Below are 57671 nucleotides of genomic sequence, written 5' to 3' on the forward strand. Positions count from 1 at the left end.
ATGGGCTGTCACCCGCTGCTGAACACATAGGCAGTGTGGAGGGAACGCGGGGAAGTGAAACATCTCAGTACCCGCAGGAAGAGAAAACAACCGTGATTCCGGGAGTAGTGGCGAGCGAAACTGGATGAGGCCAAACCAGTCACGTGTGATACCCGGCAGGGGTTGCGTGGTTGGGGTTGTGGGATCTCTCTTTCACAGTCTGCCGGCTGTGAGGCGAGTCAGAAACCGTTGGTGTAGGCGAAGGACATGCGAAAGGTCCGGCGTAGAGGGTAAGACCCCCGTAGCTGAAACATTGACGGCTTGCTTGAGAGACACCCAAGTAGCACGGGGCCCGAGAAATCCCGTGTGAATCTGGCGGGACCACCCGTTAAGCCTAAATATTCCCTGGTGACCGATAGCGGATAGTACCGTGAGGGAATGGTGAAAAGTACCGCGGGAGCGGAGTGAAATAGTACCTGAAACCGTGTGCCTACAAGCCGTGGGAGCGTCGCACAAGGACTTGTCCTTGTGTCGTGACTGCGTGCCTTTTGAAGAATGAGCCTGCGAGTTTGCGGTATGTTGCGAGGTTAACCCGTGTGGGGGAGCCGTAGCGAAAGCGAGTCCGAATAGGGCGTTTTAGTAGCATGCTCAAGACCCGAAGCGGAGTGATCTAGCCATGGGCAGGTTGAAGCGGAGGTAAGACTTCGTGGAGGACCGAACCCACCAGGGTTGAAAACCTGGGGGATGACCTGTGGTTAGGGGTGAAAGGCCAATCAAACTCCGTGATAGCTGGTTCTCCCCGAAATGCATTTAGGTGCAGCGTCGTGTGTTTCTTGCCGGAGGTAGAGCACTGGATAGGCGATGGGCCCTACCGGGTTACTGACCTTAGCCAAACTCCGAATGCCGGTAAGTGAGAGCGCGGCAGTGAGACTGTGGGGGATAAGCTCCATGGTCGAGAGGGAAACAGCCCAGAGCATCGACTAAGGCCCCTAAGCGTGTGCTAAGTGGGAAAGGATGTGGAGTCGCAGAGACAACCAGGAGGTTGGCTTAGAAGCAGCCATCCTTGAAAGAGTGCGTAATAGCTCACTGGTCAAGTGATTCTGCGCCGACAATGTAGCGGGGCTCAAGCACACCGCCGAAGTCGTGTCATTGCCATATGAGCCCTAACGGGTGTGGTGATGGGTAGGGGAGCGTCGTGTGCCGGGTGAAGCAGCCGTGGAAACGAGTTGTGGACGGTTCACGAGTGAGAATGCAGGCATGAGTAGCGATACACACGTGGGAAACGTGTGCGCCGATTGACTAAGGGTTCCTGGGTCAAGCTGATCTGCCCAGGGTAAGTCGGGACCTAAGGCGAGGCCGACAGGCGTAGTCGATGGACAACCGGTTGATATTCCGGTACCCGTTGTGAAGCGTCAAACATCGAGCCCATTAATGCTAAGGCCGTGAAGCCGCCCTGATCTCTTCGGAGTTGAGGGGAGTGGTGGAGCCGCTGACCCAAGGTGGTAGTAGGTGAGTGATGGGGTGACGCAGGAAGGTAGTCCAGCCCGGGCGGTGGTTGTCCCGGGGTAAGGGTGTAGCCCGTCATCTAGGCAAATCCGGATGACATGGTGGGTGAGACCTGATGCCGAGCCGATTGTGGTGAAGTGGATGATCCTATGCTGTCGAGAAAAGCCTCTAGCGAGTTTCATGGCGGCCCGTACCCTAAACCGACTCAGGTGGTCAGGTAGAGAATACCGAGGCGTTCGGGTGAACTATGGTTAAGGAACTCGGCAAAATGCCCCCGTAACTTCGGGAGAAGGGGGGCCATTGCTGGTGATCGGATTTTCTCCGTGAGCTGGTGGTGGCCGCAGAGACCAGCGAGAAGCGACTGTTTACTAAAAACACAGGTCCGTGCGAAGCCGTAAGGCGATGTATACGGACTGACGCCTGCCCGGTGCTGGAACGTTAAGGGGACCGGTTAGTCATGATTCGTCATGGCGAAGCTGAGAACTTAAGCGCCAGTAAACGGCGGTGGTAACTATAACCATCCTAAGGTAGCGAAATTCCTTGTCGGGTAAGTTCCGACCTGCACGAATGGCGTAACGACTTCTCGACTGTCTCAACCATAGGCCCGGTGAAATTGCACTACGAGTAAAGATGCTCGTTTCGCGCAGCAGGACGGAAAGACCCCGGGACCTTTACTATAGCTTGATATTGGTGTTCGGTTCGGCTTGTGTAGGATAGGTGGGAGACTGTGAAGCGGCCACGCCAGTGGTTGTGGAGTCGTTGTTGAAATACCACTCTGGTCGTGCTGGATGTCTAACCTGGGTCCGTGATCCGGATCAGGGACAGTGTCTGGTGGGTAGTTTAACTGGGGCGGTTGCCTCCTAAAGGGTAACGGAGGCGCCCAAAGGTTCCCTCAGCCTGGTTGGCAATCAGGTGTTGAGTGTAAGTGCACAAGGGAGCTTGACTGTGAGACTGACGGGTCGAGCAGGTACGAAAGTAGGGACTAGTGATCCGGCGGTGGCTTGTGGAAGCGCCGTCGCTCAACGGATAAAAGGTACCCCGGGGATAACAGGCTGATCTTCCCCAAGAGTCCATATCGACGGGATGGTTTGGCACCTCGATGTCGGCTCGTCGCATCCTGGGGCTGGAGTCGGTCCCAAGGGTTGGGCTGTTCGCCCATTAAAGCGGTACGCGAGCTGGGTTTAGAACGTCGTGAGACAGTTCGGTCCCTATCCGCTGTGCGCGTAGGAGTCTTGAGAAGGGCTGTCCCTAGTACGAGAGGACCGGGACGGACGAACCTCTGGTGTGCCAGTTGTTCTGCCAAGGGCATGGCTGGTTGGCTACGTTCGGAAAGGATAACCGCTGAAAGCATCTAAGCGGGAAGCCTGCTTCGAGATGAGGGCTCCCTCCCACTTGATGGGGTAAGGCTCCCAGTAGACGACTGGGTTGATAGGCCAGATATGGAAGACCGGTAACGGTTGGAGTTGACTGGTACTAATAGGCCGAGGGCTTGTCCTCAGTTGCTCGCGTCCACTGTGTGGTTCCCGGGTTGCGAACAGTCGCAATCGCTGGTTGAACCAAGTTTCACCTTTTAATTGAAGAGTGTGCTTGTTCGCTAGAACCCGATAGGGTTTCGGTGGTCATTGCGTTAGGGAAACGCCCGGTTACATTCCGAACCCGGAAGCTAAGCCTTTCAGCGCCGATGGTACTGCAGAGGGGACTCTGTGGGAGAGTAGGACGCCGCCGAACAATATTTCAGGACCCTTGGTCCCAGCGTTCATGCTGGGACCAAGGGTCCTTTTTGTTTTTCCCGAAGCGCGCCGAAGTGGTCGGTGCGTGAGAATGACTGCAGTACCGAAGACAGGAGTCACGTCGATGTCCACCAACTCTTCCGACGATCGTTCGGAGCGCCGTCCGCAGCGGCGCGATGACGGCGACCGCGGTGGTTTCCGGCGTGATGACCGGGGTCCGCGACGTGACAACGACCGTGGCGGGCGCCCGTCCGGTGGCGGGTACGGCCGGCGGGATGACCGTTCGTCCGGCGGTGACCGGGGCGGATTCCGCCGTGACGACCGCAGGGATGAGCGCCGTGATGACCGGGGTGGCGACCGCGGTGGGTTCCGTCGCGATGACCGGCGGGACGACCGGGGTGGATTCCGGCGGGATGACCGTTCGTCCGGTGGCGAGCGTGGGGGATTCCGTCGGGACGACCGGCGGGATGAGCGCCGTGATGACCGCGGGGGTTTCCGTCGTGACGATCGCGGTGGTGACCGTGGGGGGTTCCGGCGGGATGAGCGTCGTGACGACCGCCGTGATGACCGGGGTGGCGACCGCGGTGGGTTCCGCCGTGACGAGCGGCCGTCGTTCCGGCGGGATGACCGTCCCTCCGGTGGTGACCGTGGGGGCTTCCGGCGGGACGACCGCAGGGACGACCGGGGCGGGGACCGCGGTGGGTTCCGCCGTGACGATCGTCGTGATGAGCGGCGTGATGACCGTTCGTCCGGTGGCGAGCGGGGCGGCTTCCGTCGGGACGACCGGCGGGATGAGCGCCGTGATGACCGCGGGGGGTTCCGTCGTGACGATCGCGGCGGTGACCGTGGGGGGTTCCGGCGGGATGAGCGTCGTGACGACCGCCGTGATGACCGTGGTGGCGACCGCGGTGGGTTCCGCCGTGATGACCGCCGGGACGACCGTGGCGGCGATCGCGGTGGCTTCCGGCGGGACGACCGTGGTGGTGACCGCGGTGGCTTCCGGCGGGACGACCGTGGTGGTGACCGTGGGGGCTTCCGGCGGGACGACCGTCGCGATGACCGGGGCGGCGACCGTGGTGGGTTCCGGCGGGATGACCGGCGGGACGACCGTGGGGGTTTCCGGCGGGATGATGAGCGGGGGCGGCGGCCTTATGGGGCCGGGCGTGGGCGTGAGGAGCGGCGGGATGACCGTCGGGACGAGCGGCGGGAGCCGATCAAGCGGCTGCCGATTCCCGATGACGTCACCGGTGACGAGATCGACAAGGATGTGCGGCAGGAGCTGCTGAGCCTGCCGAAGACGCTTGCCGAGGATGTCGCCAGGAACCTCGTCATGGTGGCGAAGCTGCTGGATGAGGACCCGGAGCGGGCGTACGGGTACTCGCGGGTCGCGCTGCGGCTGGCGTCGCGCGTCGCGGCGGTCCGGGAGGCGGCGGGCTTCGCCGCGTACGCCGTCGGTAAGTACAGCGAGGCGCTGGCGGAGTTCCGGGCGTCGCGGCGGATGACCGGCAGCGTGGAGCTGTGGCCCGTCATGGCGGACTGCGAGCGCGGTCTGGGCCGGCCGGAGAAGGCCATGGCGATGGCCGGTGAGCCCGAGGTGGCGAAGCTGGACAAGGCCGGGCAGGTCGAGATGCGGCTGGTGGCCGCGGGTGCGCGCCGGGACATGGGGCAGGCGGAGGCCGCGGTGGTGACGCTGCAGAGCCCCGAGCTGGCGTCGAACGCCGTGCACCCGTGGACGGCGCGGCTGCGCTACGCGTACGCCGACGCGCTGCTGGCCGTCGGCCGGGAGGACGAGGCGCGCGACTGGTTCGCCAAGGCGCTGGAGGCCGACCAGGGCGGGACGACCGACGCGTCGGACCGGCTGGCGGAGCTGGACGGGGTGGAGTTCACCGACGCGCTGGACGAGTCGGCGGACGACGAGGACGGCGCGGAGCCCGCGGACGTGCGGGCGGAGGACCGGGACGCGGCCGCGGCCGGTGCCGAGGACGTCGTCGACGCGGCGGTCGATGTGGCCGACGAGGACGCCGGTGAGGTCATCGAGGCCGGTCAGGAGCGTGCCGAGGACCGTGCGGACGGTGCCGGGGAGGCCCCTCAGGGCGGTACCGGTGAGGACGGTCCGGGGCGTGCGGAGGACGGTGAGCCCCGGAAGGGCTGAGCCGGTGGCGCGTCGCGGATGACGTGATGGACGGAGGGCGGGATCCCGTGAGGGTCCCGCCCTCCGTGCATGGTGGGGTCACCGGGGGCGCGGGCCGGGCGCCCACGTTCGGGGGTGTTTTCCGGGCGGCGGTGCCGGGCCGGCGAGGCGATTGCCGGGGGGCGGCTCGGGAGGTTCGTGGCTGAGGGCTTGCGGGGCGGGGTGTAGCTGCCCGGCGCCTTCGCGGGCGCGGGCTGGGGGACCGCTCGCCCTGGGTGCACCGCCGGGGTTGGGCGGCGGACGAGACTGCCCCGCGGCCTGACCGGCGTACGGGCGCGCCTTGGGGCGGCGGCCCCCGGCGGTATGGGCGTCTCTCCGGGGCTGACCAGCGGACGGGCGTGCCCACGGTCTGACCGGCGTACGGGCGCGTCTCGGGGCAGGCGGCCCCCGGCGGTACGGGCGTCTCTCCGGGGCTGACCAGCGGACGGGCGTGCCCACGGTCTGACCGGCGTACGGCGCGTCTCGGGGCAGGCGGCCCCTGGCGGTACAGGCGTCTCTTCGGGGCCTGACCAGCGGACGAGAGCGGCCCTGGCCCAGATGCCCTGGGCCCAGATCAGCGTACGAGCGTGCCCCCGGCCTTGGGCGTTGACCAGCGGTAGCGGCGTACCCCTGGGCACGCCCCCTGCCCGGGAGGAACCACAGCGCCCAGGGCGGACCGGGCCGTAACGCCTGAGGTGCCGCTGCTCGCCTGGTCAGTGGTGGGGGGAGTCCAGGGTGCGGAGGACCAGGCCGGTGGCGGGTTTGGGGCCGAAGGAGGTGGATTTGCGGGGCATGGTCACGCCTTGGCGGGCCAGGTGGCGGACGGTCTCCTCGGTGGCGGCGCGCATGAGGACGGCGGTGCCGCCGTGGCGGGCGGCCTGGGCGAGGGCGGCCTCGGTGTGGTGCAGGTAGCTGATGTCCGCGGGGTGGTCGGGGACGCGCCAGACCGTGTCGAGGAGGACGGAGTGCAGGACGGTGGCGTCGAGGGTGCGCCAGCGTTCCGGGCGGTCGCCGCGTACCGCTTCCTTCAGCAGGCGCGGGTCGGGGCGGTCCAGCAGGTGGAAGGTGCCGGTGCCGTCGGTGAGGACGAAGGCGTTGCCCGGGGTGTTCTCCAGCGCGGCGAGGGCGGCGGACGCGTCGCCCTCCAGCGGGCGGGCGCGGAAGGCGTCGCCGAGCCGGGCCAGTGCCTCGGCGGGCGGCAGATGCGGCAGCACCCGGTGGATGGCACGGACCTGGAGCGGGTGGCGGGCGGTGTCGACGAGCAGCACCAGACCGGAGGCCCAGGGGGAGTCCGGGCCGGTGTCGGCGGCCTGCTGGTGGAGGCGCTGGTAGGTGGCCCAGCGGTGGTGGCCGTCGGCGATCAGGGCCTGCCGGCCGGCCAGGTCCGCGTCGATCGCGGCGAGTTCGGCCGGATCGGTGACGGCCCACAGCCGGTGGGTGAAGCCGTCCTCGGTGGTGGTGGCGAGCAGCGGGGCGCGCCGGACGGCGGTCTCGATGACGGCGGTGGCGCCGGTGACCGTGCCGTCGCCGCGGTAGGCGAGGAGCAGCGGTTCGAAGTTGGCGGCCGCGGCGCGCATCAGCTCCGCGCGGTCCTCGACGACCTCGGGGATGACGTCCTCGTGCGGCAGCACCGGGCCGTCCAGCCGCAGCGAGCCGATCAGCCCGCGCTGGAGGATGTCGCCGCTGCGCTGCTCGTAGACGTAGAGCGCGGGGTGCGGGTCCGGGGCGAGGACGCCCTCGGCGCGCCAGCGGGCCAAGGTGGCGGCGGCCTGCCGGTGCCGGGTGGCCGGGTCGGCGGCCTGGGGGAGGATCAGCCGCACGATGTTGTACGGGTCGGCCGTCTCCAGCAGCCGGACGCCGTCGGGCCGGACCACGACGTCGTACGGGGGAGAGGTGACCGCGGTGAGACTGCTGATCCGGTCCGGGGCGTAGCGCAGTCCACGGAACGGGAGGAGGCGGAGGCCGTCGGTATCGGTCATTGGAAAATGCTAAGGCGCCCACCGCGTACGGGATGATCGGGGGCGAGCCTGGAAATGGCTGGATGTATCGGTGGTCCGTGGCGCGGGCCGCGTGGTGGGGCGGACGGGACGTGAGGGTCCGCGCCGGGGCGCGGTGCGGTGCGGGCGGTGAGGAGCGAAGCGGTATGACGGAGCGGATGCGCGGGCGGCCCGACGGGTGCGGGCGGGCGCTGAGCGCGGAGTACGACACGGCGTTGCTGGACCTGGACGGGGTCGTCTACTCCGGGGGCCTGGCCCTGCCGCACGCCGTGGACGCGCTGACCGCGGCGCGCGAGGGCGGGATGCATCTGGCGTATGTGACCAACAACGCGGCCCGCACCCCGCAGACGGTCGCCGGGCAACTGGCCGGATTCGGGTTGCCGACCGAGGCGTCGGACGTGGTCACCTCGGCGCAGGCGGTGGCCCGGTTGATCGCCGAGCAGGTGCCGGCGGGCTCGCGGGTGCTGGCCATCGGCGGTGAGGGGCTGCGGGTGGCGCTGCGGGAGCGCGGGCTGGAGCCGGTGGAGTCCGCGGACGACGATCCGGCGGCGGTGGTGCAGGGGTTCGACGCGGGCGTCGACTGGGGGCGGCTGGCCGAGGCGGCGTACGCGGTGCAGCGCGGGGTGCCGTGGTTCGCGTCCAACACGGATCTGACGATCCCCCGGGAGCGGGGGATCGCGCCGGGCAACGGCGCGCTGGTCGAGGTGGTGCGGGCCGCGGCGGGCGGGGCGCCGCAGGTGGCGGGGAAGCCGCAGCCGCCGATGCACCGGGAGACGGTGCTGCGGACCGGTGCGCGCCGTCCGCTGGTCGTCGGGGACCGTCTCGACACGGACATCGAGGGTGCCTTCAACGGCGGGGTCGACGCGCTGCTGGTCCTCACCGGCGTCACCACGCCCGCCGGGCTGCTCGCCGCGCCGCCGCCGCACCGGCCCGCGTACGTCGACGCCGACCTGCGCGGACTGCTGGTGCCGCAGCCGGCGGTGGTGCCGGACGGCGACGGGTTCCGGTGCGGTGGTCTGCGGGCGGTGGCCCGCGACGGCCGGTTGGAGGCCGGGGGTGAGGGCGCCCCGCTGGACGGTCTGCGGGCGCTCTGCGCGGCGGCGTGGACGGCGGCGGGCGACGGTGCGTACGCGGGTGAGGTGGAGCAGGCGCTGCGGGCCGTGGGGATGTGAGCGCGGGGCGGGCCGGGCGGCTGCCGGTCGGCGCCTCGGGTACCGGCTTCCGCCGGGCACGCGGCGCGTCCGGCCCGGCGGCCCCGTGCATCGGGCCCGGCGCCCGCCTCGTGTCCGGCCTGGCGCCCGCCGTGCGTCCGGCCTGGCGCCCGCCTCGTGCCCGGGCGTCGGGTCCGGCGCCCCCGTGCCTCAGGTCCGGCGCGCCCGCCTAGTGTCGGGCGCCGGGCGGTCTGGCTGTCCCTCGTCACGGTGGCGCTGTGCGCGGTCTTCGCCGCACGTCCCGTGTCCGGGCGTCGGGTCCGGCGCCCCCGTGCCTCAGGTCCGGCGCGCCCGCCTAGTGTCGGGCGCCGGGCCGCCTGGCTGTCTGACGCTCCGCCCGCCGTTCCCCGTACGCCCCGCGGGTTTCCGCCGTACCTGCCCGGGCCGGGTGCTCGCCCCGTGCCTGAGGGTGGCGCGGGCGGCCCCGCACCGGTCCTCGCGCGGCCGATCCCGTACCGCTTCGCGCCGGTCCGGCCGCGCGTCCGGCCCGCGCTCGGCCCCGCGCCCGGGCGCTCATCCCGCCCACGGGCTCCAGGCGGCCCCGCGTACCCGGCCCAGGTGCTCGTCCCGAGCCCGGGCGTCGAAACGGCTCGGCCCGGGGGCGCCCCGTGCGTTCCTCTCAGCGGACCTTCTTCGCGTCGCGGATCGCCTTGGTGAGCTGCTCGATGAGGGGGGTGGCGCCGGCGTAGGAGAAGCGGGGTTCGCTGGACCAGGGGGTGATCTGGTCGGCCTTGACGGCGGGGAGCTGGGACCAGGAGGGCTTGCTCGCCAGGTCCTTGGGCTGGAGGGTGGCGGTGCGGTTGTCGAGCAGGAGCACGTCCGCGCGGTACTTGTCGGCGTTCTCCCAGCTCAGGGACTCGAAGTAGCCGCCCTTGTCGAGGTGGTCGGGGACGATGACGTCCACGCCGAGCGACTTGTAGTACATGAGGTCGGCGTTGATGCCGGGGTTGGACGCGTAGAAGAGGTCGGCGCTGCCGGAGCAGGCGAGGACCTTGACGGGGTTGGCCTTGGCGGCGGCGCGCAGTGCGGCGCTCGCCTTCTCGAAGCGGGCCTTGGCGTCGGTGACGCGCTTCGCCTTGAGATCGGCGCCGAGCGCTCCGGCCAGCTCCGCGTACCGTTCGATGATCTTGACGAGCGGGGTGCGGGAGGAGGTCAGCGCGATGCTCGGGGCGAGCTGGTTGATCTTGTCCTTGCGGTCGTCGGGGACGAACCACAGGGCGCCCGGCTCGTACATGTTGGTGATCAGCAGGTCGGGGCGCAGGCCCGCGTACTTCTCGACGCTGAACTGGCCGTAGGCGTTGCCGATGATGGTGACGTCGTCGACGTCGAGGCCGCCGGCCTGCGGGTCGGGCTTGCCGTTCGTCAGCTTGGTCGGGCCGAAGACGCCGACGAGGCGGGTGTCCGCGCCGAAGTCGTGGAGGGCCGCGGCGGTGCCGGTGAACGCGACGATGCGCTGCGGGGTGTGATCCAGTGTCACCTTCTTCTTGCGGTCGTCGGTGAACGACCAGGTGCCGCCCGCCGCCCCGGAGCCCTTGCCGCCACCGCCACCGCAGGCGGCGAGGAACGCGCCGATACCGACGGCGCCGCCGGCGGCGAGGACGCCGCGTCTGGACGGGGTGAGGGGGCGGGAGGTGCGCATGGGAGGTGCTTCTTCCTGGAAGGGGCGGGGGGATCAAGAGGTATGAGGGTAGGCTAACCTAACTCTTCGTGTTGGTAGACAGTCCCCCCGAAACCGCCGCGGCCTCGGCGGCGGTGACGCCGTCGCGGCGTCGTACGACGCGCCTCGCGGGGCTGGTCGCCGCCCTCGCCGCGCTCGCCGTCCTGACCGCGCTCGGCCTCGCCGTCGGCGCCAAGCAGATCCCCCTCGACCAGGTCTGGCACGGCCTCTTCCACTATTCCGGCACCGACACCGACGTCATCGTCCACGACGTCCGGATGCCCCGTACCCTCCTCGGGCTCGCCGTCGGCGCGGCCCTCGGGCTCGGCGGCGCCGTCATGCAGGCACTGACCCGCAACCCCCTCGCCGACCCGGGACTGCTCGGCATCAACGCCGGTGCCGCGGCCGCCGTCGTCACCGCGATCAGCGTCCTCGGCATCACCTCGCTCACCGGCTACGTCTGGTTCGCCTTCCTCGGCGCCGCGGTCGTCTCCGCCGCCGTGTACGTCCTCGGCGGGACCCGGGGCGCCACGCCCGTACGGCTCGCCCTGGCCGGTACCGCGCTGACCGCCGTCCTCATCGGCTACACCAACGCGGTCAACCTCCTGGACTCCGCGGCGCTGGACAGGATGCGGTTCTGGACGGTCGGTTCGCTGGCCACCGCCACCCTGCCGACGTTCACCCGCATCGTGCCGTTCCTCGCCGCCGGGGCGGTCCTCGCGCTGCTGCTGGCCCGGCCGCTCAACGCCGTCGCGCTCGGCGACGACCAGGCCCGCGCGCTCGGCGCCCGGCTCACCCGCACCCGGATCCTGGCGATGTGCGCGGTCACCCTGCTGTGCGGCGGCGCCACCGCCGCGTGCGGGCCGATCGTCTACGTCGGGCTGATGGTGCCGCACGCCGTCCGCGCGCTGACCGGGCCCGACCTGCGGTGGATCCTGCCGTACTCGGCGGTCCTCTCACCGGTGCTGCTGCTCGGCGCGGACATCCTCGGACGGATCGCCGCCCGGCCCGGTGAACTCCAGGTCGGCATCGTCACCGCCCTCCTCGGCGGACCGGTCTTCATCCACCTCGTACGGCGCCGGAGGACGGCTGAGCTGTGAACACCCCCGTGACCTGCGCGCCGGACGACCGGCGCCCCCGGCGCACCACCACGCTGCGCACGCCCGGCGGTCTGTCGCTGCGGCTCGACGTCCGCGCCGTCGCCGCCGGGGCGGTGCTGCTCGCCCTCGCCGCCGCCGCTGCCGTCGCGCTCATCGGCTCCGGAGACTTCCCGCTGACCCCCGCCGAGGTGCTGCGGGCGCTGACCGGCGGCGGGGACGCCGGGCAGCGGTTCATCGTCCGTGAACTGCGGCTGCCGCGCGTCCTGGTGGGACTGCTGGTCGGCGCCGCGTTCGGCATCGCCGGGGCGGTCTTCCAGACGGTCTCGCGCAATCCGCTGGGCAGCCCGGACGTCCTCGGCTTCGGCCAGGGCGCCTCCGTCGGCGCGCTCTTCGTCATCGTGTATCTGCACGGCGGCACCTTCGCCGTCGCCGCCGGCGCGGTCACCGGCGGCATCGTCACCGGCCTGCTGATCTTCCTGCTGGCCTGGCAGCGCGGCATCCACGGCTACCGCTTCGTCCTCGTCGGCATCGGCGCCGCCGCGATGCTCTACGCGCTCGTCCTCTACCTGCTGACCAAGGCGAACATCGTCGAGGCCACCAGCGCCACCACCTGGATGACCGGCTCGCTCAGCGGCCGCGACTGGTCCCACGTGTGGCCGCTCGCCGCCGTCTGCGCCGTCCTCGTCCCGCTGACCCTGGCGTACGGGCGGCCGCTGCGGATGCTGGAGATGGGCGACGACGCGGCGAGCGCGCTCGGCGTCCGCGCCGGGCGGGTCCGCGCCGTGACGCTGCTCGCCGCCGTCGTGCTGGTCGCCGCCGCGACCGCCGCCGCCGGGCCGATCGCCTTCGTCGCGCTGACCGCGCCGCAGCTCGCCCGGCGGCTGACCCGCGCGCCCGGGCCCAACCTGCTGCCGTCCGCCGCGATGGGCGCCGCCCTGCTGGTCGGCGCCGACTGGGCGACGCAGCGGCTCTTCGGCGCCGACCAGCTCCCGGTCGGCGTCCTCACCGGCGCCCTCGGCGGCGGCTACCTCGTCTGGCTGCTGGCCACCGAGCGCCGCGCCGGACGGATCTGACCGCGCGCCGCCCGACCCGACAACACCCCCAGGAGCCCTGAAGTGAGCCGTCTCGCGGCCGAGCACCTCACCCTCGCCTACGACCGCCGGGTCATCGCCGGTGACCTCTCGGTGGAGATCCCCGACCACTCCTTCACCGTCATCGTCGGCCCCAACGGCTGCGGCAAATCCACCCTGCTGCGCGCCCTGTCCCGGATGCTCAAACCCACCGAAGGCCAGGTCCTGCTGGACGGCGCGGCGCTCTCCTCGTACCCGGCGAAGCGGATCGCCCGCACCCTCGGGCTGCTGCCGCAGTCCTCCGTCGCGCCCGACGGCATCACCGTCGCCGACCTCGTCGCCCGCGGCCGCTACCCGCACCAGGGCGTCCTGCGCCAGTGGTCACGCGAGGACGAGCGGGTCGTACGGGAGTCGATGGCGGCCACCGGCATCGGCGACCTCGCCGGGCGGTACGTCGACGAACTCTCCGGCGGCCAGCGCCAGCGGGTGTGGATCGCCATGGCACTCGCCCAGCAGACGCCGCTGCTCCTCCTCGACGAGCCCACCACCTACCTCGACATCCAGCACCAGATCGAGGTCCTCGACCTCTGCGCCACCCTCCACGAGGAACAGGGCCGCACCCTCGTCGCCGTCCTCCACGACCTCAACCACGCCGCCCGCTACGCCACCCACCTGATCGCGCTGAAGGACGGCCGGGTCGTCGCCGAGGGCGCGCCGTCGGACATCGTCACCGCGGAACTGGTCGAATCCGTCTTCGGACTGCGCTGCCAGGTGATCGACGATCCGCAGACCGGCACCCCGCTGATCATCCCGGCCGCCCGCGCGGCCCGGCGCACCGCCGCTACAGCAGCTTCCTGAGCCGCAGCAGATCCCGCACCCCGGCCTCCAGCCGCACCCGGCCGCGGCCCCAGGCGCGGGCGAAGTCCAGCCGGCCGTCCACCAGGGCGATCAGATCGTCCCCCGACATCGCCAGCCGGATCTCGGCCTTGTACGGCGGCGGCCCCGGCACGCTCCGCACGTCCTCGATGGTGCCGTGGGCCAGCCGGCCCAGGAACGTGACGTCGGGGTCGGTGAGGCGGCAGCTCAGCGAGCGGTCGAGCGCGGCGGCGCCGCGCACCTCGCCGTCGGCGCCGGAGAGGTTCCGGGCCAGCCGGTCGAGCGCCGCGCGGCACTGGTCGAGAGTTGCCATCGCCGCCGACGATAGCCCCGCGCCCCGCCGGTCCGCCGCCGCGGCGCCCCGGCGGACCGGCGTGGCGGGCCCGCCGTTCGCGGTAGCGTCAAGGGCATGCACGAGCCGACGCCGGGAGCCCCCGTGGAGCCGAACGCCGCCGACGGAACCGGCGCCTCCGCAGAGCCGGAAGCCGCCGCCGGGACCGGCACTCCCGATGGACCCGGGGTCCCCGACGGACCTGGCGCCCCCGCGGAGCAGGCAGCCGCCGACGGGACCGGCACCGCCGACGACCCCGCCGCCCCGCGGCCGCTGGGCATCGCCCCCGACCCGACCGGCGAGCCCGCCGTGGACGGACCGCTGCGCCGCCTGGCCGACGCCGACCACCTCGCCGTCGGCGCGCATCTCGCGGTGTACGAGGATGTCCACCGCGGGCTGCGTGACGCGCTGGCCGCCCTCGACCAGAACCCCGGGCCGCCCGCCCCGGCCGCCCACGGCACGACGAAGAACGACAACAGGAGCTGAACCACGGTGGCAGGAGTGGCACGACGCCGACTCGACGCGGAGCTGGTGCGCCGCAAGCTGGCCCGCTCGCGCGAGCACGCCGGTCAGCTCATCGCCGCGGGACGGGTGACCGTCGGCGGCACGACCGCGACCAAGGCCGCCACCCAGGTCGCCACCGGCGCCGCCGTGGTCGTCCGCGAGGACGCGAGCGACCCGGACTACGTCTCGCGCGGCGGCCACAAGCTCGCCGGCGCCTTCGCGGCGTTCGTCCCCCTCGGGCTCGAGGTCGAAGGCCGCCGCGCCCTCGACGCCGGGGCCTCCACCGGCGGTTTCACCGATGTGCTGCTGCGCGCCGGGGCCGCCCACGTCGTCGCCGCCGACGTCGGCTACGGCCAGCTCGCCTGGTCCCTGCAGAGCGACGAGCGGGTCACCGTCAAGGACCGCACCAACGTCCGCGAGCTGACCCTCGACCAGATCGACGGTGTCCCCGTCGACCTCGTCGTCGGCGATCTCTCCTTCATCCCGCTGGGCCTGGTCCTGCCCGCGCTGACCGCCTGCACCGCGCCCGGCGCCGACCTCGTCCTGATGGTCAAGCCGCAGTTCGAGGTCGGCAAGGAGCGTCTGGGCAGCGGCGGGGTGGTGCGCAGCCCGGAGCTGCGCGCCGAGGCGGTCCGTGCCGTCGCCGCCCGCGCCGCCGAGCTGGGGCTGGGCGTTCTCGGCGTGACGGCCAGCCCGCTGCCCGGGCCCTCCGGCAACGTCGAGTACTTTCTGTGGCTCCGCGCCGGGGCGCCCGCACTCGACCCGGCGGATGTCGACCGTGCAGTGGCGGAGGGGCCGCGTTGACCACCACACAGGCAGTACAGGAGAGCGCACCGCAGCAGGGCGAGGACAGGGCACGGACGGTGTTCCTGCTCGCCCATACCGGCCGCCCGGCGGCGATCCGCAGCGCCGAGCGCGTCGTGACGGGGCTGCTGCGCCACGGCATCGGCGTCCGCGTCCTCGCCGAGGAGGCGGCCGATCTGCCGCTGCCCGACGCCGTCGAACGCGTCGCGTCCCGGCAGAGCGCCGCCGAGGGCTGTGAACTGCTCGTCGTCCTCGGCGGGGACGGCACCCTGCTGCGCGGCGCCGGTTTCGCCCGCACGTCCGGGGTGCCGATGCTCGGCGTCAACCTCGGCCGGGTCGGCTTTCTCGCCGAGGCCGAACGCGACGACCTCGACAAGGTCGTCGACCGCGTCGTCACCCGCTCCTACGAGGTCGAGGAGCGGATGACCCTCGACGTCCTGGTCCGGAACAACGGCAGCATCGTGCACACCGACTGGGCGCTCAACGAGGCGTCCGTCGAGAAGGCGGCCCGGGAGCGGATGCTGGAGGTCGTCACCGAGGTCGACGGCCGTCCCGTCTCCCGCTTCGGCGGCGACGGCGTCGTCTGCGCCACCCCCACCGGCTCCACCGCGTACGCCTTCTCGGCGGGCGGGCCGGTCGTCTGGCCCGAGGTGGAGGCGCTGCTGATGGTGCCGATCAGCGCCCACGCGCTCTTCGCCAAGCCGCTGGTGACCTCGCCGACGTCGGTGCTGGCGGTCGAGGTGCAGCCCAAGACGCCGCACGGTGTGCTCTGGTGCGACGGGCGCCGCAGCGTCGAACTGCCCGCCGGCGCGCGCGTCGAGGTCCGCCGCGGCGCCGTCCCGGTCCGCCTGGCCCGGCTGCACCACGCCTCCTTCACCGACCGGCTGGTGGCGAAGTTCGCCCTGCCGGTGGCGGGCTGGCGCGGCGCCCCGCACTGACGCCCGCGCCCGGTAACGGGCGGTACCGGGACGATCCCGGGCGTGGCGCGGGCCGGGCGGCCACCCCGGCGGGTGGCCGGGGCGGGAGTCCGTCGCGAGGGGGCCGGTGGACCTCGTAAGGTCGTATCCGTGTTGGAGGAGATGCGGATCCGGTCCCTGGGTGTCATTGATGACGCCGTAGTCGAGCTGTCCCCGGGCTTCACGGCGGTGACGGGTGAGACGGGCGCGGGCAAGACCATGGTCGTCACCAGCCTCGGCCTGCTGCTCGGCGGGCGCGCCGACCCCGCGCTGGTGCGGATCGGCGCCAAGGCGGCGGTCGTCGAGGGGCGCCTGACGATGGACGCCGCGGCGCCCGCCGCGGTCCGTGCCCAGGAGGCGGGCGCCGAGCTGGACGACGGGGCGCTGCTGATCAGCCGCACCGTCTCCGCCGAGGGCCGCTCCCGCGCCCACGTCGGCGGCCGGTCCGCCCCGGTCGGCCTGCTCGCGGAGCTGGCCGACGAGCTGGTCGCCGTGCACGGCCAGACCGATCAGCAGGGGCTGCTGCGCCCGGCCCGCCAGCGCGAGGCCCTGGACCGCTACGCCGGGGACGCCGTCGCCGCCCCCCTCGCCCGTTACGCCGCCGCCCACCGGCGGCTGCGCGCCGTCGCCACCGAGCTGGACACCCTGACCACGCGGGCCCGCGAACGCGCCCAGGAAGCCGATCTGCTGCGCTTCGGGCTGGAGGAGATCGCCGCCGTCGAACCGCAGCCCGGTGAGGACACCGCGCTCGCCGCGGAGGCTGAACGTCTCGGCCACGCCGAATCCCTGGCCGGCGCCGCCGGTGCCGCGCACGCCGCGCTGGCCGGCAACCCGGAGGACCCCGAGGGCGTGGACGCCGCCACCCTCGTCGCCGGGGCGCAGCGCGCGCTGGACGCCGTCCGCGCCCACGACCCGCAGCTCGCCGCGCTCGCCGAGCGGGTCGGCGAGATCGGCATCCTGATGGCGGACGCGGCGGGCGACCTCGCCGGGTACGCCGACGGGCTGGACGCCGACCCGCTGCGGCTCGCCGCCGTCGAGGAGCGCCGCGCCGCGCTGACCCATCTGACCCGTAAGTACGGCGAGGACATCGACGCGGTCCTGGCGTGGTCCCAGGAGAGCGCGGAGCGGCTGGCCGAACTGGACGGCGACGACGACAAGATCACCGAGCTGACCGCCGAACGCGACGCTCTCCGCACCGAACTGGGCGCCCTGGCCCAGGAGTTGACCGACGCCCGGACGGCCGCCGCCTCCCGCTTCGCCGCCGACGTCACCGCGGAGCTGGCCGAACTCGCCATGCCGCACGCCCGGGTGAGCGTCGACATCCGCCAGACCGAGGCGGCCGAGGAGAGCGAGGGCATCGTGGTCGGCGGCCGGTCCGTCCTCCACGGTCCGAGCGGCGCCGACGAGGTCGAGCTGCTGCTCGCCCCGCACCCGGGCGCCCCGCCCCGCCCGATCTCCAAGGGCGCCTCCGGCGGCGAACTCTCCCGCGTGATGCTCGCCGTGGAGGTCGTCTTCGCCGGTTCCGACCCCGTCCCGACGTACCTCTTCGACGAGGTCGACGCGGGCGTCGGCGGCAAGGCGGCGGTGGAGGTCGGCCGCCGCCTCGCCCGCCTCGCACAGTCCGCGCAGGTCGTCGTCGTCACCCACCTCCCGCAGGTCGCGGCCTTCGCCGACCGTCAGTTGCTGGTCGCCAAGACCCACGACGGCTCGGTCACCCGCAGCGGCGTCACCGTCCTGGAGGGCGAGGATCGCATCCGCGAACTCTCCCGCATGCTGGCCGGTCAGGAAGATTCCTCCACGGCCCGCGCCCACGCCGAGGAACTGCTGGAGACGGCCCGTACGGGACGGTGACGACGGACCGCCGGCCGAGGGGAGCGGGATGAACGGGGAACGGGCGTTCCGCGCGGACGGCCGGGGGAGCGGGGCGCACGCGCCGGTCACGGACGGCCGGAGGGACGGGGCGCGGGCCATCCGCGCGGACGGCCGGGCGGCGGCGCTCGCGGGCGCGGTGGCCGTCACCCGTGCCGGGTACGCGGCGGTGCGCCGCCGGCCGCCCGGGGGCGCGGCGCGGTGGCGGCGCACCAACCATGCCGGGCGCCCGGTGACGCTGTACGCCGGGCCCGCCACCGCCCTCGGCGCCGCCTGCGCGGTGGCCGCCGCCCCGGGGGCGCCCCGGGCCCGCGCCGCCGCGGCTCTCACCGTCCTCGCCGCGGGCGTCTGCGGCGCGGTGGACGATCTGCGTGCCGCGGGCGATCCGCGGCGCGGCTTCCGGGCCCATCTCACGGCGCTCGCGCACGGTGAGGTGACCACCGGCGCGGTCAAGCTGTTCGGTATCGGCGGTGCCGGGCTCGCCGCCGGGGCGGTGCTGCGGCGGCGGCCGGCCGACGCGCTGCTCGCGGGCGTCGTGGTGGCCGGCAGCGCCCATCTGGTGAACCTCCTCGACGTCCGGCCCGGCCGCGCCGCCTGCGCCGTCCTCGCCCTGGGGGCGCCGGGCCTGCTCGGCGGCGGCCCCGCGGGGCGGGCGGCGGCCGCCCCGGTGGGCGCCGCGGCGGCCGTCCTCGCCGCGCACGCCGCCGCGCTGGTGGCGGCGGCGCTGGTGGGCGACCGCCGGACCCGCTCGCCCGGCCCGGCCCCGGCCGGGCACCGGGGAACGGGCGTTCCCTCCCCCATGGGGGTGGTCCAGGGGTCGGGCGGGTGAGACATCCCACCTGAACGGCGGGCGAACGGTGCGGAATTGACGCGCGCGGCCTGGCATCCTGGTGCGCGGTGCCACGGCGGGCGCCACGCCCCGCCCCCCGCGCGCGCCCCCGGAGCCCGCAGGCTCCCCGCGCGCCCCCTGTACACCTTCCGGTGACCCGCCGGTGTGCGCTCCGCCCGACCGTTCCGCCGTACGGATCCCAGCCCGCCGACCCAGGAGTTCCCGCCGTGACCCGTACGCCGTCCCCGCCGCCCGGCCGGGCGCCACTGCGCGCGGTCCAGGTGCTGGGCCACGGCGCCGCGGGCAGCGCCGCCCACGTCCGCGCGCTCACCGCCGGCCTGATCGCCCGGGGCGTCCGGGTCACGGTCTGCGCCCCGCGCCCGGTCGAGGAGGCGCACGGCTTCGCCGCGGCCGGGGCCCGGTTCGTCCCGGTGGCGGCGGGTCCGGCCGCGCTCGCCGCGCTGCGCGGCGCCTTCCGCGACGCCGACGTGGTCCACGCCCACGGCGTACGGGCCGGGTCGAGCGCCCTGCCGGTGCTGCGGACCGTGCGCGGCGCGCGCGGCGACCGCCTGCCGCTCGTCGTCACCTGGCACACCGCGGCCCGCGCGGCGGGCGCGCTGGTGCGGCTGCGGGAGCGGCGGCTGGCGCGCGCCGCCACCGTCGTCCTCGGCGCTCGCGCCGGGCTCGTCGACCGCGCCCGCGAGCGCGGTGCCCGCGATGCCCGGCTGGCCCCGCTCGCCCCGCCGGGCCCCCGGCCCGCCGATGACGGCACCACCGACCGCGGGCACCACAAGGTCCGGGCCGAACTGGGCGCGGTGGACCGCCCGTTGCTGCTCGCCGCCGGACCGCTGGAGGAGCGCCAGGAGCACGATCTGCTGCTGGACGCCGCGCACGCCTGGACCGCGCGTGAGCCCTGCCCGCTGCTGGTCGTCGTCGGTGAGGGCGCCCGCCGCGCCGCCCTCCAGCGCCGGATCGACATCGAGGAGTTGCCCGTCCTCCTCGCCGGAGACCGCGCCGACCTGCCCGAAATCCTCGCCGCCGCCGATGTGGTGGCCGTCCCGGGCCGCTGGGAGGCCCGGCCGCCGCTCGCCCTCCAGGCTTCGGCCGCCGGGACGCCGCTGATCGCCGCCGCCACCGAGGAGCTGCGCGAACTCCTCGGCCCCGCCGCCGAACTGATCCGCCCCGGCGACGCGGTCGCCCTCGCCCGCGCGGTCTCGGGCCTCCTCGACGACCCGGACCGCCGCGCCGCCCTCGCCGCCGCCGGCCCGCTCCGGGCGGCCGACTGGCCCACCGAGGATGCCGCGGTCGCCCAGGTCCTGAGCGTCTACGACGAGGTGGCCCGCCCCGTCCGTCCCCGCACCCCGGCCTGATCCGGCACCGCCCGGCGCCGTTACGGTGACCCGGACGGAACGGCGGGTGCGCGGGCCCCGGGGCGGAAGGCGGGCGGACGGATGACGGCAGCGATGGCGGGCTTCGCGCTCTTCGCCCTGCTGATGACGGTGGTGCCGGGCCCGGACACCCTGCTGGTCCTGCGCAACTGCCTGCGCGGCGGCCGCCGCTCGGGCGCGGCCACCGCCCTCGGCGCCGCGGCGGGCTCCCTGGCCTGGGCGGTCGCCGCGGCCTTCGGCCTGGCCGCCGCCCTCCAGCGCTGGGACGCGGCCTTCACCGCCGTACGTCTCCTGGGCGCCGGCTATCTCGCGGTGCTGGGCGTCCAGGCGCTGTGGGCGTGCCGCCGCTCCGCCGCGCCGGGGCCCGGCGCTTTTGGGGGGACGGCGCCGGAGGCGGCCGGCACCGCGCTGCGCGGCTTCCGCCAGGGCCTGCTGAGCTGCCTGCTCAACCCCAAGGTCGGGATCTTCTTCGTCGCCGTGGTCCCGCAGTTCCTGCCCCGGGGCCGCTCGGTCCTCGGCGCGACGCTGCTGCTCGGCGCCGTCGACGCGGTGATCGCCGCCGGCTGGCTCCTCCTCGTGGCCCTCGGCGCCGGCCGCCTCTCCGCCTGGCTGCGCCGCCCCCGGATCCACCGCGGCCTGGAGGGCACGACCGGCGGCGTCCTCGTCGCCCTCGGCGTGGGAACGGCACTGGAGACGGCCGCCGGTTGAGCGGGCGCCGGACCGGCCGGGCCTGAACGGAAGCCACCCGGCAGCCCGGCGCGGACCGGCTCCCCGGTCACCGGCCCGGCGGTGCCTGACGCGTCCGGTTCCGGCGGAAGCGGACCGTCACCCGGCGCCCCGCGCGATGCGGGTGTGCCGGACCTGAGCGGATGAGGCCGTCCGGGCACCGGCCCGGCGCTCCGGCCACCCGGCGCGGCCCGCCCCGGGGCCGGGAGGAGGCCACCCGGCCCGGCCGCGGCCCGTCCGCGGGGCCGGACGGAGGCCACCCGTCCGCGGCCCGTCCGCGGCCCGGACGGAGGCCACCCGGCCCCCGACCCCGGGCTTGAACGGAAGCGACCCGCAACCCCGCAGCCCGGCGCGGGACCGGCCGACCGCCCCCGCCCCGCCGGAAGCGGTGATCCGGCGGCCTCGCCCCTACCCCCGCTCCGCGTGCCGCCGCGCCCGCAGGGCGAGCCGTAGCCCCAGGACCGTCTGGGGGTCGTCCAGGTCGGTGCCGAGGAGATGGGCGATGCGGGCCAGGCGGTCGTAGAGGGTCTGGCGGTTGACGTTGAGGGCGCGGGCCGTCTCCGCCTTGCGGCCGGCGCTCGCCAGATACGCCTCCAACGTCGGCAGCAGCGGCTGACGGGCCGCCTTGTCGTGGCTGATCAGCGGGCCGATGGCGCGGGTCACGAAGTCCGCGAGGACCTCCTCGCCGCCGTGCTCGCGCATCCGCCACAGCAGCAGTTCGATGTCCAGGCGCCGCGCGTCGTACCAGGGCTGGTGCGCCAACCCCTGCGCCGCGGCCGCCGCCTGGGCCGCGTGCCGCAGCCCGGGCCCGGCCGCCGCCCACTCGCCCGCCGCGCCGACCACCACCACCGGCCGCGCCGCCGCCGGACGGTCCAGACCGGCCCGCGCCACCCCGGTGTGCAGCGCCTGCGCCACCCGGTCGGCCAGCGCCTCCCGGGCCCGTCCCGCGCGCAGCGCCACCAGCAGCGGCACCCGCCCCTCCACCGGCCGGACGCCCAGCAGCACCGGCACGCCCAGCGCCGTCAACTCCTCGCGCAGCGCCTGCGCCAGCACCGCCCAGCCGCCGTCCGACACCAGCCCGGACGGCAGCCGCATCACCACCGGCAGCACCGGATCGCCGCCCGGCCGGAACCCCAGCAGCCGCGCCTGCCCCGGCGCCTCGGCCGCCGACACCCGGCCCTCCGCGAGATCGGCCAGGAAGTCGCCCCGGCCCCGCGCCGCCAGTACCTCCTCCTGACGGGACTGGAGCATCACCACCGCCAGCAGATCGGCCGCCCGCGCCGCCGCGATCCGGTGCACCGGCACCGCCGGGGAGTTGACCGGCAGCAGCACCAGCCGCGCCCGTACCGCGTCAGGGCCCGGCCCGCCCCCGGGCACGTCGACGCGGACACCGGTCTCCCGCAGCCCTTCCCAGGCCAGCAGCGGATCGGCGTCCGCGGGCCCGTCGCCGCCGCCCTGCGGTCCCGCCGCGTACAGCGGACTGCCGTCGGCCGACTCCAGGCAGAGCGGATTACCGGTGAAGTCGGCGAGCAGCCGCAGCACCTCCGGCGCGCCGCCGCCGCGCAGCAGCGCGTCCGTACAGCGCCGGATGAGGGCGTCGGCGCGGCGCAGCAGTGTGTAGTGGCTGTTGACGATCTCGGTGTGGATCTCCTCGGTGACCGTGACGTACGGGACCTCACGGTGGAGCTGGATCAGGGTCAGACCGCAGTCGCGGGCCGCGTCGACCAGCGCCGCGGGGAGCGTGGTGAAGCGCGCGCCCAGCTCCACCACGAGCGCCGCGATCCGCCGGTCGGCGAGATCGCGGACGAAGGCCCGCTGCTCGGTGGGGCGGGCACCGAGCCCCAGCCCCGTGGTGAGCAGCAGCTCACCGCCCTTGAGCAGCGAGGCGATGTTCGGCACCTCGCCGGCGTGCACCCAGCGCACCGGACCGTCCAGCCCGTCGCCGCCCGCCACCACCTCCGGCAGACCGCGCCGCAGCGCGGGCAGCTCCAGCGCCCTGCGTACGGTGATCTCCGCTTCGATCGTCGTCTCCGGCCCCATGGCACCGACCGTACCCGGCGCGCGTCGTCCCACGTCACGGCGGACGCCGGCGGTCACCGGACCGTCAGCCGGAGGAGGCGCGGACCACCAGCGTGGCCGGGGTGACGACGGACGCCGGGCCCGCGTCCCCGGGGTCGGTGATCTCCCGCAGCAGCATCCGCGCCATCAGCCGCCCCAGCTCCGTCACGTCCTGCCGCACCGTGGTCAGCGGCGGATCGCAGCGGACGGCCGGCTCCAGATCGTCGTAGCCGACCACCGCCACGTCCCGCGGCACCCGCCGCCCCCGCTCCCGCAGGGTGCGCAGCGCCCCGGACGCCATCAGGTCCGAGCAGACGAAGACGGCGTCCAGCTCCGGCGCCGCGTCCAGCAGCCGGGCCATCGCCGCCCGACCGCCGTCCGCGGTGAACCGGCCGTCCGCGACCAGCCGGGGATCGTACGCCCCGGGCGCCAGCGCGTCGCGGTATCCCGCCAGCCGGTCGGCGGCCGAGGTCTGGTCGAGCGGTCCGGTGATGACGGCGACGGTGCGCCGCCCGCGGGCGCGCAGATGCCGTACGGCCTGCCGGGCGCCGTCGCGGTTGTCGGTGTCGACGTACCGCACCCCCGGATCGTCCGCGGCGCCCGCCCAGCCGGGCCGTCCGCCGTAGACCACCGGCAGTCCGGCGCGCACCGCCACCGACGGCAGCGGCGCGTCGTGGTGGAGCGAGAACATCAGCGCGCCGTCGACGTGCCCGGCGGCGAGATAGCGGCCGATCCGCGGCCAGTCCGCGCGGCTCTCCACCAGCAGCAAAAGCGGTTGGGTGTCCGCGGCGGCCAGTTCCCGGCCGATGCCGCGTAGCTGCCGTCCGAAGAACGGGTCGCTGAACACCCGCTCCTCCGGTTCGCCGACGACCACGGCGACCGCGCCGGTGCGCCGGGTGACCAGGGAGCGGGCCGCGCTGTTGGGGACGTACCCCAGCTCGGCCACGGCCCGCGCCACCCGCTCGCGCACCGCGGGCCGGACCCCGGCCCGGCCGTTGACCACCCGCGAGACCGTCGCCCGTGAGACCCCGGCGTGCGCGGCGACCGCCTCCAGTGTGGGCCGTCGGCTGTTCGGATCCGCCACCGTCCAACTCCTTTTTCTCCAGAGCGGGTTGACGCCGCCCCGCCGAGTCGGCAGGGTGCTCCCACGCGTGAGAGCGCTCTCATCGGCGCCCGCGAAGACTCCTCCCGTACCCCCCACCGTGTCGAGGAGAATGACATGATCATGAAAATCAGGATGTGCGTGGCCGCCGCCGCCTGCGCCCTGGCGGCGGCCGTACCCCTCTGGTCCGCCCCGCCCGCCGCCTCCGCCGGAGAGGCGGCCCCCGCCTTCCAGGAGGTCTGGCGCACCGACTTCGACGGCGCGGCCGGATCCCGCCCCTCCGCCGATGACTGGATCACCGACACCGGCACCGGCTACCCCGGCGGGCCCGACCACTGGGGCACCGGCGAGGTCCAGACGTACACCGACGCCCCGGAGAACCTCCAGCTCGACGGCGCCGGACACCTCAAGATCACCGCACTGAAGAAGGACGGCGGCTGGACCTCCGGCCGTATCGAGACCCAGCGCACCGACTTCGCCGCACCCGAGGGCGGCGCCCTGCGCATCGAGGCGCGCATCCAGTTGCCGCAGGTCAGCGGCGGCAAGGCCCTCGGCTACTGGCCCGCCTTCTGGACGCTCGGCGCCGACTTCCGCGACACCGGCAACTGGCCCGCCGTCGGCGAGTTCGACGTCATGGAGAACGTCAACGGCGCCGACACCCTCTGGGGCACCCTGCACTGCGGCGTCACCCCCGGCGGACCCTGCAACGAGACGGATGGCAAGGGGGGTTCGCACCCCTGCACCGGCTGCCGGGACACCTTCCACACCTACGCCCTCGAACTCGACCGCACCGACCCCGCCCACGAGAAGCTGACGTGGTTCCTCGACGGCGTCGCGTACCACACCGTCGCCGCCTCCGAGATGGACGCCGACACCTGGGCCCGCGCCACCCACCACGGCCACTTCGTCCTGCTGAACCTCGCGATGGGCGGCGGCTTCCCGGACGGTGTCGCCGGCCACGCCACCCCCACCGACACCACGGAACCCGGCGCCTCCCTGCTGGTCGACAACGTTGCCATCTCGGTCGCCGCACCTGCCTCCGCCCCCACCCCGTGAAGGAGTCACCCGTGATCAGCCGCCGTACCCTGCTCGGCTCGCTCGCCGCCACCACCGCCGGACTCGCCCTCGCCCCCCGGGCGTTCGCGCAGCCCGCGCCCCTGCTCGGGAACACCGCCGCCGCCGGGATGCCGCTGCATGTCGTCAACAACACCGGCGCGTACGAGAACGCCTCCATCAGCGTCTACATCGTCGGCAACGACGGCACCCAGCAGGTCCGCGTCACCCCCGACGGACAGCTCGCCCCCGTCGCCCTCGGCGACAACGGCCCGGACGGCTTCACCGACTACGCCATCCCGCTCGCCGGCAGCGGCACCACCACGGTGAACCTGCCGCAGATGTCCGGCCGGATCTACGTCGCGCTCGGCGACAAGCTGAAGTTCAAGGCGGTCGAGGACGGCAACGGCAAGGCCGCGCTCGCCTACCCGGCGGGCTGGGTCGAGGGCGACCCCAACTACCCGGTGCTGCACGACTGCGCGGAGTTCACCTACAACTCCGGCGGTATGTACTGCAACACCACCATGGTCGACATGTTCAGCGTGCCGCTGGAGATCAAGCTCAACGGCGCGAAGGAGCAGACCACCGGCACTCTCAAGGACGGCGCCCGCGCCAAGGTCTTCTCCGACGTCAAGGCGGCCGACGGCTTCGGCAAGCTGGTCGTCGGCGACAAGCGCGTCATCGCCCCCGGACACGGCCTGGACAGCGGCCTGTTCGCCGCCGACTATCTCGCCCCCGCCATCGACGAGGCGTGGTCCACGTACGAGGGCAAGGACCTCAAGGTCACCACCAACGCCGGGACCTTCACCGGCCGGGTCTCCGGCGGCAAGTTCACCTTCACCGGCCCCGGCAACGTCTCCTTCGACAAGCCGTCCACCCGCGACGTCCTCTTCTGCGACGGCGCCCTCGCCGCGCCCAACGACGGCACTCTCGGCCCGGTCGCCGCGATCCTCGGCGCCGCCCTCAACCGCTCCATCCTCACCACCGCCGACGCCCAGCCCGGCACCGATCCGGCCGCCTTCTACCAGCAGCAGCTCACCAACCACTACGCCAAGGCCATGCACGAGGCGACCCGCGACGGCAAGGCGTACGGCTTCGCCTTCGACGACGTCGCCGGGTTCGCCTCGTACATCGAGGACGGCGCCCCGAAGGAGATCACCCTGACGCTCACCGCGTTCTGACGGGACGTGGGGCGGCCGCCCCGGTGACCGCCTCCGCGGCGGCGGCCGGGGCGGCCGTTCCGCGGACACCGGGCGGCCACCCTCACCTGTCACCGGTGGCCGCCCTCAGCCGTACACCGAGCGGCCACCGGTCCGCGGGCACACCGGGGGCGGCCCGGCGACCGTCCGCCGCCGCGGCCCCGTCCCGCCCGCCGTGGTCCCGCCCCGCCCGCCGTGGTCCCGCCCCGGCCGGTGGTGCCCCGCCCCGCCCGGCGGCGCACCGTTCCGGCCGGTGGCGCCCCGCCCCGCCCGGCGGCGCACCGTTCCGCCCGGTGGTGCCCCGGCGGCGCACCGTTCCGGCCGTCCGGCCGCCCGCCCTGGCCGGATATCGGTGGGGGTCGCGCCGCCCCCGCTCCTACGCTGGGCCGCATGTCAGGTACCGCACACACGTCCGACGGCCCGGCCGATCGCATACGGTCCGGGCCGCCGCCCGGGCCGGACCGTACGGCTGTCGCCGCCGTCCAGCGGCGCACCGTCCGGGTCCTGATGTCCGCGCAGGTCGTGGCCGGCATCGGCATCGGCTCGACGCTCTCGGCGGGGGCGCTGCTGATCGGTCGGCTCAGCGGCTCGGAGGCGCTCGCCGGGCTCGCCACCACCTCCGCGACGCTCGGCGCCGCCCTCCTCGGCATCCCGCTCGCCGCGCTCTCCCGCTCCCGGGGCCGCCGCGCCGGCCTGGGCGCCGGCTGGCTGATCGCCGCCGCCGGCACCCTGTTCGTCCTGCTCGGCGCGCACCTCGGCCGCCCCGAACCGGTCCTCGCCGGCACCCTCCTGCTGGGCGCGGGCACCGCCGCCAACCTCCAGTCCCGGTACGCCGCCGCCGACCTCGCCGACGACGGCAACCGCGCCCGCTCCCTCTCCCTGGTCGTCTGGTCGACCACCGTCGGCAGCGTCATCGGCCCCAACCTCACCGGTCCGGGCGAGCCCGTCGCCCGCGCGCTGGGTCTGCCCGAGGAGTCCGGGACGTTCCTCTTCTCCGCCGTCGCCTTCACCGGCGGCTGGGCGATCAACCACTTCCTGCTCCGCCCCGACCCGCTCCGCCTCGCCGCCGAACTCACCCGCACGGAGAACGGCGGGACACCGGGCGCACCCGGGGAGCGGGGGGCCGGGCCGGGTGAGCTGGGGAAGCCGGGGGAGCCCGTTCGGGGTGAGCCGGGGGAGCCCGCTCGGGGGGAGCCCGCACCGGCAGCCTCCGCCGCGCCCGCCCCGGGCGCACCGGCCCCGGGCTCACCGGCCGCCCCCGCCGCGCCCGCCCCGGGCTCACCCGCCCCGGGCTCACCCGCCCCGGACGCACCGGCCGCCCCCGCCACCCCGCGCTTCACCGCCCGCTTCGCCGAGGCGCTCCGGGTGGTCCGCGCCGTGCCCGCCGCCCGCCTCGGCCTGGCCACGATCGTCCTGGGCCACGCCGTCATGGTCTCCGTGATGACGATGACGCCGATCCACCTCGCCCACCGCGGCGCGGGCCTGAGCGTCGTCGGCTTCAGCGTCAGCCTCCACATCGCCGGGATGTACGCGCTGTCACCGCTGGTCGGACGGCTCGCCGACCGCCTCGGCCGGATCCCGGTGATCCTCTTGGGCCAGGCGCTCTACCTCGTCACGGCCACCGTCGCCGGACTCGCCGGCACCAGCCACACCGCCACCGTCGGCGCCCTGTTCACCCTCGGCCTGGGCTGGTCCTGCGTCACCATCGCCGGCTCCACCCTCCTCACCGAGTCGCTGCCCACCGCGCAGCGCTCCGAGATCCAGGGCCTCGCCGACACCCTGATGAACCTCGCGGGCGCGGCGGGCGGCGCCGTCGCCGGCGGCCTCGTCGCCCTCATCGGCTACGGCGGCCTCAACGCGGCCGCCGCCCTCCTCACCCTGCCCGTCTTCGCCCTGACCCTGGCCCCCCGCGCCCGCACCGGGAACTGACCACCGGCGCACACGGAAGGGGCCGCCCCACCCGGGACGGCCCCTTCCCCACGTCTGCGCCCCGCGGCTCAGCCGCCGCCGTACGCGCCGCTCGCCGTCAGCCGCAGCGCGGTGTCGATCAGCGGGACGTGGCTGAACGCCTGCGGGAAGTTCCCCACCTGGCGCTGGTTGGCGGAGTCCCACTCCTCGGCGAGCAGCCCCAGATCGTTGCGGAGCGCCAGCAGCCGTTCGAAGAGCGTGCGCGCCTCCTCCACCCGCCCGATCATCGCCAGATCGTCCGCCATCCAGAACGAGCAGGCCAGGAACGCGCCCTCGTCGCCCTCCAGACCGTCCACCCCCGCCTCGTCACCGGAGGTCGGGTAGCGCAGGATGAAACCGTCCTCGGTGGACAGCTCCCGCTGGATCGCCTCGATGGTGCCGATGACGCGCTTGTCGTCCGGCGGCAGGAACCCCATCTGCGGGATGAGCAGCAACGACGCGTCCAGCTCCCGGGAGCCGTAGGACTGCGTGAAGGTGTTGCGCTCCTTGTCGTACCCCTTCTCGCAGACGTCCCGGTGGATCCGGTCGCGCAGCTCCTTCCAGCGCTCCAGCGGCCCCTCGGCGTCGCCCGCCTCGATCAGCTTGATGGTGCGGTCCACCGCGACCCATGTCATGACCTTGGAGTGGACGAAGTGGCGGCGCGGCCCGCGGACCTCCCAGATGCCCTCGTCCGGCTCGCTCCAGTGCTTCTCCACCCAGTCGATCAGCTTCAGTTGCAGCAGCGAGGCGTAGTCGTTCCGGGCCAGCCCCGTCATGTGCGCCAGGTGCAGCGCCTCGATGACCTCGCCGTACACATCGAGCTGGACCTGCCCCGCGGCGCCGTTGCCGACCCGCACCGGCCGGGAGTTCTCGTACCCCGGCAGCCAGCCCAGCTCGTTCTCGCCCAGCTCCCGCTCACCGGCGATGCCGTACATGATCTGGAGGTTCTCCGGGTCCCCGGCGACCGCCCGCAGCAGCCACTCGCGCCAGGCGCGCGCCTCCTCGCGGTAGCCCGTCCGCAGCAGCGACGACAGGGTGATGGCGGCGTCCCGCAGCCAGGTGAAGCGGTAGTCCCAGTTGCGTGAGCCGCCCAGATCCTCCGGCAGCGAGGTGGTCGGCGCGGCCACGATCCCGCCGGTCGGCGCGTACGTCAGCGCCTTCAGCGTGATCAGCGACCGGACCACCGCGTCCCGGTACGGCCCGTGGTACGTGCAGTGCTCGACCCACTCGCGCCAGAACTCCTCGGTGGCGGCGAGCGAACTCTCCGGCTCGGCCAGCGCCGGCGGCTGGTGGTGCGAGGGCTGCCAACTGATCGTGAAGGCGACCCGCTCACCCGGCGCGACGGTGAAGTCGGAGTAGGTGGTCAGCTCCTCGCCGTACGTCTGCGCCGTCGTGTCCAGCCACACCGAGTCCGGACCGGCGACCGCGACCGTCCGCCCGTCGACCTTGTGCACCCACGGCACCACCCAGCCGTACGCGAACCGCATCCGCAGCTCGGAGCGGACCGGGACGGTGCCGCTGACACCCTCGACGATGCGGATGAGCTGCGGCGCGCCGTCGCGCGGCGGCATGAAGTCGATCACCCGGACGGTGCCCTGCGGGGTGTCCCACTCCGATTCCAGGACCAGCGAGTCGCCGCGGTATCGGCGGCGGTCGGCGGGGAGCGGGCGGGTGCCCTCGGAGTGCGCGGGGCCCATCCGCCAGAAGCCGTGCTCCTCGGTGCCCAGCAGCCCGGCGAAGACCGCCGGGGAGTCGAAACGGGGCAGGCAGAGCCAGTCCACCATGCCGTCCCTGCACACGAGTGCGGCGGTTTGCATATCGCCGATGAGTGCGTAGTCCTCGATGCGCCCGGCCACGTGCGTCTCCCGTCGAACTGGAGTCACGCCCCCTCGGGACGTGATGGCTGTCCGTCCTGCCCATGAAACGTTGTCGAGCAGCGGGACCGGAGAACGGGCGGGGGTGGTGCCTCACCGGACGGCTCGTAACGAGTGTCCGAGCAGGATACGACGGCCTCCGGGGCCCCGCGCGACGCCCGCGAACAGGGGTGTCACTCGTTCGGGTGACGTGGGGCGGAGGAGGTGCGGAGGGCGCCGCCGGGCGCGACCATCCCCGGTCGCTGATAGCCTGGTATCCCGTGGACCGGTGGGCCCCACAAATGTCACGGCAGATGTCACGGCACCCCCGAGCCGCAGCGAAGGCACCCCTCGTACAACCGGGGACGGCGCCGCATCGCACCTCTCCACTCGCGACCACGGGAGCCCCCTCTTGGCCATGCCGCCCTCTGCTTCTCGAAAGAACGCAGCCACGACGACCAAGCACATCTTCGTCACCGGGGGCGTCGCCTCCTCGCTCGGCAAGGGCCTGACGGCCTCCAGCCTCGGCGCGCTGCTCAAGGCGCGGGGCCTGCGGGTCACGATGCAGAAGCTCGACCCGTACCTGAACGTCGACCCCGGCACGATGAACCCGTTCCAGCACGGTGAGGTCTTCGTCACCAACGACGGCGCCGAGACCGACCTGGACATCGGCCACTACGAGCGCTTCCTCGACGTCGACCTCGACGGCAGCGCCAACGTCACCACCGGCCAGGTCTACAACACCGTGATCGCCAAGGAGCGCCGCGGCGAGTACCTGGGCGACACCGTGCAGGTCATCCCGCACATCACCAACGAGATCAAGCACCGCATCCGCCGGATGGCGACCGACGACGTCGACGTCGTCATCACCGAGGTCGGCGGCACGGTCGGCGACATCGAGTCGCTGCCGTTCCTGGAGACCGTCCGCCAGGTCCGCCACGAGGTCGGCCGGGACAACGTCTTCGTCGTGCACATCTCGCTGCTGCCCTACATCGGCCCGTCCGGTGAGCTGAAGACCAAGCCGACCCAGCACTCCGTCGCCGCGCTGCGCAACATCGGCATCCAGCCCGACGCGATCGTGCTCCGCGCCGACCGCGAGGTCCCCACCGCCATCAAGCGCAAGATCTCGCTGATGTGCGACGTGGACGACAACGCCGTGGTCGCCGCGATCGACGCCCCGTCGATCTACGACATCCCCAAGGTGCTGCACGCCGAGGGCCTGGACGCCTACGTCGTCCGCAAGCTGGACCTGCCGTTCCGCGACGTCGACTGGACCCAGTGGGCGGACCTGCTGGAGCGCGTCCACAACCCCGACCACGAGGTCAAGGTCGCGCTGGTCGGCAAGTACATCGACCTGCCGGACGCCTACCTCTCGGTCACCGAGGCGCTGCGCGCGGGCGGCTTCGCCAACAAGACCCGCGTGAAGATCAAGTGGGTCACCTCCGACGACTGCAAGACTCCGGCGGGCGCCGCCGAGCAGCTCGGCGACTGCGACGCGGTCTGCATCCCCGGCGGCTTCGGCGACCGCGGTGTGGACGGCAAGGTCGGCGCGATCACCTATGCCCGCGAGCACAAGCTGCCGCTGCTCGGCCTCTGCCTGGGCCTGCAGTGCGTGGTCATCGAGGCGGCCCGCAACCTCGCCGGTATCGAGGGCGCCAACTCCACCGAGTTCGACCCCGCCGCCGCCCACCCGGTCATCTCCACGATGGCCGAGCAGATGGACATCGTCGCCGGTGAGGGCGACATGGGCGGCACGATGCGGCTCGGTATGTACCCGGCCAAGCTCGCCGAGGGCTCGATCGTCCGCGAGACCTACGACGACGCCCCCTACGTCGAGGAGCGCCACCGCCACCGCTACGAGGTCAACAACGCCTACCGCGGTGAGCTGGAGAAGAAGGCCGGTCTGGTCTTCTCCGGCACCTCCCCGGACAACAAGCTCGTCGAGTACGTCGAGTACCCGCGCGAGGTGCACCCCTACCTCGTCGCCACCCAGGCCCACCCGGAGCTGCGCTCCCGCCCGACCCGCCCGCACCCGCTCTTCGCGGGCCTGGTGAAGGCGGCCGTCGCGCAGAAGACGGGCGCCGGGAAGTAAGCATCACCCGGCCGTTACGGTGGAGCCGGGGCAGGGATCTCGTACGAGGTCGCTGCCCCGGTTTCTGCGTTGATGAGGACAATCAGGAGGACGCATGAGGATCGAGGACACCCCCGAGGAGTGGACGGTCACCGCGACCACCACGCCGTTCACCGGGAACAAGACGAGCGTGCGTACCGACGAGGTCGTCATGCCGGACGGCTCCACCGCCCGCCGTGACTACCAGGTCCACCCCGGTTCGGTGGCCGTCCTCGCCCTCGACGACGACGGCCGGGTGCTGGTCCTGCGCCAGTACCGCCACCCGGTGCGCCACAAGCTGTGGGAGATCCCCGCCGGACTGCTGGACGTCCCCGGCGAGAACCCGCTGCACGCCGCCCAGCGCGAGCTGTACGAGGAGGCGCACGTCAAGGCCGACGACTGGCGGGTGCTGACCGACGTCTACACCACGCCGGGCGGCTGCGACGAGGCGGTCCGCGTCTTCCTCGCCCGAGGTCTGGCCGAGGCGGAGGGCGAGCGGTTCGCGGTCTCCGAGGAGGAGACCGACATGGAGCTGGCGCGGATCCCGCTGGACGAGCTGGTACGCGGCGTGCTCGCCGGGGAGCTGCACAACAACTGCCTGGTCGTCGGTGTCCTGTCGCTCGTCGCGGCCCAGCGGGGCCCCGGTCTGGAGACGCTGCGCCCGGCCGACGCGCCCTGGCCGGCCCGCCCCTTCGACGCCTGATCCGCCGCCCGCCCGGCGCCGGTCCGCCGGGCCCGCCACCCTCCCCGGTCGGATGATCCGCTGATCCGGCGGAGTGACCCGAACGCCAATGCCCGCGCGGAGCACGGGGCATGACGGGGTGTGAACTACGCTCGTCAGCGTTCCCGTCCGCGACCGGCGGCGGGCTCGTATGCGCAGGTGGACGCAGGTGGACGGGAGAGTGGCCCGTGACGGACCAGGCGGTGGGCACTGGGCGCCGTCCCCCGGAGACGGCGGGACACGCCGCCCCGGCGGACGGCGGACGGGTGCCGAAGGACGACGGCGACGCGGCGACCGGTCCGCGGTCCGTGACCGTGGCCGCCGGTCCGGAGCCCGCGACCGTGGCCGCTGGGCCCGACGCGCAGGAGGCGCCCGACAGCTCCGACGTGCCCGGGGCGAAGGGCGTTCTCGGGGCGACGGCCGATGCGGTGGCCCCCGCCCCGGTGACCGGGCGGCCTGTGCCCGCCGGGCCGCCGGTCGACGGGGCCCTTCCCGGCATGCCGTCGGCGCCGCCGACCGCCTTGTCGTCGGTGCAGCCGGCCGGGGAGCCCGCCGCTGCTGTACCCGCCATGCCGCCGTCCGCCATGCCGTCCGTGACGTCCGTGCCGCCGTCCGCCATGCCGTCTATGCCGTCCGTGCCGCCGGCCGGGAAGCCCGCCCCCGCTGTACCCGCCATGCCCACCACACCACCGGCCGCCGCTCCCTCCTCCGAGAAGGCCGCGCCGCCGCCCGTCCCGCCCGCCGCGCCCCCGCTCTCCGTGCCCGTGCCCGTGCCCGTGCCCGAGGCCGACTCCATCCCCCGCGCCGTCGTCGTCCCGCCGCGGCCCGCCGGCCCGCCGCGAGGTGCGGCGGGAGCTGTGCCGGCGCGGGGGCTGCTGGGCCGGTCCCGGGAGCTGAAGGCGCTCCGGGCCGATATCGAACGGGCCGGGCTCGACACCCTCTCCGGGCGCAAGAGCCCCCGCAGCCGGGTGCTGCTCATCGCCGGGCGGCCCGGCTGCGGCCGGACCGCGCTCGCCGAGGAGCTGCTGCGCACCTTGTCCGACGGGTATCCGGACGGCGTGTTCCGGGCCCGGCTGTCCGGCCCCGGCGGCGTCCCCGTACCCACCGGTGACGTCGCCCGCGGGCTGCTCACCGCGCTCGGTGCCACCGCACCGGCGGGTTCGGACGACGACGAACCGGCCGAGGCGCTGCGCGCGGCGCTGACGGCCCGCCGCGCGGTCCTCCTCCTCGACGACGCGCCCGGCGCCGAGTACGTCGACCCGCTGCTGCCCGACGCGCCGGACTGCCTGGTCGTCGTGGTGTCCGAGGGCCCGCTCACCGGCATCCCCGACGTCCGGCCGTGCACCCTGGGCGGACTGGACGGGGCCGCCGCGGTCGCGCTGCTGGCCCGGTTCGCGGGGCCGGTACGGATCACCGTGGACCCGCGGTCGGCCGACGCCGTGGTCGAGGAGTGCGGCGGGCAGCCGGCCGCGCTGGTCCTGGCGGGCGGCTGGCTCGCGGCCCGCCCCAAGGCGTCCGTATCGGACCTGCGGACGGCGCTGCGCACGGTGGAGCCGCCGGACGAACTCCCCGTCGGCGAACGCCCGTTGCGCCGCGCCTTCCTGCTGGCCCACGACGCGCTGCCGCCGTCCGTGGCCCGGCTGCTGCGGCTGCTCTCCCTCGCCCCGCCCGGCCTGGTCGACGCGCACACCGCGTCCGCGCTGGCCGGCTCCACCCTGGAGACCGCCGGGACCTCCCTCGCCGATCTGGCCGCGCTCGGGCTGCTGCACCAGGAGCCGGACGAGCCGGAACCGCCGGCCGTACGCCCCGGATCCGGCGGCGCCGACGGCGGCCCCCGCTACCGGCTCCCCGGCTGCCTCGCCACCGCGGCGGCGGAGCTGCTGCGTGTCTACGAGCGTCCGGCCGAGATCCAGTTGGCCCGCGCGCGGATGCTGGAGCGCACCGTCCGGCTGCTCCAGTCCTGCCGGGGGAGCGGGGAGCCGGCCGGATCGCCCGCGCGGGAGCGGGCGGACTCGCTGCCGTACGCGCTGCGCTTCCCCTCCCGCGCGGCGGCCGCCGCCTGGCTGCGCCGCCGCCGCGCCGCCCTGCTGGACGCGGCCCGCCTCGCGGTGTCCGACGGTGAACTCGACACGCTGGACCGGCGGTTGATCGCCACCCTGGTCCGCACACTGATGGCGCACGAGGGCCCGGAGGCTGCCGCCGGTGACCTCTACGCCCTGCACGAGTTGGTCCTGGAGGTCGCCGAACGCCGGGGTCTGGGCCGGGAGAAGGCCGCGGCGCTGCTCAACCTCGCCGATCTGGACGGCGGCGCCGGCCGTACCGAGGCGGCGCTCGCCCGGTACCGCGCCGCCCTGGAGGCGGCCCGTTCCGCGGGCGACACCGTGGCCACCGGCCGCGCCCTGGAATCGCTCGGCGGCACCTACAGCGAGCTGGGGGACTGGCAGCGCGCCGCCGACTGGTACGGCCGCGCCCTGGAGCTGCGGCTGAGCCGGGGCGAGAGCGCGGACGCGGCGCGGCTGCACGGCCGGATCGGCGCGGCGCACGGCCGGGCCGGACGGTGGCCGGAGGCGCTCAAGGAGTGGCGCGCCGCCGCCCGTACCTCCCGCAGGCTCGGTGATCTCGCAGGTCAGGCGCGTGCGACGGCGGAGGTGGCGCGAGTGCAGGAGCGCGCCGGACGGCCCGAGGAGGCGCTGCGGACCTCACTGGAGGCCCTGCACACCGCACGTGGCGCGGATGACATGGGCCTGGAGGCGGGGCTCCAGCTTCGGATTGCGGACCTCCTCGACGGGCTCGGCGACCCGGCAGCCGCACGGCTCCACCGCGCCGCAGGGGAACAACTCCTCCAAGATCATCCCAAGTGACCTACGAAATCGGTGGTGGTCTTGAAAAGAATTAATGCTTTGCAAGGCTAGACAAGAGAGGATCCTTCAATAGACTGGGTTCGCCGCGTCGCTCGCGGTCAGTTCCGTCATGTGTCACATGAGGGATAATTCTCCTGTAAGCACTCTTTCAAGGACCGTGATCGACGTGAAGGTCGGCATCCCCCGCGAGGTCAAGAACAACGAGTTCCGGGTGGCGATCACGCCCGCCGGTGTCCACGAGCTGGTCCGCCACGGCCACCAGGTCGTCATCGAGAAGGACGCCGGTGTCGGCTCCTCCATCCCCGACGAGGAGTACGTGGCCGCCGGCGCGAGCATCCTCGACACCGCCGACGAGGTCTGGGCCACCGCCGACCTGCTCCTGAAGGTCAAGGAGCCGATCGCGGAGGAGTACCACCGCCTCCGCAAGGACCAGACCCTCTTCACGTACCTGCACCTCGCGGCCTCCCGTGAGTGCACCGACGCGCTGCTGGAGTCCGGCACCACCGCCATCGCCTACGAGACCGTCGAGACCGCGGGCCGCGCGCTGCCGCTGCTCGCCCCGATGTCCGAGGTCGCGGGCCGTATCGCCCCGCAGGTCGGCGCCTACCACCTGATGCGCCAGGCCGGTGGCCGCGGTGTGCTGCCCGGCGGTGTCCCCGGCGTCCAGGCGGGTAAGGCGGTCGTCATCGGCGGCGGCGTCTCCGGCTGGAACGCCGTGCAGATCGCCGTGGGCCTCGGCTTCCACGTCACCCTGCTCGACAAGGACATCAACAAGCTCCGCGAGGCCGACAAGATCTTCGGCACCAAGGTGCAGACGATCGTCTCCAACGCCTACGAGCTGGAGAAGGCCGTCGTCGAGGCCGACCTCGTCGTCGGTGCGGTCCTGATCCCCGGTGCCAAGGCCCCCAAGCTCGTCACCAACGAGCTGGTCGCCAAGATGAAGCCCGGAAGTGTCCTTGTCGACATCGCGATCGACCAGGGCGGCTGCTTCGAGGACTCGCACCCCACCACGCACGCCGACCCGACCTTCCAGGTCCACAACTCGGTGTTCTACTGCGTCGCCAACATGCCCGGCGCGGTGCCCAACACCTCCACCTACGCGCTGACCAACGCGACGCTGCCGTACATCGTCTCGCTCGCCAACAACGGCTGGGTCGAGGCGCTGCGCCGCGACGCCGCGCTGGCCAAGGGCCTCAACACCCATGACGGCAAGGTCGTCTACCGCGAGGTGGCCGAGGCGCACGGCCTGGAGTCCGTGGAGCTGAGCGACCTGCTGGGCTGAGCGTCAACTCCGCGTGCCCACGCGGAAGAAACCGGCCGGGTCCCGTCGACGGGGCCCGGCCGGCCGCGTTGGCGGCACGCCCGTACCACGCCCTCGGAGCGGCACCGGCGCGGGGGCGCGCAACTCGCGTCGTACGTAACCCTTGAGGTGATTCGCGCACCCCCGAAGCCTCGTCTGCGCGCGGCTTGCACCCTTGACATGGGCGGGTTTCTTATCCGTCACATCGCGCCGGGTCGGGTGGATTGTGTTGCTGCGGACGCCCGACACGCCATAGAGTCGCCAACCGTCGGCATGGTGTCACGCTGACCTATCGATAAGTTTCCTGGTTACATCCAAGGAGGTACGACGACTTGTGAATGAGTCGACAATTACTCCCGGAGGTGCTCAGCCAGGAGCGGTTGCGCGGGGCCAGGCCCCCTCGGGGCACGAGGCTGTCGGCTCCGCAGCGGTCCGTACCCTCGCAGCCCACCCGAGCACGACCTCGACAGCCCACCAGAGCATGGACGGCCATTACGTGAACGCCACGGCCGGCGACCGGGGCAGTGGAGATTCCACCCGTCTCGCCGACTACGACGACCTGCCCCAGGGGCATTTCTACGATCCGGACGCGGAGTACGAGCCGGACCCCGAGTACGCGGCCACGCTCGCGCCGGACGCTGCCCGTCAGCGCCGCGAGCGCGTCGGCCCGACCGGCCGTCCGCTGCCGTACTTCCCGATCCCGGGACCGCTGTCGGAGCACGGCCCCGCCAAGATCATCGCGATGTGCAACCAGAAGGGCGGGGTCGGCAAGACCACCTCGACCATCAACCTGGGCGCCGCACTTGCCGAGTACGGGCGCCGGGTGCTGCTCGTCGACTTCGATCCGCAGGGCGCCCTGTCGGTCGGCCTCGGCGTCAACCCGATGGAGCTGGACCTGACGGTCTACAACCTGCTCATGGAGCGGGGCATGTCGGCCGACGAGGTGCTGCTCAAGACCGCGGTCCCCAACATGGACCTGCTGCCCAGCAACATCGACCTCTCCGCCGCCGAGGTGCAGTTGGTCAGCGAGGTGGCGCGGGAGTCGACGCTGCAGCGCGCCCTCAAGCCGCTGATGAACGACTACGACTACATCGTCATCGACTGCCAGCCCTCGCTCGGTCTGCTCACCGTGAACGCGCTGACGGCGGCTCACAAGGTCATCGTGCCGCTGGAGTGCGAGTTCTTCGCGCTGCGCGGTGTCGCGCTGCTCACCGAGACGATCGAGAAGGTCCAGGAGCGGCTCAACCCCGACCTGGAGCTGGACGGCATCCTGGCGACGATGTACGACTCCCGCACCGTGCACAGCCGTGAGGTGCTGGCGCGCGTCGTGGAGGCGTTCGACGATCACGTTTACCACACCGTCATCGGCCGTACGGTCCGCTTCCCCGAGACGACCGTCGCGGGCGAGCCGATCACCACGTACGCCTCCAACTCCGTCGGTGCCGCCGCCTACCGTCAGCTCGCCAGGGAGGTGCTCGCCCGGTGTCACGCCGAGTGAGTCTGCCGGGCGCCGACGAGTTGTTCCGCACCACCGGGGGCACGGGCCTGCAGTCCTCACCGCCCCGCCGTACGGCCGAAGCCGGCGACGAGGCGCCCCGGGTGCCGTCGCCGGTCGGTGAGGCCGAGGCGGCGGACGTGCCCGCGGCGCGTACCGCACCGGCCGAGCACGGCGGGCGGGACGCGGAGCAGGAGGGGGCCGGCGGGCACCGCCGGGCGGAGAGCCGGGCGGCCCAGGAGGCCGCCGTCCCTGCCGGACAGGCAGGCCGCCGCCGCGGTGGCCGGGGCGCCAACCGCCGCCCCAGCGGCCGCGAACGCCACGACGAGAAGATCACCGTCTATGTCTCCGCCGAGGAGCTGATGGACCTGGAACACGCCCGGCTGGTGCTCCGCGGTGAGCACGGGCTCGCCGTCGACCGCGGCCGGATCGTCCGCGAGGCGGTCGCCGTCGTCCTCGCCGACCTGGAGTCCCGCGGCGACGCCAGCATCCTGGTGCGGCGGCTGCGCGGTCGTTAGGCCCGGCCCGCCGACGACCGGCGGCCGCCCCGGGCCCCGATAGCCTGCCTCCGCGCGGGCCCGCCGCCCGCGCGCCAGCCAGCCCGCCCGCGGGGCCCGCAGCACCCTGGACCACGATGCCGACGACCCAGCACGACACCGCCTCCCCGCGGCCCCCGCGCCGTCCCCTCGGCCGGGGGGCCACGGACGGCACGGCGGACCCGGAACCGGACCCGGCGGACCCGGGGCGCGCGACCGACGCGGACGGTCCGGACGGGCCCGCGGCGGCGGAGGCACCCGGAGCCGGAGCGCCGGAGCCCGCCGCCCCCGAGGAGGCGCCGGAGCCCGCCGCCCCCGAGGAGGCGCCGGAGGCCGACGCACCCGGGGCTCCGGAAGCGGACGCGGGCGGAAACGCGGACGAGCCGCCCGCCGCCCCCGGTGCTACGGAGCCCACCGGCCCGGTTGCCACGGAGCCCGCCGCCCCCGGTGCTACGGAGCCCACCGGCCCGGTTGCCACGGAGCCCGCCGCCCCCGGTGCTACGGAGCCCGCCGCGCCCGGAAGCACGGACGAGGCGCCCGACGCCCCCGCCGACGGCCGTTTCACCGTCCGGCTGGACAACTTCGAGGGGCCCTTCGACCTCCTCCTGCAACTGATCTCGAAGCACAAGATGGACGTCACCGAGGTCGCGCTCTCGCAGGTCACCGACGAGTTCATGGCGTACATCCGGGCCATGGGCACGGACTGGGACCTCGATCAGACCACCGAGTTCCTGGTCGTCGCCGCCACCTTGCTGGACCTCAAGGCCGCCCGGCTGCTGCCCGTCGCCGCCGTCGAGGACGAGGCGGACCTCGCGCTGCTGGAGGCCCGTGACCTGCTCTTCGCCCGGCTGCTGCAGTACCGCGCGTACAAGCGGATCGCCGACATCTTCGGCGAGCGGCTGGCGGACGAGGCGCGCCGGTACCCCCGGACCGTCGGGCTGGAGCCGGAGCACGCCGAGCTGCTGCCGGAGGTGGTGCTGGGCATCGGCCCCGAGGGGTTCGCCCGGCTCGCCGTCAAGGCGATGCAACCCCGGGCCCGTCCGCAGGTCTACACCGACCACATCCACGCGCCGCTGGTCAGCGTCGCGGAACAGGCCGAGGTGGTGGCGGCGCTGCTGCGCGAGGCGGGGGCACGCACCTTCGCCGAGCTGGTGGCCGACGCCCCCGACACCCTCACCGTCGTGGCGCGCTTCCTGGCGCTCCTGGAGCTGTACCGGGAACGGGCGGTGGCCCTGGACCAGCCGGAGGCCCTGGGGCCGCTGACGGCCCGCTGGACGGGGACCGACGGGGCGGTGCCGCAGGTCACCGACGGATACGAGGGACGGCCCGCCGACGGGCCGGAGGACACGGCGGACGGCACGTCCGGCGGCAGCGAGGACGAGGACGACGAGGAGGAACGCGCGTGAGCGGGCCCGGTGAGGCGTACGACGTCACGGAGCAGGGCGGGCCCGCGCGGCCCGCGGAACCGGTCGGCGCGCCCGTCGTCGCGGAGCTGGAGCTGAAGCCCGCGCTGGAGGCCGTCCTCATGGTCGTCGACGCCCCGGCGACCGAGGAGCACCTGGCCCGGGTGGTGCGGCGGCCCCGCCGCGCGGTCGCGCTCGCGCTGCGCGAACTGGCGGACGAGTACACCCGCCAGGGCCGCGGTTTCGACCTGCGGCTGGTCGCGGGGGGCTGGCGGTTCTACGCCCGCGCCGCGTACGCGGACGCCGTGGAGGGCTTCGTCCTGGACGGGCAGACGGCCCGGCTGACCCAGGCCGCGTTGGAGACTCTGGCCGTGGTCGCGTACCGTCAGCCGGTCAGCCGTTCCCGGGTCTCCGCCGTACGCGGGGTCAACTGTGACGGCGTGATGCGCACCCTCCTCCAGCGCGGGCTCGTGGAGGAGGCGGGGACGGAACCCGAAACAGGTGCGATCCTGTACAGGACGACGACGTACTTTCTGGAGCGGATGGGCCTGCGTGGCCTGGACGAGCTCCCGGAGCTGGCACCGTTCCTCCCGGAGGCGGAGGCGGTCGAGCGCGACTCCCCGGAAGGTATCCCGTCGTTCGAAGTGGACGACAGCGGCGACTCTCAGACGGATCATTGATGCGAAGCAGCGGCAGGAACAGCACGGGCAGCGGCGGCGGTAGGGGCAACTACCGTGGCGCCGGGAACAAGCGCGACGACAAGCAGCAGCGCGCGGGCCGCCCCCGTCCCGAGGAGCGCCGCTACGACGTGGGCGAGTCCGGCGGGCCGGGCGGCGAGGGCCGCGGCCGCGGCGGGGCCCCGAAGAGCGGCGGCGCCCGGGGCGCCGCGGCCCGGGGCGGCGCGAAGGGCGGCCCCCGTACCGGCGCGAAGCAGGGCGGCCCCAAGGGCGGTCCGCAGCGTGGCCGGGGCCAGGCGCCGTCGCGCCCCCGCGAGCTGGACGCCAAGATCGAGGAGCGCAACCGCGCCCGCCACAACAAGCCGCAGGTCAAGACCCCGAAGACGTTCGGCGAGCAGGAGGGCGAGCGGCTGCAGAAGGTGCTGGCCCGCGCCGGTATGGGCTCGCGGCGGGCGTGCGAGGAGCTGATCGAGCAGGCGCGCGTCGAGGTCAACGGCGAGATCGTCCTGGAGCAGGGCGTCCGCGTCGACCCGGAGAAGGACGAGATCAAGGTCGACGGCCTCACCGTCGCGACCCAGTCGTACCTCTTCTTCGCGCTGAACAAGCCCGCCGGGGTGGTCTCCACGATGGAGGACCCGGACGGCCGCCAGTGCCTCGGCGACTACGTCACCAACCGTGAGACGCGCCTCTTCCACGTCGGGCGGCTGGACACCGAGACCGAGGGCATCATCCTGCTCACCAACCACGGTGAGCTGGCCCACCGGCTGACGCACCCGCGCTACGGCGTGCAGAAGACCTACCTCGCCGCGATCCAGGGCCCGCTGCCGCGCGAGATCGGCCGGATGCTCAAGGACGGCATCCAACTGGAGGACGGCTACGCCCGCGCGGACCACTTCCGCGTCGTGCAGCAGACCGGCAAGAACTACCTCGTCGAGGTCACCCTGCACGAGGGCCGCAAGCACATCGTGCGGCGGATGCTGGCCGAGGCGGGTTTCCCCGTCGACAAGCTGGTGCGCACCGCGTTCGGCCCGATCGCGCTGGGCGACCAGAAGTCCGGCTGGCTGCGCCGCCTGACCAACACCGAGGTCGGCATGCTGATGCGCGAGGTCGACCTGTAACGGACGCCGCTTGCCCGTAACGATCACCACCCCTTATTGTCACTGTGACGATTAAGGGGTGGTTTTCATGGGTACCGCGGCGACCGGCGCACTGATGGGGCTCGCACTGGGGGACGCGCTCGGTTATCCGACCGAGTTCCAGGGCGTACCGGCGATCCTGGCCGAACACGGCGACTGGCGCCGGCTGCCGCTGCCGGAGCCCGCGCTCATCACCGACGACACCCAGATGACGCTGGCTCTGGGCCGGGCGCTGGAGCGCGCGCGGCCCGCCGGGCCGCTCACCGCCGCCTTGCTGGAGCCGGCGGCCCGCGCCGAGTACATCGCCTGGTGGCGCTCCCCGGAGAACAACCGCGCCCCCGGCACCACCTGCCTCACCGCCTGCGCCCGGCTCGCCGAGCCGGGTACGCACTGGAGCGAGGCGGCGCCGATCCGCTCCAAGGGGTGCGGCGCCAACATGCGGGTGGCGCCCGTCGCCCTCGTACCGGGCCTTTCCGCGCGGCAGCGCTCCGGCGCCGCGCAGTTCCAGGGCGCCCTCACCCACGGCCACCCCACCGCGCTCGCCGCCTCCGACCTCACCGCGTACGCCGTCCGGGCCCTCGCCGACGGCGCGCATCCGCACGAGCTGACCGCCCTGCTGCGCGCGCACGCCCACGCCTGGCGCACCGTCTACCGGGAGGACTGGCTCGGCGACCTGTGGCGCCGCTCGGGGGACGCCACCCCGCAGCGGTACGCCGCCCGCGGCTGGGACGACTGCCTGGGCGTCCTCGACCGGCTGGACGCCGCGCTGCGCGCCCCGGACCGCGAGGCCGACCCCTGCGCGGCCACCGGCGCCGGCTGGATCGCCGAGGAGGCGCTCGCCACCGCCCTGTACTGCTTCCTGCTCTTCCCCGACGAGCCGGTCGCCGCGGTCCGCCGGGCCGCCGTCAGCTCCGGCGACTCCGACTCCCTCGCCTGCCTGGCCGGGGCGTTCGCCGGGGCCCGGCTCGGCGCCGACGCCTGGCCGAAGGAGTGGACCGACCGCATCGAGCACCGCGACGAACTGCTGGCCCTGGGCGCCGCCTGGGACGTCTGACCGGCGGCGGCCGTCCGCGGACCGGTCGCCGCCGCACGGCTGTCGGTGGTCCTGGCTACCCTTGATCGTGTGCGTGCGGGGTGTGCGCACCGAGGCAGGGAGCAGCAGGTGAGCGTACGAGCGGTCCGCGGGGCCGTCCAGTTGGAGCGGGACGACGCCGAGCACATGCACGAGCGGGTGGGCGACCTCCTCACCGCGCTCCTGGAACGCAACGCGCTGCGGCCGGACGACCTGATCAGCGTGTGGTTCACCGCCACCCCCGACCTGCACAGCGACTTCCCGGCCGCCGCCGCCCGCCGCCTGGGGATCACCGACGTCCCGCTGCTGTGCGCCCAGGAGATGGACGTCCCCGGGGCCATGGAGCGGGTGGTGCGGGTCCTCGCCCACGTCGAGACCGGACTGTCCAAGGCCGGCATCGCGCATGTGTACCTCGGCGCCACCGCGGCGCTGCGAAAGGACATCGCCCAGTGAGATCCGCACTCGTCATCGGCACGGGCCTGATCGGCACCTCCGTCGCGCTCGCCCTCCAGGCCCGCGGGGTCCGGGTCCATCTGGAGGACCACGACCCGGCGCAGGCCCGTACGGCCGCGGCGCTCGGCGCGGGGACCGACACCCCGCCCGCGGGCCCGGTCGATCTCGCCGTCGTCGCGGTACCGCCCGCGCATGTCGCGCAGACCCTCGCCGGGGTGCTCCGCCGCGGCGCCGCCCGCGCCTGCATCGACGTCGCCAGCGTCAAGGGCGGCCCGCGCCGCCAGCTCCAGGAGCTGGGCTGCGACCTCTCCGCCTACCTCGGTACGCACCCGATGGCCGGCCGGGAGCGCTCCGGCCCGCTCGCGGCCACCGCCGACCTCTTCGAGGGGCGGCCCTGGGTCCTGACCCCGTCCCCGGACGGCGACACCGAGGTCCTCAACCTCGCCCTGGAGCTGGTCGCGCTCTGCCGCGCCGTCCCGGTGGTCATGGACGCCGACGCGCACGACCGCGCCGTCGCCCTCGTCTCGCACACCCCGCAACTGGTCTCCAGCCTGGTCGCCGCCCGCCTGAAGGACGCCGACGAGACCGCGGTGCGCCTGTGCGGCCAGGGCATCCGGGACGTCACCCGCATCGCCGCCTCCGAGCCGGCGATGTGGCTCGACATCCTCTCCGCCAACCCCGGCCCGGTCGCCGACATCCTCGCCGAGGTCGCCGCCGATCTGGACGGTACGGTCCGCGCGCTGCGGGGCCTGGAATCCGCGGACGAGCAGAAGCGGACCGGCGGCGCCGAGGGCATAGCGGATGTGCTGCGCCGCGGCAACGCCGGGCGCGAGCGGGTGCCCGGCAAGCACGGCGCCGCCCCCGCCGCGTACGAGGTCGTCGCCGTCCACATCGGTGACCAGCCCGGTGAGCTGGCCCGGATCTTCGCCGACGCGGACCGCGCCGGGGTCAACATCGAGGACGTCCGCATCGAGCACGCCACCGGTCAGCAGGCCGGTTTCATCCAGCTCATGGTGGAGCCGGGCGCGGTGCCGCAGCTCACCGCGGAGCTGCGGGAGCGGGGCTGGTCGATCCGCCGCTGACACCGTGGACCACGGGCCGCGGGGGAGCCAGTAACCTTGACGGAGGCCATTCGGCCCGTGGACCCCCGCCCCGTGCAACCAGAAAGGTGTTCACCACCGTGGAAACCGCCGCCCGGACCGCCCCGGCTGCAGTGATTGTCGCCATCGACGGCCCCGCTGGCACGGGCAAGTCCAGCACGTCCAAGGCGGTCGCCGCCAAGCTCGGCCTCGGCTACCTCGACACCGGCGCCCAGTACCGCGCGATCACCTGGTGGATGCTGAACAACGGCATCGACGTGAACGACGCCCAGGCGGTCGCCGAGGCCAGCGGCAAGCCCGCGATCGTCTCCGGCACCGACCCGGCCGCCCCGACCATCGCCGTCGACGACCTCGACGCGGCCGGCCCGATCCGCACCCAGGAGGTCACCGCCGCGGTCAGCGCCGTCAGCGCGGTCCCCGAGGTACGCACCCGGATCACCGAGCTGCAGCGCGCCATCGCCGCCGAGGCGCCGCACGGCATCGTCGTCGAGGGCCGCGACATCGGCATCACGGTGCTGCCCGACGCCGACCTGAAGATCTTCCTCACCGCCTCCGCCGAGGCGCGCGCCGCCCGCCGCAGCGGTGAGCTGAAGGGCAAGGACGCCGGCGATCTGGCGGCCACCCGCGAGGCCCTGATCAAGCGCGACGCCGCCGACTCCTCCCGTAAGACCTCGCCGCTGGCGAAGGCGGACGACGCCGTCGAGGTCGACACCACCGAGCTGACGCTGGAGCAGGTCATCGAGTGCGTCGTCACCCTCATCGAGGGCGCGGGCGCCGCGAAGGCGGGGCGGGACGCCCGGTGACCACCAGCGACGTGGCCCCGAGCGAGGCGGGCGCCGCGGTCGGCCGGCGGATCGGCATCGGCCTGATGTACGGCCTGTGGCGGCCCCGGGTGCTGGGCGCCTGGCGGGTGCCGTCGGCCGGGCCGGTGATCCTGGCGGTCAACCACGCGCACGGCCTCGACGGCCCGATGCTGATGGGCACGGCGCCCCGGCCGGTGCACTTCCTGATCAAGAAGGAAGCGTTCATCGGCCCGCTGGATCCGTTCCTGCGCGGCATCGGCCAACTGAAGGTGGACCGATCCACCACCGACCGCAAGGCGATCACCGACGCCCTCGCGGTGCTGGAGAACGACGGTGTGCTGGGCATCTTCCCGGAGGGCACCCGGGGCGAGGGCGACTTCGCCTCGCTGCGGGCCGGTCTCGCGTACTTCGCGGTGCGCTCCGGCGCGCCGGTCGTCCCGGTGGCGGTGCTCGGCTCCGCCGACCGCAGGAGCCGTATCGCCCCGGCGGTGCCGCCGCTGCGGGGCCGCGTCGACGTCGTCTTCGGTGACGCCTTCGAGGCGGGCGACGGCTCGGGGCGGCGCACCCGCAAGGCGCTGGACGAGGCGACCGTGCGGATCCAGGGCAGGCTCACCGCCCACCTGGAAAACGCCAGGCGCCTGACCGGGCGCTGACCGACACTTGAGCGGCGGACCGACGCGGCCCGCCGATGAGAAGCCACGCGGCGACGCCGCACAGTGAGCAGGACGAGGAACGGACTTCATGAACGACCAGATCGACACCGGCGACGAGCACGGTGCGCTTGGCGACGCCGAGTACGCGGAGTTCATGGAGCTCGCCGCGCAGGAGGGCTTCGACCCCGAGGAGGTCGGCGGGGACATCGCGGCGGCCGGACACGGCCCGCTGCCCGTCCTCGCCGTCATCGGCCGCCCCAACGTCGGTAAGTCGACGCTGGTGAACCGCATCATCGGCCGCCGTGAGGCGGTCGTCGAGGACCGGCCGGGCGTCACCCGCGACCGCGTCACCTACGAGGCCGACTGGAACGGCCGCCGCTTCAAGGTCGTCGACACCGGCGGCTGGGAGCAGGACGTCCTCGGCATCGACGCCTCCGTGGCGATGCAGGCCGAGTTCGCCATCGACGCGGCCGACGCGGTCATCTTCGTCGTCGACTCCAAGGTCGGCGCGACCGACACCGACGAGGCCGTCGTCAAGCTGCTGCGCCGCTCCGGCAAGCCCGTCGTGCTCGTCGCCAACAAGGTCGACGGCCCCTCCGGCGAGGCCGACGCCGCGATGCTCTGGTCGCTGGGGCTGGGCGAACCGCACCCGGTCTCCGCGCTGCACGGCCGCGGCACCGGCGACATGCTGGACGCCGCCCTCGACGCGCTGCCCGAGGCGCCCGCGCAGACCTTCGGCACCGCGCTCGGCGGCCCCCGCCGCATCGCCCTCATCGGCCGCCCGAACGTCGGTAAGTCCTCGCTGCTCAACAAGGTCGCCGGGGAGGAGCGCGTGGTCGTCAACGAACTCGCCGGCACCACCCGCGACCCGGTCGACGAGCTGATCGAGCTGGGCGGCACCACCTGGAAGTTCGTCGACACCGCCGGTATCCGCCGCCGTGTCCACCTCCAGGAGGGCGCCGACTACTACGCCTCGCTGCGTACCGCCGCCGCCGTCGAGAAGGCCGAGGTCGCCGTCGTCCTGATCGACGCCAGCGAGTCGATCAGCGTGCAGGACCAGCGCATCATCACCATGGCCGTGGAGGCCGGACGCGCCCTGGTCATCGCGTACAACAAGTGGGACACCCTCGACGAGGAGCGCCGCTTCTACCTGGAGCGGGAGATCGAGCGGGATCTCGTGCAGGTGCCGTGGGCGATGCGGGTCAACGTCTCGGCGCGTACCGGCCGCCACATGGAGAAGCTGGTCCCGGCGATCGAGACGGCGCTCGCCGGGTGGGAGACCCGCGTCCCCACCGGCCGGCTGAACGCCTTCCTCGGCGAGATCGTGGCCGCCCACCCGCACCCGATCCGCGGCGGTAAGCAGCCCCGCATCCTCTTCGGCACGCAGGCGGGCACGAAGCCGCCGCGGTTCGTCCTCTTCGCCTCCGGCTTCCTGGAGGCGGGCTACCGCCGCTTCATCGAGCGCCGGCTGCGCGAGGAGTTCGGCTTCGAGGGCACGCCGATCCACCTCTCCGTCCGGGTGCGGGAGAAGCGCGGCCAGAAGAAGAAGTGACGGCGGGGGCCGGGCCGTACGGTCCGGCCCCGCTCCGGGCGGCGCCCGGTCGCAGGACTCAGTGGTCGTGCGGCCGGGCGCTGTGCTTGCCCGGCGGCAGGGCGGGCAGGGCGCCCCGCGGCCGGTAGGGCTGTCGGGCGACGCGCTCCCACTGGCCGGGGGAGGCGGCGGTGCGGCTCCAACTGCTGCCGCCGTGGCCGGTACCCGGCTGTTCCTCCTCGCCGGTGCGGTCGCCGGGCAACGCCCGGAACGCCCGCCGGTACTCGGCGTACAGCGCGTCGTAGATCGGGGTGGCCGAACGGCCGGTGCCCGCGGTGCCGGGATCCTGCGACGGACGCATCCCGGGGATCTGCTGCGGAGGGCGGGGGCGCGAGAAGGGGTCATAGGGGTGCACGTCTGCACCAACGAACCCGGATCGCCGGGGATGCGGCTCCGGTCCCGAAATGACCGATCGCGGGGGCGTTCCCGGTACGTCGTACGGGAACGCCCCCGCGATCGGCGGGGCCGGAGCTCTCTCCGGAACGCTCAGGTGCCGGCCAGCGGCATCTCGCCGGCGACCAGGACGCCCCGGGCGGCGGCCTTCTCCATCGCCTGGCGCATCAGGTCCTCCCGCGGCTGGTGGCCGATGGCGCCGGCCGGTGCGGCGTACATCAGCACCGACTGCGCCTTGGTGGCGGCGGCCCGCCAGCCGTCGGACACGGCCAGCGGCTGGTGCGCCTGCCACCAGGCGGCCTGGCTGCCGGTGTTGCCCGGCTGGAGCACGGCGTGCAGCTTGCCCATGGCGAGCAGCGCCGACCAGCCCGGGTTCGGCGCGGGCAGTACGTCCATGTCGGTGACCGGGTGGAAGCCCTGCTCCAGCAGGAGCGGCAGGAAGTCGTCGTCCAGGCTGACCGAGCCGGGGCGGGCGATCGGGCCGTCCGGCTCGACGACCAGCGCCGCCCGCAGCTCGCCCGAGACCAGCACCAGCCCGCAGGTGATCCCGAGCGTCGCCTGGCGCTCGCTCACCGGCACCGGGCGGGTGGGCGCGGTCCCGGACCGCTGCGCGGCATGGATGGACTGCACGGCGCCCTTGAGCTGCTCCTCGGAGACCGAGACGACCTGCGAGGGGATGCAGGTGGCGTGGGCGAAGGCGAGCACCGCGGTCTCCTCGCCGACGAACAGGACGGTGCTGGTGCGCTCCTGCTCGCTGTCGCCCGGGGTGCGGCAGGAGGTGCAGTCGTAGCTGCCGGGGGCGTCTCCACCGGCCAGCAGGCGGTCGGCTTCTTCGTCGCCGATCTCGGCGCGAACGTCGTCGCTGACGTCGAGCATGCGCGGCACGGGTGGCTCCTCGATCTCTGCGGGGGTGCCGGGGGACCCCGGCAGGTACGGGGCCGGGTGTCGTCCCCGGCTCGCCGACATGGACAACGGGTGAGCGGCGGCCGGAGTCACGCGCGGACCGGCACGGAATCGAACCGATCACCGCACACGGGAATGGAGTACCGAAAACGGTCGTCGGACGCCAGACCCCGCGCACGTTCCGGGACGGAACGGGGCGCGTTCCGGGCGGCGCGGGGGCGTGGCGCGGGCGCGGCAGGGGCGGGGCGACCGGGCGCGGTGTGCGGTGCCCAGGTGCTCGGCCGGGGCCGGACGCGCGGCGGCCGGACGCGCGGCCCCGGGCGGGATCCGCGACCGTCCCGGGGCCCTCGTACGCCGCGGATCCCCCGTACGCCACGGGGCGCCGCCGGCCGGGTGGGGCGCCGCCGTGGCCGGGCGTGGCGGCGGGCGGTGTCCGCGACGGCCGCCTACGGTGCGGCGATGCCCGCCATGCCGGATGCCCCGGAACCCGTCGTCACGCCGCCCCGTCGTCCGGTGCGCCCCGGGCCGCTGGCCGCCGCCGCGCTGCTGTTCGCGCTCGCCGCCGCCCCGTCCGCCGCAGCGGACCCGGGGCCGGCGCCCGTGCCCGGTGCCGGGACCGTTCCCGCCTGTGCCGCGGACGGCTGGCCCTGGGGCTGCGTCGCCGAGTGCGAAAGCGGCGGGAACTGGCAGCTCAACACCGGTAACGGCTACTACGGCGGGCTCCAGTTCCGGCAGAGCACCTGGGAGGCGCACGGCGGCCTCGCGTACGCCCCGCGCGCCGACCTCGCCCCCCGCGCGGCGCAGACCGCGGTCGCCGAGAAGGTCCTCGCCGCCCAGGGCTGGGACGCCTGGCCGGTCTGCTCCCGGCGCTACGGGCTGAGCGGCCACGGCTACGGGGACCCGCCGACGGCGTCAGCCGTCACCGGGGAGGCCGCCGCCCCCGGCGTGCCGGACGCCGGGGAAGCCGGGCCGTACCCGCGGGCCCCGTGGCCGTTCCCGGACGGCCGTGCCCCCGCCCCGTACTGACGGGGGCTGATGTGGAATCAGCGCCGCAGGTTCCGTCATATCGCTACCGATGACCTAACTTTCTCCGAACAACTTGGCATAAGCCCTCAACCTGGAACCGTTCCGCCCGGTCCAACCGTTCAGCAGTCGGACGCACGGCGACCTCCTGTACGTCCGCGCGGGCCCGCTCGCGCGGCGCCGCCCACCCGGGGGGCCGCGTACCGCGTCCGCGACACGATCCGGCGCGAGGGCGACCGGAAAGCCAGGGGATACGGGACGGATGCAGATCTCATTCCTGATTCACAACGCGTACGGCATCGGTGGGACGATCCGCACGACGTTCAACCTCGCCCACGCGCTCTCCGCGCACCACGACGTCGAGATCGTCTCCGTGCTGCGCCACCGTGACACCCCCGTCCTCGGACTCGGCCCCGCGGTCCGGCTGCGCCACCTCGTGGATCTGCGCGAGGACTCGCCCGGCTACGACGGCAGGGACCCGGCGTTCGGCCGGGCGGCGAAGGTCTTCCCCGCCGCCGAGGGCCGCTTCGGTCAGTACAGCGAGCTGACGGACCGGCGCATCGCCCGGCATCTGCGCCGTATCGAGGCGGACCTCGTCGTCGGCACCCGCCCCGGGCTCAACGTCCACATCGCCCGGCAGACCCGCCGCGGTGTGGTCCGCGTCGGTCAGGAGCACCTCACCCTCGACTCCCACAGCCGGGCGCTGCGGCTGGCGCTGCGCGGCGTCTACCCGCGCCTGGACGCGCTCACCACCGTCACCGAGGCGGACGCCGCCGCCTACCGCCGGCTGCGGCTGCCCGGCGTCCGTGTCGAGGCGGTGCCCAACAGCGTGCCCGCGCCCGGCCTCGCCCCGGCCGACGCCACCGGCAAGTGGGTGGTGGCGGCCGGCCGGCTCGCCCGCGTCAAGCGGTACGACGTGCTGATCCGGGCGTTCGCCGAGGTCGCGGCGGCCCGCCCGGACTGGCGGCTGCGGATCTACGGCGGCGGCTCCGAGAAGGCCGCGCTGCGCGCCCTCATCGACGAGCTGGGCCTGTACAACCACGTCTTCCTGATGGGCCCGGCCAGCCCCCTGGAGCCGGAGTGGGCCAAGGGCTCGATCGCCGCGGTCTCCTCCAGCCTGGAGTCCTTCGGGATGACGATCGTGGAGGCGATGCGCTGCGGACTGCCCGTCGTCGCCACCGACTGCCCGCACGGGCCCGGCGAGATCATCGACGACGGCGTGGACGGCAGACTCGTCCCGGTGGGCGATCCCGGCGCGATGGCCGGGGCGCTGCTCTCGCTGATCGACGACGACGCGGCGCGCCGCCGGATGGGCCGCGCGGCGCTCACCGCCGCCGCCCGTTTCGACCCCGCCCGGATCGCCGCGCGGTACGAGGCCCTCTTCGGGCAGCTCCTCGCGGAGAAGCGGGGCAACCGCCTGCGCGGCGCGCTGCACCGTACCCGCGGCGCCCTGCTGAGCGGCGCCTACGTCACCAAGGACGCGGCGAGCGCCGCACTGAGAGGGGTGCGGACGGTATGAACACCTCGACGCGACCGCCCGCGGCGGGTTCCGCCGAGGGCACCGGCGGCGCCCCGCCCGCTCTGACGGCCGACTGCATCGCCGACTCCGCGGGCGGCCTCACCTTCGATCTGGCGGCCCCGCCGGACGTCCGCACCACCTGGAGCGCGGCGCTGGTGCTGCGGCTGCGCGGCGCGGACGCCGAGGAGGTCAGGCTGCCGCTCGGGCCGAACGGCGAGGGCGGGCTGCGCGCCGTCCTGCCCAGCACCGTCGCGCTCGCCGAGGGCCGCTGGCAGGTCTACGCCGACCTCGGCGACGGCCACGCCCCGCGCCGCCTGCTGCCCGGCCTCAACGACCTGCGCTCCCTGGTGGACCGCCGTCCGCTCGCCGGGATCGGCCGCCTCGGCGTCCGCATCCCGTACACCACCAAGCTCGGCAATCTGGCGCTGCGGAGCTGGCTGCGCGGCCCGCACGCGGAGGCCGGGGATATCCTGGTGGACCGCGCGGGCATGACCGCCGAGGGGCGGCTCTACGGCGCGCTGCCCGGGCCGGGCGCCCACGTCGAGGCCCGCTCCCGCCGCGCCGGCGGCCCCACCGTCACCGCCCCGCTCACCGCCGACGGCGCCTGCTTCTCCTTCACGCTGCCGTACGAGGGCCCGGCCGGGCACTGGCGTGGCGGCAGCGAGCCGTGGGACCTGTGGCTGGTGCCCGCCGAGGGCGCGCCGCCGGTGCGGATCGGCCGGCTGCTGGACGACGTCGCGGACAAGAAGCAGGTCTTCTCCTATCCCGCGATGCCGGTCCCGGCGGCCGGCGCGGAGGTGCGGGTCGGTCCGTACTACACGCTCGACAACGATCTGTCGCTGCGGGTCGCGGGCCCGGAGACCACCGACTGACGGGTCATCGGCTCCGGGTCTTCCGGTGGGCCGCCGCGGCCCGCCGGGCGGTGTCGGCGGCCACCTCGGGGTGGTGCAGGTCGAAGGCGGGCGACTCGGAGCGGATGCGCGGCAGCGTGGTGAAGTTGTGCCGCGGCGGCGGGCAGGACGTCGCCCACTCCAGCGAGCGCCCGAAGCCCCAGGGGTCGTCCAGCTCCGTACGGACGCCGTGGTGGGCGGTGTACCAGACGTTGTAGAGGAACGGCAGCGTGGAGATGCCGAGCAGGAACGCGCCCGTCGTGGAGAGCGTGTTGAGGGCGGTGAAGCCGTCGGCCGCGAGGTAGTCGGCGTAGCGGCGCGGCATGCCCTCGGCGCCCAGCCAGTGCTGGACGAGGAAGGTCAGGTGGAAGCCGGTGAAGAGGGTCCAGAAATGGATCTTCCCGAGCCGCTCGTCGAGCAGCTTGCCGGTGAACTTCGGCCACCAGAAGTAGAAGCCCGCGAACGTCGCGAACGCCACCGTCCCGAAGACCACGTAGTGGAAGTGGGCGACGACGAAGTACGTGTCGGTGACGTGGAAGTCCAGCGGCGGTGAGGCGAGGATGACGCCGGTCAGCCCGCCGAAGAGGAAGCTCACCAGGAAGCCGGCGGACCACAGCATCGGCGTCTCGAACGACAGCGAACCGTGCCACATCGTGCCGATCCAGTTGAAGAACTTCACCCCCGTCGGCGCCGCGATCAGGAACGACATCAGCGAGAAGAACGGCAGCAGCACCGCCCCGGTGGCGAACATGTGGTGCGCCCAGACCATCACCGACAGCGCGGTGATCGCCATGGTGGCGCCGATCAGCATCACGTAGCCGAAGACCGGTTTGCGGGAGAAGACCGGGATGATCTCGGTGATGATGCCGAAGAACGGCAGCGCGATGATGTAGACCTCCGGGTGCCCGAAGAACCAGAAGAGGTGCTGCCACAGCAGCGCCCCGCCCCACTGCGGCTCGAAGACGACCGCCCCGAAGCGCCGGTCCGCCTCCAGCACCAGCAGCGCCGCCGCCAGCACCGGGAACGCCATCAGCACCAGCACCGACGTGAAGAGGATGTTCCAGGTGAAGACCGGCATCCGGAACATCGTCATGCCCGGCGCCCGCAGCGTGATGATCGTGGTGACGAAGTTGACCGACCCCAGGATCGTGCCGAACCCGGCCAGCGCCAGGCCCATCACCCACAGGTCGGCGCCGATGCCGGGGGAGTGGACCGGCGAGTTCAGCGGCGCGTACGCCGTCCAGCCGAAGGCCGGGCCGCCCTCCGGCATGAGGAACGCGCCGAGGACCATCAGCCCGCCGAAGAGGTAGAGCCAGTACGACAGGGCGTTCAGCCGAGGGAAGGCGACGTCCGGGGAGCCGATCTGCAGCGGCATGATCGCGTTGGCGAAGCCCGCGAACGCCGGGGTGGCGAAGAGCAGCAGCATGATCGTGCCGTGCATGGTGAACGCCTGGTTGAACTGCTCGGCGCTGATGAGCTGGAGTCCGGGCCGGGCCAGCTCGGCCCGCATCACCAGCGCCAGCACCCCGCCGATCAGGAAGAACCCGAACGAGGTGATCAGGTAGAGATACCCGATCCGCTTGTGGTCCGTCGTCGAGAGCCAGTCGGCCAGCACCCGTCCGGGATGCCGCGCCCGGACCGGCCGGACGGCGGGCACGGTGTCGGTACCCATGCGCTGCACCTCGTTCGTCGGGGCGGACCGGCACCGGGGCGGACCGGACCGGGGGACGGGCCACATGATGCGCGCGGGGCCCGGAGGGAGCGAGGGGGCGCTCCGGTCCGTTCCGGTGGGATTCGCCCGCGCCGCCTCGGTGGTGGCGCGGGGGCCGCCGGAGGCGCGGTGGGCGGTGCGTCGCCCGCCCGGAGGACCGATGTGCGAAAAGTGTGTGTGGAATGTGTCTCATTTCGCGGGCCGGTGGCTCCGGTGAATTCCCCCGGCGGCCGGGAATCCGGAGGCGGGCCGAGGGGGAATTCCGGCCGCGTCCGGTCATCCGCGTAAAACACCCGGATGGTTGTCCGGAATTCGCGCCTCGCGTAATGGCGGGCGCTTTGTTTTCCACCCGGATGCGCCGGTGTACGGCGCGTAGGAGTGACGGAAGTTACCGCAAACGCCGAGCCGCCCGCCGTGACACAAGTGTGACCAATGAAAGACCGTGAAGAGACCGGAGCGCGGAACCGAACGCCCTTCCGCGTGTCGCCGCCGGCGCCTACCGTGGCAGACATGGCACCCGAACCACAGCTTCCGAACGGCCCCGACGACGACCCCGAGGCGTATGTCGGCCTCGCCCGGCAGGAGGCGGAGGAGCGCGCCGGCGAGCGCGGCTGGAGCACCGTCCGCGCCCTGCCGCCGGGCGCGCTGATCACCATGGAGTACCGCGCCGGACGGCTCAACTTCGAGGTCGAGGACGGCCGGGTACGCCGCAGTTGGCGGGGGTGAGGAGCGCCCGCGTACGGACGGCGAAGGCCCTGGCCGCTCGCGGGAGCGGCCAGGGCCTTCGTGGCGGGGGGCGGGTGTGCGTACCGGCCCCGCGGGGTGGGGGCGGCCTCAGCCGCCGGGACCGCGCCCGGTGACCGGGCTCAGCGGGGTGGTGCGCGGCAGCCGGTCGGCGTGCGGCGGGCGGCGGCTGCCCGCCGGGGTGACCGGCGCCCGCTCCGCGCGGGAGATGTGCGGCCGCGCGGGGTGGTGCGGGCGGCCGTCCGGCGCGCGGGTGGCGCCGGAGTGCGCCGACGGGCCGGAGGGGACGGTGTCGTGGCGTACCACCTCGCCGTCCGGGGTGACGCGCTGCGGGGAGAGTCCGGCGGGCGCGGCGGCCGGCAGCGGGCCGCGCAGCGAATCGGGGCGCAGCCGCAGCCACAGCCGCAGGATGTAGCCCATCAGGCGGTCCTCCGCCCAGATGATCCCCGGCTCGATCCACGGCAGCGCCAGCAGCACCAGCAGACCGGCGGCCCAGCCCAGCAGGACGTCGCTGACCCAGTGCGTACCGAGGTAGACGGTCGTCATGCCGACGCCCAGCGCGCCCAGCGCGGCGATCACCGAGAGCGTCCTGCGGCGCAGTGAGGTGGTGGCCAGATACGCCAGCACACCCCAGGTGACCACGGCGTTCGCGGTGTGCCCGGACGGGAATATGTCGCCGCCGAGCCACATCTCGTTGGAGCCGACGGCCGTCGCGTAGTGCGGTCCGAGGCGGCCCATGCCGATCTTCGCGGCGCCCACCGTCATGTTCAGCAGCAGCAGCGAGGCGCCGAGGACCAGCAGCGGGTGGAGGTTGCGCTGGCGCCAGCAGCGCCAGCCCAGCCACGCCGCCACGGCGACCGCCGTGGGGCCGCGCTGCCCCAGGACGACGAAGTAGTCGAGGAAGGCATGGATCGACGGCCACTGCTTGTAGGGCCGGAAGAACATGACCTGCCAGTCGAAGGTGACCAGCCAGGTGGAGGCCAGCACTCCGGCCACGATCACGAGATACACCGCCAGCGTGCCCCAGAACAGCCATTGGCGGGTCGGGGTCATGCGTGGTCGGGCGCGATCGGGCGGGTGCCCCTCCCTCTGGTCCAGCTTCTCATCGGTACGCACTCAATCGACGTTACCGCGTGTGATGTAGGCGCCTGGTCAGACCGTGCGCTTTGTAATGACGATGTGATGTGGAATGTGCCCGCGAAGTTACCGGGCGACGGGGAATCGGAACCGAATTAACGGAGAATCGGATTCCCGTCCGATCCACGCGCCGCACTTCGGCGAGAGCTTTATCTTCTTTTCGCCACGGTTGTTTATCCGTGCGCGGCACGGCCGTCGCCCGCCGTTTCCCCCGGGCCGCCCCGGTCACGGAGGGGGACTGCCCGGTCACTGAGGGGGATCGTCCGGTCACGGAGGGCCGGTGCGTGCGGCCGGGGGACGGGGCGGGGACCGCCGCCCGGTGCCGGTGCGGTCGGACCCGCGGCGCCGGTCACGGCGGGCCGGTGCCGTTGAGCCAGAACGCCCCGTAGAGCGCCGAGCCCACCGCCACCGCGCCGATCAGCAGTCCGGAGCGGAGCGGACGCCACCGGGCGAGCGCCGCGGCGAGCGGCAGCAGCAGCGGGTACGCCGGGAGCATCAGCCGCGGCTTGGAGCCGAAGAAGCCCTTCGCGGTGAGCGCGAGGAACACCACCACCCCGCAGTAGGTGAGCAGCGGCAGCGGCTGCCCCTGCCGGACGCCCGTCACGTAGAGGACGAGGACCAGCGCGACCCCGGCGGTCAGTCCGAGGCCGCCGGCCCAGCCGGGGCCGGTCAGCAGGCCCCACAGGAAGCGGCCGAAGGCGAGACCGCCGTCGAAGCCGTTGCCCCAGGCGCCCTGGACGTCGAGATAGCCGGTGAGGCTGTGCCGCTGCGCGCCGACCCACAGGAAGTAGCCGCACCAGCCGAGCGGCGCCAGCAGCACACCGGTCACCAGTCCGCGGCGCCGGGCCAGGCTCGACCGCAGGGTGGCGCCGCCCGCCCGGTCGGCGCGGAGCGCCGCCGCGGCGGTCAGCCACACGGCGGCGGCGACGGCGGCGCCGACCGGCCGGGTCAGCCCGGCCAGCGACGCCAGCACCCCGGCCCACACCCACCGCCCGGTCCACACCGCGTACACGCCCCATGCCGCGAGGGCGGTGAAGAGCGACTCGGAGTACGCCATCGACTGCACGATGCCGATCGGCAGCGCGCCCCACAGCGCGGCCAGCGCGACCCCGGCGCGCGGTCCGTACAGCCGCTCGCCCGTCGCGTACAGCGCCCAGGCGGCGGCGAGGGAGGAGAGCCAGGCGACGGCCATGCCGGCGTCGGCGGGGGAGAGCGGGGTGAGCGCCGAGCCCAGCCGCTCCAGCCAGGGCAGCAGCGGGAAGAACGCGAGGTTGGAGTGGGAGCCGCCGTCGGGCAGCGGCACGGTGTAGCCGTAGCCCAGCTCCGCGACGCGGGTGTACCAGAGGGAGTCCCAGCGGGCGGTGAGCAGCGTGTGCCAGCTCGCGCCCCGTGCGGCGGACCAGACGGCGAGGACCGCCCAGCCCAGCAGCCGGATCGCCGCGAAGGCCGCCAGGCCCGGCAGTGCGCGGCGCAGCGCGCCCCGTGCGGCGGGGCGGCACGGCGTCCGACCGGGGGCGGCGGCCGA

General features: G+C 73.7%; 46 protein-coding genes and 2 rRNA genes (2 of these 48 running past the window's edge). 37 read left to right on the forward strand and 11 right to left on the reverse strand.

Annotation, left to right across the window (positions count from 1 at the left end; all coding sequences use genetic code 11):
* The 4 genes from ACGH2B_RS22810 to ACGH2B_RS22825 all read left to right on the forward strand — a co-directional run.
* Positions 1–2982 (forward strand): 23S ribosomal RNA (locus ACGH2B_RS22810); it begins 140 nt to the left of the window's first position.
* 114 nt (positions 2983–3096) lie between these two features.
* Positions 3097–3213 (forward strand): 5S ribosomal RNA (gene rrf / locus ACGH2B_RS22815).
* A gap of 712 nt (positions 3214–3925) precedes the next feature.
* A complete protein-coding gene (locus ACGH2B_RS22820) occupies positions 3926–4501 on the forward strand; it encodes a hypothetical protein (protein WP_399097412.1) in 576 nt (191 codons plus the stop codon).
* Positions 4429–5367, forward strand: a complete 939-nt coding sequence (locus ACGH2B_RS22825; RefSeq protein ID WP_399097233.1) for a hypothetical protein — start codon at positions 4429–4431, stop codon at positions 5365–5367. The genes ACGH2B_RS22820 and ACGH2B_RS22825 overlap by 73 nt, the downstream gene beginning before the upstream one ends.
* 731 nt (positions 5368–6098) lie before the next feature.
* Here the strand turns inward: ACGH2B_RS22825 and ACGH2B_RS22830 are convergent.
* A complete protein-coding gene (locus tag ACGH2B_RS22830; protein ID WP_399092961.1) occupies positions 6099–7364 on the reverse strand; it encodes a DUF1015 family protein in 1266 nt (421 codons plus the stop codon).
* A gap of 164 nt (positions 7365–7528) precedes the next feature.
* Here ACGH2B_RS22830 and ACGH2B_RS22835 point away from each other — a divergent pair, with 164 nt between their 5' ends.
* The gene (locus ACGH2B_RS22835; RefSeq protein WP_399092964.1) at positions 7529–8554 is read left to right on the forward strand and encodes an HAD-IIA family hydrolase; all 1026 of its coding nucleotides are present in this window, start codon (positions 7529–7531) and stop codon (positions 8552–8554) included.
* Positions 8555–9212: 658 nt separating this feature from the next.
* Here the strand turns inward: ACGH2B_RS22835 and ACGH2B_RS22840 are convergent.
* Complete coding sequence (locus tag ACGH2B_RS22840) at positions 9213–10232, reverse strand: ABC transporter substrate-binding protein (RefSeq protein WP_399092967.1); 1020 nt, start codon at positions 10230–10232, stop codon at positions 9213–9215.
* Positions 10233–10303: 71 nt separating this feature from the next.
* Between ACGH2B_RS22840 and ACGH2B_RS22845 the strand changes: the two genes are divergently transcribed.
* From ACGH2B_RS22845 to ACGH2B_RS22855, 3 genes are read left to right on the forward strand one after another with little or no spacing between them, the layout of a single operon-like run.
* A complete protein-coding gene (locus ACGH2B_RS22845) occupies positions 10304–11350 on the forward strand; it encodes a FecCD family ABC transporter permease (protein WP_399097236.1) in 1047 nt (348 codons plus the stop codon).
* Positions 11347–12423 carry a FecCD family ABC transporter permease gene (locus ACGH2B_RS22850; protein ID WP_399092970.1) on the forward strand — a complete coding sequence of 359 codons (1077 nt, stop codon included), beginning with the start codon at positions 11347–11349 and terminating at the stop codon, positions 12421–12423. Before ACGH2B_RS22845 ends, ACGH2B_RS22850 begins: the two co-directional genes overlap by 4 nt.
* A 42-nt stretch (positions 12424–12465) precedes the next feature.
* Positions 12466–13278 (forward strand): ABC transporter ATP-binding protein, encoded by an 813-nt coding sequence (locus ACGH2B_RS22855; protein ID WP_399092973.1) that lies wholly within the window; start codon positions 12466–12468, stop codon positions 13276–13278.
* Here the strand turns inward: ACGH2B_RS22855 and ACGH2B_RS22860 are convergent.
* The gene (locus tag ACGH2B_RS22860) at positions 13262–13609 is read right to left on the reverse strand and encodes a sterol-binding protein (protein ID WP_399092976.1); all 348 of its coding nucleotides are present in this window, start codon (positions 13607–13609) and stop codon (positions 13262–13264) included. The genes ACGH2B_RS22855 and ACGH2B_RS22860 overlap by 17 nt on opposite strands.
* A 96-nt stretch (positions 13610–13705) precedes the next feature.
* On the opposite strand from ACGH2B_RS22860, the gene ACGH2B_RS22865 reads away from it, so the two are divergent.
* The 7 genes from ACGH2B_RS22865 (at position 13706) to ACGH2B_RS22895 (ending at position 20685) form a co-directional block, all read left to right on the forward strand.
* Complete coding sequence (locus ACGH2B_RS22865; protein ID WP_399092979.1) at positions 13706–14113, forward strand: hypothetical protein; 408 nt, start codon at positions 13706–13708, stop codon at positions 14111–14113.
* Positions 14114–14119: 6 nt separating this feature from the next.
* On the forward strand, positions 14120–14935 hold the full coding sequence (locus ACGH2B_RS22870) for a TlyA family RNA methyltransferase (RefSeq protein ID WP_399092982.1): 816 nt from the start codon (positions 14120–14122) through the stop codon (positions 14933–14935).
* Between the two features lie 59 nt (positions 14936–14994).
* Positions 14995–15873, forward strand: a complete 879-nt coding sequence (locus ACGH2B_RS22875) for an NAD kinase (RefSeq protein WP_399097239.1) — start codon at positions 14995–14997, stop codon at positions 15871–15873.
* A gap of 141 nt (positions 15874–16014) precedes the next feature.
* Positions 16015–17742: a DNA repair protein RecN gene (gene recN / locus ACGH2B_RS22880; RefSeq protein WP_399097242.1), complete on the forward strand. Its 1728-nt coding sequence runs from the start codon at positions 16015–16017 to the stop codon at positions 17740–17742.
* Between the two features lie 28 nt (positions 17743–17770).
* The gene (locus ACGH2B_RS22885; RefSeq protein WP_399092985.1) at positions 17771–18589 is read left to right on the forward strand and encodes a hypothetical protein; all 819 of its coding nucleotides are present in this window, start codon (positions 17771–17773) and stop codon (positions 18587–18589) included.
* 227 nt (positions 18590–18816) lie between these two features.
* Entirely contained in the window at positions 18817–19959 is a 1143-nt protein-coding gene (locus ACGH2B_RS22890; RefSeq protein ID WP_399092988.1) for a glycosyltransferase family 4 protein, read from the forward strand.
* A gap of 81 nt (positions 19960–20040) precedes the next feature.
* Entirely contained in the window at positions 20041–20685 is a 645-nt protein-coding gene (locus tag ACGH2B_RS22895) for a LysE family translocator (protein WP_399092991.1), read from the forward strand.
* A 426-nt stretch (positions 20686–21111) separates the two neighbouring features.
* Here the strand turns inward: ACGH2B_RS22895 and ACGH2B_RS22900 are convergent, their stop codons facing one another.
* Positions 21112–22743 carry a PucR family transcriptional regulator gene (locus ACGH2B_RS22900; protein ID WP_399092994.1) on the reverse strand — a complete coding sequence of 544 codons (1632 nt, stop codon included), beginning with the start codon at positions 22741–22743 and terminating at the stop codon, positions 21112–21114.
* A gap of 64 nt (positions 22744–22807) precedes the next feature.
* Positions 22808–23845: a LacI family DNA-binding transcriptional regulator gene (locus tag ACGH2B_RS22905; protein ID WP_399092996.1), complete on the reverse strand. Its 1038-nt coding sequence runs from the start codon at positions 23843–23845 to the stop codon at positions 22808–22810.
* A 135-nt stretch (positions 23846–23980) separates the two neighbouring features.
* On the opposite strand from ACGH2B_RS22905, the gene ACGH2B_RS22910 reads away from it, so the two are divergent.
* The 3 genes from ACGH2B_RS22910 to ACGH2B_RS22920 all read left to right on the forward strand — a co-directional run bounded on the left by ACGH2B_RS22910 (position 23981) and on the right by ACGH2B_RS22920 (position 28044).
* Positions 23981–24919 (forward strand): glycoside hydrolase family 16 protein, encoded by a 939-nt coding sequence (locus ACGH2B_RS22910; protein ID WP_399092999.1) that lies wholly within the window; start codon positions 23981–23983, stop codon positions 24917–24919.
* A gap of 11 nt (positions 24920–24930) precedes the next feature.
* A complete protein-coding gene (locus ACGH2B_RS22915; RefSeq protein WP_399093002.1) occupies positions 24931–26097 on the forward strand; it encodes a beta-1,3-glucanase family protein in 1167 nt (388 codons plus the stop codon).
* A gap of 408 nt (positions 26098–26505) precedes the next feature.
* Positions 26506–28044 carry an MFS transporter gene (locus ACGH2B_RS22920; RefSeq protein ID WP_399093005.1) on the forward strand — a complete coding sequence of 513 codons (1539 nt, stop codon included), beginning with the start codon at positions 26506–26508 and terminating at the stop codon, positions 28042–28044.
* A gap of 68 nt (positions 28045–28112) precedes the next feature.
* Here the strand turns inward: ACGH2B_RS22920 and ACGH2B_RS22925 are convergent, their stop codons facing one another.
* Positions 28113–29918 (reverse strand): glycoside hydrolase family 15 protein, encoded by a 1806-nt coding sequence (locus ACGH2B_RS22925; protein WP_399093008.1) that lies wholly within the window; start codon positions 29916–29918, stop codon positions 28113–28115.
* A 415-nt stretch (positions 29919–30333) separates the two neighbouring features.
* On the opposite strand from ACGH2B_RS22925, the gene ACGH2B_RS22930 reads away from it, so the two are divergent.
* The 15 genes from ACGH2B_RS22930 to der all read left to right on the forward strand — a co-directional run bounded on the left by ACGH2B_RS22930 (position 30334) and on the right by der (position 47787).
* Complete coding sequence (locus ACGH2B_RS22930; RefSeq protein ID WP_399093011.1) at positions 30334–32007, forward strand: CTP synthase; 1674 nt, start codon at positions 30334–30336, stop codon at positions 32005–32007.
* A gap of 94 nt (positions 32008–32101) precedes the next feature.
* Positions 32102–32728 carry an NUDIX domain-containing protein gene (locus ACGH2B_RS22935; protein ID WP_399093014.1) on the forward strand — a complete coding sequence of 209 codons (627 nt, stop codon included), beginning with the start codon at positions 32102–32104 and terminating at the stop codon, positions 32726–32728.
* A gap of 692 nt (positions 32729–33420) precedes the next feature.
* Complete coding sequence (locus ACGH2B_RS22940; protein WP_399093017.1) at positions 33421–35607, forward strand: tetratricopeptide repeat protein; 2187 nt, start codon at positions 33421–33423, stop codon at positions 35605–35607.
* A 166-nt stretch (positions 35608–35773) separates the two neighbouring features.
* Entirely contained in the window at positions 35774–36889 is a 1116-nt protein-coding gene (gene ald, locus ACGH2B_RS22945; RefSeq protein ID WP_399097245.1) for an alanine dehydrogenase, read from the forward strand.
* Positions 36890–37388: 499 nt separating this feature from the next.
* Entirely contained in the window at positions 37389–38405 is a 1017-nt protein-coding gene (locus ACGH2B_RS22950) for a ParA family protein (RefSeq protein WP_399093021.1), read from the forward strand.
* On the forward strand, positions 38402–38920 hold the full coding sequence (locus ACGH2B_RS22955; RefSeq protein ID WP_399097248.1) for a hypothetical protein: 519 nt from the start codon (positions 38402–38404) through the stop codon (positions 38918–38920). The genes ACGH2B_RS22950 and ACGH2B_RS22955 overlap by 4 nt, the downstream gene beginning before the upstream one ends.
* 116 nt (positions 38921–39036) lie before the next feature.
* The gene (locus tag ACGH2B_RS22960; protein WP_399093024.1) at positions 39037–40344 is read left to right on the forward strand and encodes a segregation/condensation protein A; all 1308 of its coding nucleotides are present in this window, start codon (positions 39037–39039) and stop codon (positions 40342–40344) included.
* The gene (gene scpB / locus ACGH2B_RS22965) at positions 40341–41021 is read left to right on the forward strand and encodes an SMC-Scp complex subunit ScpB (protein ID WP_399093027.1); all 681 of its coding nucleotides are present in this window, start codon (positions 40341–40343) and stop codon (positions 41019–41021) included. Before ACGH2B_RS22960 ends, scpB begins: the two co-directional genes overlap by 4 nt.
* Complete coding sequence (locus ACGH2B_RS22970; protein WP_399093030.1) at positions 41021–42136, forward strand: pseudouridine synthase; 1116 nt, start codon at positions 41021–41023, stop codon at positions 42134–42136. Before scpB ends, ACGH2B_RS22970 begins: the two co-directional genes overlap by 1 nt.
* A 67-nt stretch (positions 42137–42203) precedes the next feature.
* Positions 42204–43208, forward strand: coding sequence for an ADP-ribosylglycohydrolase family protein (locus ACGH2B_RS22975; RefSeq protein WP_399093033.1), 1005 nt, complete (start codon positions 42204–42206; stop codon positions 43206–43208).
* 108 nt (positions 43209–43316) lie between these two features.
* On the forward strand, positions 43317–43679 hold the full coding sequence (gene aroH, locus ACGH2B_RS22980) for a chorismate mutase (protein ID WP_399093036.1): 363 nt from the start codon (positions 43317–43319) through the stop codon (positions 43677–43679).
* On the forward strand, positions 43676–44761 hold the full coding sequence (locus tag ACGH2B_RS22985) for a prephenate dehydrogenase (RefSeq protein ID WP_399093039.1): 1086 nt from the start codon (positions 43676–43678) through the stop codon (positions 44759–44761). Before aroH ends, ACGH2B_RS22985 begins: the two co-directional genes overlap by 4 nt.
* A 98-nt stretch (positions 44762–44859) precedes the next feature.
* Positions 44860–45582 carry a (d)CMP kinase gene (gene cmk / locus ACGH2B_RS22990; RefSeq protein ID WP_399093043.1) on the forward strand — a complete coding sequence of 241 codons (723 nt, stop codon included), beginning with the start codon at positions 44860–44862 and terminating at the stop codon, positions 45580–45582.
* Positions 45579–46235, forward strand: coding sequence for a lysophospholipid acyltransferase family protein (locus tag ACGH2B_RS22995; protein ID WP_399093046.1), 657 nt, complete (start codon positions 45579–45581; stop codon positions 46233–46235). Before cmk ends, ACGH2B_RS22995 begins: the two co-directional genes overlap by 4 nt.
* An 88-nt stretch (positions 46236–46323) precedes the next feature.
* The gene (der, locus tag ACGH2B_RS23000) at positions 46324–47787 is read left to right on the forward strand and encodes a ribosome biogenesis GTPase Der (RefSeq protein WP_399093049.1); all 1464 of its coding nucleotides are present in this window, start codon (positions 46324–46326) and stop codon (positions 47785–47787) included.
* Between the two features lie 58 nt (positions 47788–47845).
* Here der and ACGH2B_RS23005 read toward each other — a convergent pair whose 3' ends face one another.
* Both ACGH2B_RS23005 and ACGH2B_RS23010 read right to left on the reverse strand, forming a co-directional pair.
* On the reverse strand, positions 47846–48127 hold the full coding sequence (locus ACGH2B_RS23005) for a hypothetical protein (protein ID WP_399093052.1): 282 nt from the start codon (positions 48125–48127) through the stop codon (positions 47846–47848).
* A 185-nt stretch (positions 48128–48312) separates the two neighbouring features.
* Positions 48313–49104, reverse strand: coding sequence for a hypothetical protein (locus tag ACGH2B_RS23010; RefSeq protein ID WP_399093055.1), 792 nt, complete (start codon positions 49102–49104; stop codon positions 48313–48315).
* Between the two features lie 477 nt (positions 49105–49581).
* On the opposite strand from ACGH2B_RS23010, the gene ACGH2B_RS23015 reads away from it, so the two are divergent.
* From ACGH2B_RS23015 to ACGH2B_RS23025, 3 genes are all read left to right on the forward strand, one after another.
* Positions 49582–50148, forward strand: a complete 567-nt coding sequence (locus tag ACGH2B_RS23015; RefSeq protein ID WP_399093058.1) for a transglycosylase family protein — start codon at positions 49582–49584, stop codon at positions 50146–50148.
* A 259-nt stretch (positions 50149–50407) separates the two neighbouring features.
* On the forward strand, positions 50408–51664 hold the full coding sequence (locus ACGH2B_RS23020) for a glycosyltransferase family 4 protein (protein ID WP_399093061.1): 1257 nt from the start codon (positions 50408–50410) through the stop codon (positions 51662–51664).
* Positions 51661–52536: a hypothetical protein gene (locus ACGH2B_RS23025; RefSeq protein ID WP_399093064.1), complete on the forward strand. Its 876-nt coding sequence runs from the start codon at positions 51661–51663 to the stop codon at positions 52534–52536. Before ACGH2B_RS23020 ends, ACGH2B_RS23025 begins: the two co-directional genes overlap by 4 nt.
* A 4-nt stretch (positions 52537–52540) precedes the next feature.
* Here the strand turns inward: ACGH2B_RS23025 and ctaD are convergent, their stop codons facing one another.
* Positions 52541–54226 (reverse strand): cytochrome c oxidase subunit I, encoded by a 1686-nt coding sequence (gene ctaD, locus ACGH2B_RS23030; protein ID WP_399093067.1) that lies wholly within the window; start codon positions 54224–54226, stop codon positions 52541–52543.
* Positions 54227–54775: 549 nt separating this feature from the next.
* On the opposite strand from ctaD, the gene ACGH2B_RS23035 reads away from it, so the two are divergent.
* Entirely contained in the window at positions 54776–54991 is a 216-nt protein-coding gene (locus ACGH2B_RS23035; RefSeq protein ID WP_399093069.1) for an I78 family peptidase inhibitor, read from the forward strand.
* A 108-nt stretch (positions 54992–55099) separates the two neighbouring features.
* Here the strand turns inward: ACGH2B_RS23035 and ACGH2B_RS23040 are convergent, their stop codons facing one another.
* Both ACGH2B_RS23040 and ACGH2B_RS23045 read right to left on the reverse strand, forming a co-directional pair.
* Complete coding sequence (locus tag ACGH2B_RS23040) at positions 55100–56125, reverse strand: phosphatase PAP2 family protein (protein WP_399093072.1); 1026 nt, start codon at positions 56123–56125, stop codon at positions 55100–55102.
* 370 nt (positions 56126–56495) lie between these two features.
* Positions 56496–57671 carry the 3' portion of a hypothetical protein gene (locus ACGH2B_RS23045; protein WP_399093075.1) on the reverse strand. Its footprint extends 15 nt past the window's final position, so the window shows 1176 of its 1191 coding nt (coding positions 16–1191); its start codon lies off the right edge, out of view — the gene reads right to left on this strand; it ends in the stop codon at positions 56496–56498.

The sequence above is a fragment of the Streptomyces sp. BBFR2 genome, assembly GCF_044497305.1.
In the GTDB taxonomy this organism is placed as follows: Bacteria; Actinomycetota; Actinomycetes; order Streptomycetales; family Streptomycetaceae; genus Streptomyces.

Coding starts and splice junctions, on each gene's coding strand:
- ACGH2B_RS22830 (WP_399092961.1), bottom strand. CDS start 7,364: ATGACCGATACCGACGGCCTCCGCCTCCTCCCGTTCCGTGGACTGCGC.
- ACGH2B_RS22835 (WP_399092964.1), top strand. CDS start 7,529: ATGACGGAGCGGATGCGCGGGCGGCCCGACGGGTGCGGGCGGGCGCTG.
- ACGH2B_RS22840 (WP_399092967.1), bottom strand. CDS start 10,232: ATGCGCACCTCCCGCCCCCTCACCCCGTCCAGACGCGGCGTCCTCGCC.
- ACGH2B_RS22860 (WP_399092976.1), bottom strand. CDS start 13,609: ATGGCAACTCTCGACCAGTGCCGCGCGGCGCTCGACCGGCTGGCCCGG.
- ACGH2B_RS22865 (WP_399092979.1), top strand. CDS start 13,706: ATGCACGAGCCGACGCCGGGAGCCCCCGTGGAGCCGAACGCCGCCGAC.
- recN (WP_399097242.1), top strand. CDS start 16,015: ATGCGGATCCGGTCCCTGGGTGTCATTGATGACGCCGTAGTCGAGCTG.
- ACGH2B_RS22885 (WP_399092985.1), top strand. CDS start 17,771: ATGAACGGGGAACGGGCGTTCCGCGCGGACGGCCGGGGGAGCGGGGCG.
- ACGH2B_RS22895 (WP_399092991.1), top strand. CDS start 20,041: ATGACGGCAGCGATGGCGGGCTTCGCGCTCTTCGCCCTGCTGATGACG.
- ACGH2B_RS22900 (WP_399092994.1), bottom strand. CDS start 22,743: ATGGGGCCGGAGACGACGATCGAAGCGGAGATCACCGTACGCAGGGCG.
- ACGH2B_RS22910 (WP_399092999.1), top strand. CDS start 23,981: ATGATCATGAAAATCAGGATGTGCGTGGCCGCCGCCGCCTGCGCCCTG.
- ACGH2B_RS22920 (WP_399093005.1), top strand. CDS start 26,506: ATGTCAGGTACCGCACACACGTCCGACGGCCCGGCCGATCGCATACGG.
- ACGH2B_RS22930 (WP_399093011.1), top strand. CDS start 30,334: ATGCCGCCCTCTGCTTCTCGAAAGAACGCAGCCACGACGACCAAGCAC.
- ACGH2B_RS22935 (WP_399093014.1), top strand. CDS start 32,102: ATGAGGATCGAGGACACCCCCGAGGAGTGGACGGTCACCGCGACCACC.
- ACGH2B_RS22940 (WP_399093017.1), top strand. CDS start 33,421: ATGCCCACCACACCACCGGCCGCCGCTCCCTCCTCCGAGAAGGCCGCG.
- ACGH2B_RS22950 (WP_399093021.1), top strand. CDS start 37,389: ATGGACGGCCATTACGTGAACGCCACGGCCGGCGACCGGGGCAGTGGA.
- ACGH2B_RS22960 (WP_399093024.1), top strand. CDS start 39,037: ATGCCGACGACCCAGCACGACACCGCCTCCCCGCGGCCCCCGCGCCGT.
- ACGH2B_RS22970 (WP_399093030.1), top strand. CDS start 41,021: ATGCGAAGCAGCGGCAGGAACAGCACGGGCAGCGGCGGCGGTAGGGGC.
- ACGH2B_RS22975 (WP_399093033.1), top strand. CDS start 42,204: ATGGGTACCGCGGCGACCGGCGCACTGATGGGGCTCGCACTGGGGGAC.
- der (WP_399093049.1), top strand. CDS start 46,324: ATGAACGACCAGATCGACACCGGCGACGAGCACGGTGCGCTTGGCGAC.
- ACGH2B_RS23005 (WP_399093052.1), bottom strand. CDS start 48,127: ATGCGTCCGTCGCAGGATCCCGGCACCGCGGGCACCGGCCGTTCGGCC.
- ACGH2B_RS23015 (WP_399093058.1), top strand. CDS start 49,582: ATGCCCGCCATGCCGGATGCCCCGGAACCCGTCGTCACGCCGCCCCGT.
- ACGH2B_RS23020 (WP_399093061.1), top strand. CDS start 50,408: ATGCAGATCTCATTCCTGATTCACAACGCGTACGGCATCGGTGGGACG.
- ACGH2B_RS23025 (WP_399093064.1), top strand. CDS start 51,661: ATGAACACCTCGACGCGACCGCCCGCGGCGGGTTCCGCCGAGGGCACC.
- ctaD (WP_399093067.1), bottom strand. CDS start 54,226: ATGGGTACCGACACCGTGCCCGCCGTCCGGCCGGTCCGGGCGCGGCAT.
- ACGH2B_RS23035 (WP_399093069.1), top strand. CDS start 54,776: ATGGCACCCGAACCACAGCTTCCGAACGGCCCCGACGACGACCCCGAG.